Annotated in this window: 36 protein-coding genes (1 of these 36 running past the window's edge); 4 read left to right on the forward strand and 32 right to left on the reverse strand. The window is 40.1% G+C overall.

Annotation, left to right across the window (positions count from 1 at the left end; all coding sequences use genetic code 11):
• From LY28_RS16360 to LY28_RS16400, 8 genes are all read right to left on the reverse strand, one after another.
• The coding region (locus LY28_RS16360) for a hypothetical protein (RefSeq protein WP_133250204.1) at window positions 1–1,566 on the reverse strand (1,566 nt) is incomplete at its 3' end.
• 22 nt (window positions 1,567–1,588) lie between these two features.
• Window positions 1,589–1,996, reverse strand: a complete 408-nt coding sequence (locus tag LY28_RS16365) for a hypothetical protein (protein ID WP_110463260.1) — start codon at window positions 1,994–1,996, stop codon at window positions 1,589–1,591.
• A gap of 89 nt (window positions 1,997–2,085) precedes the next feature.
• A complete protein-coding gene (locus tag LY28_RS16370; RefSeq protein ID WP_110463261.1) occupies window positions 2,086–2,301 on the reverse strand; it encodes a hypothetical protein in 216 nt (71 codons plus the stop codon).
• 24 nt (window positions 2,302–2,325) lie between these two features.
• A complete protein-coding gene (locus LY28_RS16375) occupies window positions 2,326–2,742 on the reverse strand; it encodes a hypothetical protein (RefSeq protein WP_110463262.1) in 417 nt (138 codons plus the stop codon).
• A 329-nt stretch (window positions 2,743–3,071) separates the two neighbouring features.
• Window positions 3,072–3,518: a hypothetical protein gene (locus LY28_RS16380; RefSeq protein ID WP_110463263.1), complete on the reverse strand. Its 447-nt coding sequence runs from the start codon at window positions 3,516–3,518 to the stop codon at window positions 3,072–3,074.
• A 27-nt stretch (window positions 3,519–3,545) separates the two neighbouring features.
• Window positions 3,546–3,779, reverse strand: coding sequence for a hypothetical protein (locus tag LY28_RS16385; RefSeq protein ID WP_110463264.1), 234 nt, complete (start codon window positions 3,777–3,779; stop codon window positions 3,546–3,548).
• Window positions 3,760–3,993 (reverse strand): hypothetical protein, encoded by a 234-nt coding sequence (locus LY28_RS16390; RefSeq protein WP_110463265.1) that lies wholly within the window; start codon window positions 3,991–3,993, stop codon window positions 3,760–3,762. Before LY28_RS16390 ends, LY28_RS16385 begins: the two co-directional genes overlap by 20 nt.
• Window positions 3,994–4,467: 474 nt before the next feature.
• A complete protein-coding gene (locus tag LY28_RS16400) occupies window positions 4,468–8,772 on the reverse strand; it encodes a 2-hydroxyacyl-CoA dehydratase (protein ID WP_110463302.1) in 4,305 nt (1,434 codons plus the stop codon).
• 271 nt (window positions 8,773–9,043) lie between these two features.
• Here LY28_RS16400 and LY28_RS16405 point away from each other — a divergent pair, with 271 nt between their 5' ends.
• On the forward strand, window positions 9,044–9,667 hold the full coding sequence (locus LY28_RS16405; protein WP_110463267.1) for a TetR/AcrR family transcriptional regulator: 624 nt from the start codon (window positions 9,044–9,046) through the stop codon (window positions 9,665–9,667).
• On the opposite strand, the gene LY28_RS16410 is transcribed toward LY28_RS16405, so the two are convergent.
• Window positions 9,664–10,275 (reverse strand): SanA/YdcF family protein, encoded by a 612-nt coding sequence (locus tag LY28_RS16410; RefSeq protein ID WP_242981383.1) that lies wholly within the window; start codon window positions 10,273–10,275, stop codon window positions 9,664–9,666. The genes LY28_RS16405 and LY28_RS16410 overlap by 4 nt on opposite strands.
• 470 nt (window positions 10,276–10,745) lie before the next feature.
• Between LY28_RS16410 and metF the strand changes: the two genes are divergently transcribed.
• Complete coding sequence (gene metF / locus LY28_RS16420) at window positions 10,746–11,609, forward strand: methylenetetrahydrofolate reductase [NAD(P)H] (protein WP_110463270.1); 864 nt, start codon at window positions 10,746–10,748, stop codon at window positions 11,607–11,609.
• Between the two features lie 167 nt (window positions 11,610–11,776).
• On the opposite strand, the gene LY28_RS16425 is transcribed toward metF, so the two are convergent.
• From LY28_RS16425 to LY28_RS16435, 3 genes are all read right to left on the reverse strand, one after another.
• Window positions 11,777–14,311, reverse strand: a complete 2,535-nt coding sequence (locus LY28_RS16425; RefSeq protein WP_110463271.1) for a DUF2339 domain-containing protein — start codon at window positions 14,309–14,311, stop codon at window positions 11,777–11,779.
• A 53-nt stretch (window positions 14,312–14,364) separates the two neighbouring features.
• Window positions 14,365–15,801 (reverse strand): hypothetical protein, encoded by a 1,437-nt coding sequence (locus LY28_RS16430; RefSeq protein WP_110463272.1) that lies wholly within the window; start codon window positions 15,799–15,801, stop codon window positions 14,365–14,367.
• A gap of 153 nt (window positions 15,802–15,954) precedes the next feature.
• Window positions 15,955–16,254, reverse strand: coding sequence for a hypothetical protein (locus tag LY28_RS16435; protein ID WP_110463273.1), 300 nt, complete (start codon window positions 16,252–16,254; stop codon window positions 15,955–15,957).
• 367 nt (window positions 16,255–16,621) lie between these two features.
• Between LY28_RS16435 and LY28_RS16440 the strand changes: the two genes are divergently transcribed.
• Complete coding sequence (locus LY28_RS16440) at window positions 16,622–18,301, forward strand: S-layer homology domain-containing protein (protein ID WP_242981379.1); 1,680 nt, start codon at window positions 16,622–16,624, stop codon at window positions 18,299–18,301.
• 4 nt (window positions 18,302–18,305) lie between these two features.
• On the opposite strand, the gene LY28_RS16445 is transcribed toward LY28_RS16440, so the two are convergent.
• The 14 genes from LY28_RS16445 to LY28_RS16510 all read right to left on the reverse strand — a co-directional run bounded on the left by LY28_RS16445 (window position 18,306) and on the right by LY28_RS16510 (window position 44,847).
• Window positions 18,306–19,313, reverse strand: coding sequence for an aldo/keto reductase (locus LY28_RS16445; protein ID WP_110463304.1), 1,008 nt, complete (start codon window positions 19,311–19,313; stop codon window positions 18,306–18,308).
• A gap of 51 nt (window positions 19,314–19,364) precedes the next feature.
• A complete protein-coding gene (locus tag LY28_RS16450; protein WP_110463274.1) occupies window positions 19,365–19,757 on the reverse strand; it encodes a DUF2500 domain-containing protein in 393 nt (130 codons plus the stop codon).
• Window positions 19,758–19,978: 221 nt separating this feature from the next.
• Entirely contained in the window at window positions 19,979–22,852 is a 2,874-nt protein-coding gene (locus LY28_RS16455; protein WP_110463275.1) for a glycoside hydrolase family 9 protein, read from the reverse strand.
• Window positions 22,853–23,010: 158 nt separating this feature from the next.
• A complete protein-coding gene (locus tag LY28_RS16460; RefSeq protein ID WP_110463276.1) occupies window positions 23,011–25,899 on the reverse strand; it encodes a glycoside hydrolase family 9 protein in 2,889 nt (962 codons plus the stop codon).
• 105 nt (window positions 25,900–26,004) lie between these two features.
• On the reverse strand, window positions 26,005–28,029 hold the full coding sequence (locus LY28_RS16465; RefSeq protein WP_422785017.1) for a glycoside hydrolase family 9 protein: 2,025 nt from the start codon (window positions 28,027–28,029) through the stop codon (window positions 26,005–26,007).
• 280 nt (window positions 28,030–28,309) lie between these two features.
• On the reverse strand, window positions 28,310–30,283 hold the full coding sequence (locus LY28_RS16470; RefSeq protein WP_110463278.1) for a tetratricopeptide repeat protein: 1,974 nt from the start codon (window positions 30,281–30,283) through the stop codon (window positions 28,310–28,312).
• Between the two features lie 152 nt (window positions 30,284–30,435).
• A complete protein-coding gene (locus tag LY28_RS16475) occupies window positions 30,436–30,864 on the reverse strand; it encodes a zinc-ribbon domain-containing protein (protein WP_110463279.1) in 429 nt (142 codons plus the stop codon).
• Window positions 30,865–31,017: 153 nt separating this feature from the next.
• A complete protein-coding gene (locus LY28_RS16480; protein ID WP_165835605.1) occupies window positions 31,018–34,227 on the reverse strand; it encodes an EAL domain-containing protein in 3,210 nt (1,069 codons plus the stop codon).
• Window positions 34,228–34,930: 703 nt separating this feature from the next.
• The gene (locus LY28_RS16485) at window positions 34,931–37,840 is read right to left on the reverse strand and encodes a glycosyl hydrolase 115 family protein (RefSeq protein WP_110463281.1); all 2,910 of its coding nucleotides are present in this window, start codon (window positions 37,838–37,840) and stop codon (window positions 34,931–34,933) included.
• Window positions 37,841–37,912: 72 nt separating this feature from the next.
• Window positions 37,913–39,436 carry an HlyD family type I secretion periplasmic adaptor subunit gene (locus tag LY28_RS16490; RefSeq protein ID WP_110463282.1) on the reverse strand — a complete coding sequence of 508 codons (1,524 nt, stop codon included), beginning with the start codon at window positions 39,434–39,436 and terminating at the stop codon, window positions 37,913–37,915.
• Window positions 39,430–41,685, reverse strand: coding sequence for a type I secretion system permease/ATPase (locus tag LY28_RS16495; RefSeq protein WP_110463283.1), 2,256 nt, complete (start codon window positions 41,683–41,685; stop codon window positions 39,430–39,432). Before LY28_RS16495 ends, LY28_RS16490 begins: the two co-directional genes overlap by 7 nt.
• A gap of 360 nt (window positions 41,686–42,045) precedes the next feature.
• Complete coding sequence (locus LY28_RS16500) at window positions 42,046–42,522, reverse strand: NUDIX domain-containing protein (RefSeq protein WP_110463284.1); 477 nt, start codon at window positions 42,520–42,522, stop codon at window positions 42,046–42,048.
• A 204-nt stretch (window positions 42,523–42,726) separates the two neighbouring features.
• Window positions 42,727–43,770, reverse strand: coding sequence for a zinc-dependent alcohol dehydrogenase (locus tag LY28_RS16505; RefSeq protein WP_165835606.1), 1,044 nt, complete (start codon window positions 43,768–43,770; stop codon window positions 42,727–42,729).
• A gap of 66 nt (window positions 43,771–43,836) precedes the next feature.
• Window positions 43,837–44,847 carry a 3-oxoacyl-ACP synthase III family protein gene (locus LY28_RS16510; protein WP_110463286.1) on the reverse strand — a complete coding sequence of 337 codons (1,011 nt, stop codon included), beginning with the start codon at window positions 44,845–44,847 and terminating at the stop codon, window positions 43,837–43,839.
• A gap of 533 nt (window positions 44,848–45,380) precedes the next feature.
• On the opposite strand from LY28_RS16510, the gene LY28_RS16515 reads away from it, so the two are divergent.
• Window positions 45,381–46,310 carry an arginine deiminase family protein gene (locus LY28_RS16515; RefSeq protein ID WP_110463287.1) on the forward strand — a complete coding sequence of 310 codons (930 nt, stop codon included), beginning with the start codon at window positions 45,381–45,383 and terminating at the stop codon, window positions 46,308–46,310.
• Between the two features lie 221 nt (window positions 46,311–46,531).
• On the opposite strand, the gene LY28_RS16520 is transcribed toward LY28_RS16515, so the two are convergent.
• The 6 genes from LY28_RS16520 to LY28_RS16545 form a co-directional block, all read right to left on the reverse strand.
• Entirely contained in the window at window positions 46,532–48,946 is a 2,415-nt protein-coding gene (locus LY28_RS16520) for a vitamin B12-dependent ribonucleotide reductase (RefSeq protein ID WP_110463288.1), read from the reverse strand.
• A 313-nt stretch (window positions 48,947–49,259) separates the two neighbouring features.
• A complete protein-coding gene (locus LY28_RS16525; protein WP_110463289.1) occupies window positions 49,260–50,579 on the reverse strand; it encodes a putative glycoside hydrolase in 1,320 nt (439 codons plus the stop codon).
• 374 nt (window positions 50,580–50,953) lie between these two features.
• Window positions 50,954–53,575: a cellulose binding domain-containing protein gene (locus LY28_RS16530; protein WP_165835607.1), complete on the reverse strand. Its 2,622-nt coding sequence runs from the start codon at window positions 53,573–53,575 to the stop codon at window positions 50,954–50,956.
• Between the two features lie 184 nt (window positions 53,576–53,759).
• Window positions 53,760–56,294 (reverse strand): type IV pilus modification PilV family protein, encoded by a 2,535-nt coding sequence (locus tag LY28_RS16535; protein ID WP_110463291.1) that lies wholly within the window; start codon window positions 56,292–56,294, stop codon window positions 53,760–53,762.
• Window positions 56,295–56,307: 13 nt separating this feature from the next.
• Window positions 56,308–57,240, reverse strand: a complete 933-nt coding sequence (locus LY28_RS16540) for a hypothetical protein (protein ID WP_110463292.1) — start codon at window positions 57,238–57,240, stop codon at window positions 56,308–56,310.
• Window positions 57,230–57,671, reverse strand: the end of a protein-coding gene (locus LY28_RS16545) for a hypothetical protein (RefSeq protein ID WP_110463293.1). The gene runs 932 nt beyond the window's last position; only the last 442 of its 1,374 coding nucleotides appear in the window; its start codon lies beyond the right edge, outside the window — the gene reads right to left on this strand; it ends in the stop codon at window positions 57,230–57,232. The genes LY28_RS16540 and LY28_RS16545 overlap by 11 nt, the downstream gene beginning before the upstream one ends.

A 57,671-nucleotide genomic window follows, 5' to 3' on the forward strand; every position in this document is an offset into this window, starting at 1 on the left:
AAGCTCCTTACCTGCATCAATTGTACCATTGCCGTCTCTGTCAAATACCAGAAGCCCGTCGTCACTGCCCACCCAGCCGCTTTTTTCAGAGAATCCGTTATTATCAAGGTCAAAATGAACCCCGTTTTGTACACTTAGCGTTTCTACTCCATCCCCGTCTAAATCAAAGATAATAGGGTCAATTCTGGGAGGACTTGCACCTTCAGCCTCTCCAAAGAGCCATCCAATAAAATCACTGACAGCATGTCCAAGCTCACTGCCGACCATCCAGCCAACAACACCTGCTCCAAGCTCAAGCAGGATTCCTCCCGCGATACCCAAGGGCCCTCCGCAGGTGCCCAGAGCTAAAGCAAAAGGCGCAACCGCCTCTGCAAATGCGGCAGCTGTTGCAAAGCCTCCTGCCGTTTCAAGAGTCCAGTCGCGCACAATTTTATTCCCTGCTTCAGTGTCACCTGCTTTATAAGCTTTATCCGCCTCACCTATCATGTTTACGCAATCTACTGCTATTAACAAGGCTCCCACAGCTCCAAGCGCCTTGAAGGTTATACCTCGGGCTTTAAGATACTGAGCGGTTCTCACACTTTCTGCTGCTTCACTTAAAACCGAATATGTAGCTTTCAGACCCGATTCAGAAGACTGTCCCATGGTCTGATCAATAGTTTTTACTATAGAATTTGTTTCACTAAGAACTTTGGGATCAGTACTACCAATTTTTTGAGACAATTCATTTAACAAAGGGTACTTGGCATTCAATTCAGCTTCAGACAGACTACCCATCATTTCACTGACAGTCCTTGTTTCAAGAGTCCCTTCAGGTGGTGTAATTCTACTCCCGCCTATAAGTTTCGAAGTATCTGCACCAAGAATTCCATCTTCTCCTTTAAAAATATCAATTAATGACATATCTTGGCTTGATTTATATATAATAGTTTCTCGCAATCCATTCAAGGCTTTTTCTTCTGAAAACCCTAATTCTTTTATGAAATACTCCTTTGTACTTAAAAGGTCTTCTTTCGGAATTCCATTGATACTTTTCACATTGGGGTTGTTCATAACATTTGGAAATTCTGTTTCCCACCATACACGACCAGATTTAGCATCAGGAATAATACATTCTACGTTGCCGTGAGCCGTTTCCACAAATTCAGCAGAGCGGTTTGCCCATGGGCCATTTTGGGGGTCATACATATAGTCCCCAACATCTTTTTTAAGAAGAGATTGATTTTCGGGCAATGCCAGTTCAGGATTTTCATTTTTAAATACTGCCTCTACAGCCGCTTCATATCTACCATCACTAAGGAAGTCAGCAGCAGGGGTGCGGTCTATTACTCTAGCCATAGAACCATCAGATTCACCAATAGCTTTAGCCAGATCATTTGTACTTAATCCATCACATACTCTCCCACTATATAAATATGTAGTGGCATTTGAGCCTGCTATCGGATCAACCACCGAAATCCTTTTTACAAGCTGTTCAAGTTCAGCCTTTGTTAATATTTCAGAATGTTCCATCAATGTTTCCAATTCAGCAAGAGCTTCTTTATATGTTAAGATACCTACACTCATGATCTATTCCCCCTCTATTGTATTAAAAATTAAATTCAACGTTTGTTGTCTTATTGAAAGGTTCACTTGGATTCCCATTGAAAGCATAAACTGTAAGAGCATTTTTTAGGCTTTTGGAAATCTCATGCTCATATACTTTCAATTCCTCAGGAATTTTTACATGTAGGAGTGACCATATACGTGGAGAACCTTTAGCCCAATACTCTCTTAACTTAACTGGCATTAGTGTGCCCTTCCAGCCTAGAAGGAAATAATAATCATGCGGTTCTTCGCGTTCTCTTAGTGCCCATATTAAATATATATTTTCTTCACGGTTTATTGTCCATTGGTATGGCCTAAATATAGACAATCTATTTCCTGGGTTCTTAATTGCTTTTGCTTCGAATTCAGCCATTTCTTCCTTTGTCATACGTTCATTTACAAATGCCATATTCTTTTTCTCCTTTTTATTTTTTAAATTATTTCTTTAACCATAATCACAACACCAGTATTTTCTGATGCTCTGATTAAGACTAATTGTCATTTTTTACATACAAGCGTAAAAGCATTTACATTTAAATCAGTACTTACACCACTATACAGATAAATAGTCGCATTTTGTACAGCAACAGGATCAACTACAGAAACCCTTTCTACTAAAGCCTCAAGAGAAGCTTTGGTTATATTCTCAGGATGCCCCATCATTTGCTCTAATTCAGCTAATGCTTCTATATATGTTAAATTACTTATACTCATATATTAAATCCTCCAATTATAATATTAAAAATTGAATTCTACTTTAGTGTTTTTATTGATGTTATCAAATGGCTCGTCTGGATTTCCATTATAGCCATAAACCGTCAATGCCTCCTTAAGGCTTTGGAGGATTTCAAACCGCTTTTCTATAAGGTTCTCCTTAATATGTAAGGAAATCAATTCCCATTTACGAGGTGAGCCTTTTACCCATGTCTCCTTTAACTTTACAGCTAAAGGAATGTCATTCCAGCATAGAACAAAGTAATACTCGTCAGGTTCCTCTCGATTTTGAGATGCTTTTACTAAAAATACATTTCCCTCACGATTGATTGTCCACCTAGATGGACTAAGAGTAATAAAATTATTCCCCGGATTTGGTATTGCTTTTGCTTCGAATTCAGCCATTTCTTCCTTTGTCATACGTTCATTTACAAATGCCATAGTCTCTTTTCTCCTTTTTATTTTTATAAATTATTTTTAACCATAATCACAGCATCAGCATTTTTCTGGTGCTCTGATTAAGACTAATTGCCATTTTTTATATACAAGCGTAAAATCATTTGCATTTAAATCAGTACTTACACGACCACTATACAGATAAGTAGTTGCATTAGTTCCTGCAAGTCCTGTACAGATACTCTTTCAACAAGTGATTCAAGCATTGTCTTAGTTAAAGATTCAGGATGTTCCATCATTATAGATAATTCATCTATAGCCTCACTAAACGTTAAGTTACCTAAGCTCATATTATTATAACCCTACATACCCAATCAGAAATTAAATTGAACCTTAGTAGTTTTGTTATTTCCCTTTGGATCACCATCGAACCCATAACCCTCTAGTGCATCTTTTAGGATTTGTATTATTTCATCCTGCTGTGCCTTTAGATTCTCTGGAATCTTAATATGACGTAGCTCCCAAGTCCTTGGCGAACCTTCCGTCCAACATTCACCTAATTTGACTGTAATAGGGGTATCTTTCCAGCATAGAAGAAAATGATTATCATGTGGCTCCTCTCTCTCTTCTAGTGCCCAAACTAGAATCACATTATTTTCTCGGTCAATTGTCCACTTTGATGGTTTAAGTATAAAAAATTTATTACCCGGGTTTGGTATCGCTCTTGCCGCAAAATTATCCTTTTCTTCCTTTGTCATACGTTCAGTTACAAATGCCATATTCTTTTTCTCCTTTTTATTTTTATAAATTATTTTAAGCATAATCAATTATGTCCCCAATAGCAGCCATTATTTGTTCCCTTCACAGATAAACCAAGGGGTAGCAATAAAATCAAAGTTAACTTTTGTGACACAATCTCTTTTTCCAGAAGTTCCATGTGCATCAAACGCTTCCTTTAACAATACCATCATTTCGTCTTTATCCTTAAGCAATCTTTTGGGTGCTTCTATTTTAGTTATCTTCCACCACATTTCGACACCTGTATTGTACTTTCCGATTCCTTTACTGAAGGTTTCCATCATAAATAATACTTTTTCTCCACACAAGTGCATAAAACATTGGTATTTCCGATTCATATGTGCCCTGTCCTCCCAAACCTGCCATAAAAGCTTCTCGTTCTCTGTCTATTGTCCATTCACTTGAATATAAGAGTTTATCTGTAAAAGGACTTTTTAAATTAAAAGAATTAAAATACTCCCTGTCGCCCTCAGGAATTTTTTCATATATAAATGCCATAAGATTCCTTTCTGCTTTATAAAATTATACCTCAATACTGTTCTTAAATCTGTACCCTTGAAGCCCTCAGCATAATAAAATTATACGATGCCAACCAGCTTTTTTTGTTAAATTTTTCATGTATTGGTTAATCTAAAATAATTTTATCATTTCAATTTAAAGCAGTAAATATCTTGAAATAAACATAATAAAAAACAGCGCACTGACTTTGAAATCTGTGCACTGTTTGCTGCTTCAAGGGACTATTTTATTTTCCCGTTGCCATAGATGCTTCTCTTATTCAGCCCGGTTAATAATGTAAATCAAATTTTCAAATTTATTATTTTCGACTCCCGACACAGGCTCTCTTGCCTTCAAAAGAATTAAGCCTATTATTTTTCGGCAGCCAGACGCATATATCATACCAGCCTGTGAAAAGCTTATGACAAGAAAATCCGCAGGACAATAAAAGAATCCTGCGGACAATCCTACTTTTTAAAGCATTCCTGCAATATCCTTGATTTCTTTAATATGCTTCGCTCTGTACATATCAGATTTTTCCTTTCGCCTGTTAACCTCATTCATGTTTTCAAAGGCTGTGGAAATCATCAGCTTAATCCTGTTCAGCTGATTTACCTCACTGGCGCCCGGGTCATAGTCTATAGCCACTATATTGGTTCCGGGATAAACTCTCTTGAGCTCCTTCATCATACCCTTCCCCGTAACATGATTGGGCAGACAGGCAAAAGGCTGCATACAGATAATGTTCTTAACACCGCTGTTTATCAGCTCAATCATTTCCCCTGTCAAGAACCAGCCCTCTCCTGTCTGATTCCCCAAGGACAAAACCTCTGCCGCTCCCTTGGCAAGCTCCTGTATAGTCTCAGGCCCATGAAACCTCTTGCTGCGGTTCAGCGCTTTTACCAAGGGGCGCCTGTATGCTTCTATTGCCTTTATAGCCGCATTGCCCACAGTTTGTGACAGCTTGCTTCCCGACAGCTTCCTGTATTTGAAATCCTGATTGTAGGCACAGTACAATACAAAATCTATAAGGCCCGGCATTACAGCCTCTCCGCCCTCAGCTTCAACCAGCGCCACCGCATTGTTATTTGCTGTGGGATGGAACTTCACCAGTATTTCTCCTACAAGCCCTACCTTTGGCTTTACCTCGTCAGTTATTTCAAATTCTTCAAATTCCTGCACAATATTTCTTATAATCTGCTTAAACTCTCTTCTTCCGGCTGATTCAAGCGAATCAATGCAAACCTTTGTCCATTTCTCATACAAGGCATTTGCCGAGCCCTTGACCCTTTCGTAAGGTCTGACCCTGTAAAGCACGTTCATAAACAAATCTCCGTATACCAAAGCCATCATTGCCTTATTCAGAAAACCGGGCGTAAACTTAAAGCCCGGGTTTTTCTCCATGCCATTGGCATTTAAGGATATTACCGGAACCCTTTCAAGTCCTGCATCCTTCAGAGCCTTCCTCAGAAAGCCTATATAATTTGTCGCTCTGCACCCGCCTCCGGTCTGAGATATCATGACCGATGTATTGTCAAGATCATATTCGCCCGACAGCAGGGCTTCCATAAGCTGACCGATAGCTATTATCGCAGGATAGCAGGCATCGTTGTTTACATACTTAAGGCCAACCTCGGTGGCTTTATTATCAATTGAAGGAAGCACCACCAAATTGTATCCCGACAGCCTAAAGGCTTCCTGTAAAAATTGAAAATGCACAGGTGACATTTGAGGAGCCAGAATAGTATGATTTTTTCTCATTTCCTTTGTAAAGGGTACTCTCCTAAAGCTGCTGTCAACCTTTTTAAGCTTGAAGCCGCTCTTTTCTCTTTCAGTAATTGTTGCTTTCAAGGAACGCAGTCTTATTCTTGCAGCTCCCAAATTATTTCCTTCATCTATTTTCAGTGTGGTATAAATTTTCGAGTTTCCTGCTAATATTTCCTGAACCTGATCTGTCGTTACCGCATCCAGTCCGCAGCCAAAGGAATTGAGCTGCACCAGCTCAATATTATGCTGCTCCGCGACAAAGCTTGCCGCTGCATACAGCCTTGAATGATAAGCCCACTGGTCAACTACCCGCAGAGGCCTTTCAACCTTCCCCAGATGAGATACTGAATCCTCGGTCAATACCGCCATTCCAAGGGAAGTAATCATTTCAGGTATTCCGTGATTAATCTGCGGATCAATGTGATAAGGCCTTCCCGCCAGCACTATTCCTTTAATCCCGCTCTGCTCAATTATTTTCAGAGCATTTTCACCGGCCTGCCTTATGTCGTTTTTGAAGCTTTCCTGCTCTGCATATGCCTTTTCCGCGCTTTGCCTTATTTCTTCCTTTCCTATGTCAAATTGCTCAAGCTCTTCAAACAATCTCTGTGCCATCCTGCTCTCATTGTCAAAAGGCAAAAAAGGCTTCAGGAATAATATGTTTTCTTCTCTTAAAATGTCCATATTATTTTTAATTACTTCCGGATATGAAGCTACTATCGGGCAGTTAAAATGATTGTCCGCCTCTGCCTGCTCCCTCTTCTCATGTGTAACGGAAGGATAAAAAATAAATTTTACGCCTTTGTCTATAAGATTGGCAATATGCCCATGCACCAGCTTTGCCGGATAGCATACCGATTCTGAGGGTATTGTTTCAATCCCCTTCTCGTACAGCTTGTTTGAGGATCTGTCTGACAACTCCACTCTGAAACCCAGCCCGGTAAAAAATGTAAACCAGAAGGGATAATCCTCATACATGTTCAAAACTCTCGGAATACCTACAGTTCCTCTACTTGCGGCAGTCCTGTCAAGAGGCTTATAGCTGAGAAGCCTCTGATACTTGTATTTGAATATGTTTGGAAGAAGGTTCTGCTCCTTTCCTTTTCCGGCACCTCTTTCACATCTGTTGCCCGATATAAATTTTTCTCCGTTGCCGAATTTATTAATTGTCAGCAAGCAGTTGTTTGAACACAAGCCGCACCTTGAAACCCTTGTATCAACATTGAAGTCCTCCAGCTGATTTTCATTCAGTATATCTGAAACCGTTCCTTCCTCATAGCGCTCCTTGGAAAGCAAGGCAGCACCAAAGGCTCCCATTATACCTGCGATATCCGGTCTGACAGCCTCTCTTTCCGACAGCTTCTCAAAGCTTCTGAGTACGGCATCATTGTAAAAGGTACCTCCCTGTACCACTATTTTTTCGCCCATTTCCTCCGGGCTTTTAACTTTTATTACCTTGAACAAAGCATTTTTTATGACGGAATAGGATAATCCTGCTGAAATATCTCCTACAGTGGCGCCTTCCTTCTGGGACTGCTTGACTCTTGAATTCATAAAAACAGTACATCTGGAGCCCAGGTCAACCGGATTCTGCGCTGTTATTGCCTGAGCGGCAAAATCCTCTATTCTCAAGCCCAAGGAGCTTGCAAACGTGTCCAGAAACGAACCGCAGCCTGAAGAGCAGGCTTCATTTAAAAGTATGCTTTCTATATTGCCGTCCTTTATTTTCAAGCACTTCATATCCTGTCCGCCTATATCCAGAATAAAATCCACTCCGGGGCAGAAAAAGTCCGCTGCTTTGTAATGAGCAATAGTTTCAATTTCACCTATATCTACATTCAGCGCCGACTTAAGCAAGCCCTCTCCGTAACCGGTAACAGCCGAATTTGCTATTACTGCTTTTTCGGGCAAAAGACCGTACAGCTCTTTAAGCACTTTTACTGTTGAATTCAGAGGGCTTCCCTCGTTACTTCCGTAATACGAATACAAAATCGCTCCTGCTTCATCTATAAGAGTCGCCTTTGTAGTGGTTGAACCGGCATCAATTCCCAAAAAGCATTTCCCCTCATAGGAGGAAATATCCCTTCTTTTTACGGTGCTTCTTCCATGTCTCTCTTTAAATTTCCTGTATTCGCCTTCACCGGCAAAAAGGGGCTCAAGTCTTTTTGATTCGGCTATGTGAACCTCTCCGAAATTTTCCATTTTATTTAATAAGGCTTTAAACTGTACCGGTTTTTCATTAACAGAGGACAGCGCGGCTCCTATTGCAACAAATATTTGCGAATTATCAGGAAAAATCACCTGATTATCCTCCAGTTTCAATGTATCTATAAATCTGTTTCTCAGCTCGGAAAGAAAGTATAAAGGCCCTCCCAGAAATGCCACATTGCCCCTTATAGGCCTTCCGCAAGCCAGACCGCTTATTGTCTGAATAACAACCGCCTGAAGGACAGATACGGCAATATCCTCCTTTGCAACTCCTTCATTCAGCAGCGGCTGAACATCTGTCTTTGCAAAAACTCCGCATCTGGCAGCAATAGGATAAATGGTACCGCTGCTTTTTGCCAATTCGTTAAGACCGGCTGCATCCACTCTGAGCAAGGTTGCCATCTGGTCTATAAAAGAACCTGTTCCGCCGGCGCAGGTGCCATTCATTCTCTGTTCAACGCCGCCGTTGAAATACGTAATCTTTGCATCCTCACCGCCAAGCTCAATAGCTACATCTGTTTCAGGATAAAAGGTTTTAATAGCCTTCGTGGAAGCTATGACCTCCTGGGTAAAAGCCGCCCCCATGCCATCGGCAAGGCTTATGCCTCCAGACCCGGTAACTACGATTGTCAGTGCGGCATCACCTACTATTTTGTATGCATCGAGAAGCAGCTCCCTCAGCTTGTTCTTAATATCTGAATAATGCCTTTCATATTTGCTGTATACAAGCTTGTTTTCATCATTCAGGATTACTACCTTAACCGTAGTTGAACCTATGTCAATCCCGGCATGAAACAAACCGTTAATATAACCCATTTTAATTGCCCCCTTTGGCATAAAATAAACAAAACCATATGTGCCTGATAACCCCAGCAGCTATATACAATCTATAAGATAAACAACGCTTAAACAACAGGCTGTTGATTAATAGTCTGTATGTATATTATAATATATTTATTCAGCTATTCAATGAACAATTATTGTAAATTATGTGTTTTAATTGACACATTCAGTTCATTTGTCTATAATTCTATTTATGTATACTAACATTATATGATTTTTAACCGGGGATGAGAACATGATAAAAGCATCGGATGACAGAAGATCCAAACGAACAAAAAAGATGATACGGTCTGCCTTCTCTCAGCTAATTGAAGAAAAAGGCTTTAATGATATTTCAATAACTGATATAGCCGTAAAAGCCGATATTAACAGGGGTACCTTTTACCTGCATTATAATGACAAATATGATTTGCTGAAAAAAATAGAGGATGAAATAATTCAGGAGCTTATCTGCAATTGCAGAACAATAAGCAAATTTGCCTTAAAGGATGCCGCTTCGGTAAATAAGCCGATGCCCTTTATGATAAAGCTCTTTGAATATTTGAAGGAAAATGCCGTATTTATGAATGCTATTTTAGGCTGCAACGGTGACCCTATCTTTGCACGCAAGCTGAAGGAAATTATAAAAACCTGCCTCTTTGAAGATAATTCCGTATTAATACAAGAAAACATGCTGGTCCCGGAGTCATACTTAATTGCTTATGTTCTTTCGGCACATCTGGGAGTAATACAGCAGTGGCTTGAAAACGGCATGGAAAAATCTCCTGAGGAAATGGCAATGATTCTTTCAAACATGTTCCTGCTGGGCCCTTTTAAATCAGCCGGCCTGGCAAATACCACGGCGCAAAGCTCTGGTTAATCATTTGTAGCATCCCCGTTTCCTCTTATTGATATCGTATCTCCCAGAAATGTGGGCTCAGGCTGAACGATTGCATTGAAGAAATCCTTTACTCTGGCTAAGATCTCTCTAAAGCTCATTCTCATCTGGCCTGCATATCTTCTTGGGTCAGAGGCAACACCGTATGCCTCTATTCCTAGCTTGTCGGCAATATACAGCGCACGGTACAGATGATACTTCTGTGTTACAATTATTATCTTGCCAGCTCCAAATATGTCTCTTGCGCGGTATAAGCTTTCGTATGTAGAAAAGCCCGCATGATCCATAAAAATATTCTCGGAAGGAATTCCCCTGTCAATTGCAAACTTCTTCATGACATTGACCTCATCATATTCGTTTCTGCCATGATCTCCGCTCATGAGCAGTTTTTCCGATGCTCCGCCATTATATAATTTGATTCCCTCCAAAAGCCTGTCTTCCAGCATTGCGCTGGGGTTTCCATCACTCCACACACCTGCCCCCAGAATCAGAACACAGTCTGAATCAATGGAAGCAGCCTGCTCCCCCGTAATAATCTTGTCCCTTACCGAAGCTTTGACATATGCGTTTAAAATCAATACAGCTGCCATTATAAATATGCCTGATATAAACAATACATACAAGCCTGCAAGCAGTCTCTTTTTTGTAAGTTTCCCAGCTTTTATTTTTGTTTTCTTTTTATTGGATTTATTTTTATTGATTATAGCTATTACGTTATCCTGCTTTTTATTTCTTTTACTTTTCAATGTAACCTCCATTTGCATATACCGGGCTAAATATCTGCACAATCCGATTTTTCAAGCCGTCCTCTATTTGGTCATTGCTATAATTATATAATGTTTTGGCAACCTTTTCAAACAGGTTTTGTTCTTTGAAGGCTGCCTTAAACATATAAATAAATATCATTTTCTTACTTTTATGATATAATAAACAAAAGCCAATTGCCATCTGCTGTTATTCCATCTTTCCAAGGTTTTAACCTTAATTGGCTTTATGATTAAATGAATATGTTAATCCGAAAATATTTTTTATAATTGACTTAGACGTGACAGGAGGCTGCATGATTAAAAATATTTACAGAGGGAAAAAAACCGTATTTTCCCTGGAGGTGTTTCCGCCTAAGAAGGAGGAGGACTTTCCGTTAATTTTCAATGCCTTGGATGAGCTCAAGGGCTTAAAGCTTGATTTTATAAGTATTACATACGGAGCCGGAGGCAGTACAAGCAGGAGAACTCTGGATATTGCCTCATATGTCCAGAACACATGCGGTATAGAAGCACTTGCACACTTAACCTGCGTATCCTTGGATGAACCTGCTTTCAACAAATATCTGGGCAAATTGAAGGAAAATCAAATCAACAATGTTCTTGCTCTAAGAGGTGACCGTCCGAAGGACATGTCCGATGAAGCATATGGGAGCCGCCCCTATAAATATGCCATAGACCTTGTTAATAATATAAAGCAAAAATCAGACATCTGCATAGGCGGCGCCTGCTATCCTGAGGTGCATCCCGAATCCCGCAATCAGGAGGAGGATTTGTATTTTTTGAAATCCAAGATAGAGGCAGGTGCGGACTTCCTTCTTACACAGCTGTTTTTTGACAACACCAGATTTTATCGTTTTTATGAGCAGCTCGTTAATTACGGCATTTCAGTTCCTGTTTCAGCGGGAATAATGCCTGTTACATCCTCCGGACAAATCCGTACAATAGTAGATTTATCCGGTGCCTCAATACCTGCGGAGTTAAAAACGATATTTGATAAATATCAAAACAAGCCTGAGGACTTTAAAAAGGCCGGCATTGAATTTGCAGCAAAGCAAATATCCAGTCTGCTGAGCTTTGGTGTCAAGGGTATCCACCTTTACACGCTTAATAAAGCTGATGTCAGCACTGCAATATTTGAGAATCTGGGATTGAAGTAAGCTGAATTAGAAACGGCACAGTTATTTTTGCTGTGCCGTTTCTTTAAATAGCTTCATTGTTTGAGGAAACTTCTATTGATGTAGCTGTGACATCTTCCTGCTGCCGCTATTTTCAAGCAAATCAGCCGCACACTCCGGCAGAGCATAAAACAAGTAATATTAAAATATTAGCCGTTATTATTTTTTTCATCTGATACTACCCCGCTTATCATATCTATTCTTTTATTAAAATATTGGTAAACAAAGGATATTGCAATTAACGTCACTCCAAATACAAAATACGATACCACCCTATGGCCTTGAGACAGGAAGGACAGATCAATAAGAAACAGCTTTGCAACTGCCAATATGCACAGGCCAAGCCCAAACCTCCTTATTAAGGCGTATTTCCTTATAAAACCGAAGATAATCCATGAAAAAGCAGTAATCAGATATATTATACTTATTGCTGCGTTATTCATTTCCAGATTGTATTGAGTTATCAGATTCTGAGTTAAAATCACCACAGAATAAAAGGATACTATCAGCGGATACCATTCTATTCCAAGCTTTTTGCCGGTGACAAGAGTCAATACCATATCCCTTACCACAAAAACCGACAGCAAGGCTATGGCTGCCAATTCCATTGTACCGAGTATACCGGCAGGAAGAGGCACTTCATACAAGCGTCCTGCCACAGGCGAATTGAAATTCAATGCAAACAATAAAATCAGCCCTATAACATAAATTATGACCGAAAGGGCCTTCATGAAGCTGTCAAAAAGAATTTTGAGCCTTGGAATGATATATGCTATTGTAAAGCTGGCTAAAACCATGGCGGCGGTAATCAGATAATCAGAATCAAAGCTGCCTGACAGCATCAATTTTGTCAAAAGTCCGTCTAATTTGCTCCCTATAATATATAATGAGAAAAACCAGATGTTTATGACAGCCGCATACTTAAAAACTTGTACAGGCCTTCCCGAAAGCTTCTTTTTATATGCCGATATCCCCAGAACAATAATGCTGCCCGCCGTTACAGCCAGATACTTGTATACAAACAGCGTGCTGCTGATGTCTGTAAGGTCAAATCCGATAAAAGCCAGAAGGCACAGTAAGGATATAACGGTTCCGGCTCGTCTGAAGGACTTTATTTCTTTATATATACCGTATGAAAGAATTGCAATGCCTTCTGCCAGCCAGCCTAAAGAGAACCATACATGTTCGAACTGGAACGGTATTATCAGAACTGCAAACGTAAGCCCTGTGATATAAAACAAAGCTCTCGCCTTCTGTTCCTTTGGCATGCGCCTTTCAACGAACCTGCCCAAAGCCACATAAACAGCGGCAAAAGCAACAGCAAGAAGTCCTGTGCAGTCTGACAAATTAACAGCATAAAAAACACTATACAAAATCAATGCACTTATTACGGTATTTAATGCAAGCAAAACTATGTCAGAGTTTTTAAAGCTGAGTTTTTCCCTGAAGGTTCCCATAACAGGTATAAGGGTGTATATCAAAAAAGCAAAGGTAATATAAAGTATTGTTGCTATATCCTCTCCCGAGGCCGGAGCATCATACCACCTTCCCTTAAGCATTGAAGCCGATATATAAACAGAGCCTGCCACATTGAGCCAAAATCCGATATATGCCGTAACAGACCATTTCCTTTTGCCTGAAATAATAAGTGCAAAAACATTCAGTATAACAAAATAAATCATAGCACCATATAGCATGGCTTTATTGCCTGCAATTGAGAAAACAGGAAGATAGCCTCCAACCATTGCGAACACCGAAATAGTCTGAGAATTGTATCTCTGGGACAGGACAAAGGCTCCTGCTGTTATAAGAATGCACAAGCCTAAAGCAGGATATTTGTCTAAAACCTCAAACCTGAAGAAGCTTATAGCTAATGCAGCATACAGTATTGCTATACCTCCGCTTGTAATGCCCAGAGAAAAAATATTCGGTTTTTTACGGTTCAGAATTTCACCGGCTGCAAGCAAAGCACCTCCCAAGGCAAATGCAAAAATGCATTTAAGCGTATCCGGCAACTTGAAATATGTATATTGCGAGGCTGCTATTACTCCGATGATAAGTAGAAGAATGCCTATTTTATTTATGATATTTAGTCCTATAAAGGCTTCGATATTATTCTGTTTTACACGCTCCTTAATCTCTTGGTCTGTAACCTGCTCCTGTCTCAGCCTTTCAAACTCAGCGGCTCTTGCCTCGCTGAAGGCTTTCGCATTTTTCTGAAGCTCAGTCCGGGCCTCTGCTGCCTTTGCATCTAGCAGCCTTCTTAATTCATCGATTCTTTCATTCATATCAGCCGAAAGCTCTATTCTGTTTTGTCTCAATATGCCTGCCATGTCATCAATCCGTTTTTTAACAGACATTTCATAGGCTGTTAATCTGTTGAGCTCTCCCTGAATATTGGAGCTGTAATATGCCTTAAGCCTTTTGTCGGATGAATTTAATATCTGGATTTTTTCATTATACAGTTGCTCATAAAGAGCATTTTTCAAATTTTTATTTTCTTCCGAAAGCTTTGAATTACAGTCTCTTTCGTTTTTCATAGCTGATTGGCATTTAATAAGCTCTGTCTTTAAGCTTTGATTTTCAGTTACAAGGTCATTTGCTTCAATTTTAGAAATTTCCCCTTCAAGCTTTTCCAGAGTGTCTTTCTGCCTGGCGAGAATATCTTTTAAATTATCCAGCATCTTTTTATCTTAACCTCCAAGCCGGTTTACCGGTATAAAATTATCAGTTCCTGTTAATCAACTCTTTTGTTTTTGCGGATAATTATTGCCGATACCACTGCAAACCCAATCAGAATAACTCCTGACAGTATCGCTGCAATAAGCCTTGCGTCAATTCCGTTCTTAGCTTCTGAATTATCCATTGAGGGTTCACCAGAATTTCCAGAGTCAGGCGAAACAGCCGTCTGCGAAGCAGATGCCATCGCAGTGTCCGGGCTCTGAGTCGATTCCTCCGCCGAGGCAGCAGCTTCCTTTTCCGGAGCCTTATACAATATTTCCTTTGTTTCGGTTCTATCCATCCAGTCAGTTAAGGTAAATGAAATGCTGTAAGCCTTTCCCGGAGTCAAATATTCAAGACTGTAGCCCGTAATTCCTTCCTCGGCAGCATCCTCAATAATTTTTCCGTTTTCGGAATGACTTATTTTAAATTGTATATGTGCAGCCTCCGGTCCGGAGGTATAGCATCTCGCAAGCTCCCGTCCGTATTCCTTCTCAAGGGCCACATATTCAATCCGGGTTTTCTCCTCCGGTATTTTGCCAGACGGCAGATGGCTTCTGATATACAAAGCCATTATTGCATCCTTTTCCTCAACAGCCTTACGGTATAAGGAAAGAAGCTCCTCGGTCTGATTTCTGTCCGCTAATTCTTTTACTATACCATAGCTTTCTACTTTTTGGTTAACCTCCTGCTTTATCTTGTCATCACCTGCTATGTCATCTAAAAATCTCGAGGTATAACGGTAATTATTATAATTTACCCTAAGATTGTATTTTGGCTCAAAATCAGTCCGGTGCCATACAAGATTGCTTCCGTCAAATATAAAGCCGCCCGGATTAAGCTTCTCTATCTGGCAGGGCTTTATACTCCCGAGCTTGAAGGTAACCCTTGCGGAGCCTATATTTCCCTTCCACATGGCTCCTGTTTCCAGTACATACCCGCAGTACACAGTGCCGAGAGAATCGTATGTCGGTGTGAAGTCATAGGTATTGCGTACCGTAATACGCTCATCCTCTTTAAAGGGCACCGTAAAGGTGAAAAACTCGCTGTAAGCAGTCAAATCCTCATTATTTCCCTGCACACTTTTTTCGAGAGAAACAGGAAGCACTTTCCCTTTTACAAACGTTTTAAAATTTCTCAGCTCAAGGTCTACCGCATCCGTAAGCTCACTGCCCGGATCCTTTATTTTGCCGGGAAAGCCCATATACACCGGTTTGCTCTTTCCTGTATTATGAAAAACAAAAATACATTCAACCTTATTCTTTTCCATATCAACCGTTATTTCTTCCGATTCCATCACCACATCACCCTCAAGAATCGGGAAAACTCCTTCAGGGGTTCTGCCCAGACTGGTATCATCAGCATATACGGGGATACGGCAAAAAAATATTAATATTATCAATACCAGCAACGGAGCAGCCTGAAGGAACGAGATACCGCTTTTTAGTCTCAAATAGTAAACACCCCTCTGTCATATAATATTTTTACCTTTTATGGAATTATATTATTACTATCTGCTATTATATCAAATATATCAAACTATTTGCAGCTGTAACTAAATAACTGAGGCTGCCAAATAAAAAATTTTGTATATTTGCTTAAAGGATTAGTCATTATTTTTTTTGGATCGCTTTCTGCGAGATAGGGATAAGCTGCCAAATCCGCTGATAATAGCAATATAGAAACCGAAATCATACCACCAGCCGGTGTTTGAGACCTCATATATTTTTATATTATTATCAAATAGCCCTACAATGAGAGAAATCGGTGAAATCCATCCATGCCATATGCCCCATAAGAATCCTGCAGGCTTATCTGCCGTATATGTGCCGTCTCCCGGAATACAGCCTGTCAGCGAAAATAACATAAAAGCAATTACAGCAGCAAAAAAAATCTTTCTTTTCATTAGAAACCTCCTTTACCCTTTCATTTCTTAATATATCAAAATTCATTCTACATATTTTATAATACGTTTTATGTGAAATATTGTCTGAATTTCCAGCCTATGATGCCGTATCAGCGAAACAAAGCCCGACAAATAATACTATATTTCGATCATGCAAGTAAAGAACTATCTCCATATTAAAAAGTCTTGCTTTCTAAGGAACAGTTTATTAATAAATACCAGTATTTTTAATGAATATCAAAAAAATACTTAGTAATAATAATTTAAGATATATTATTTAGAATAAATGCAATAGTGCAGAAAAATACAATTGAGATTACAGGTCTATAATTGTATTTTATTATAAATCTCAGGAAGGTGCCTTAAAATGTCAATACGCTCAAACCGCTCTATGACCAAAAAAAGATATACTTATATTTTGTTTTTAAAGGTATGCCTGCCTTTTATTATAGCTATTTTCGCATACCAGTCTGACATCTGTGCTTATGAAAGTATAGCCTATTTATTTGCAGGGAATACAACCACCTATATAAAAAATGTTGAACGTACCGGTACAAATATACAAACAGTCTGTCCTGATTATTTTGAAATAAACAGCGACGGAACCTTGAAAAATACAATTAAAGTCGACCCCTTATTTGTTCAGACAATGCATGCAAAAAATATAAAGGTAGTTCCATACCTGAGCAACAACTGGGACAGAAGTCTTGGAAGAGCAGCAGTTGCAAACCGTAAAAGCTTCTGCGCCGAGCTTGCCGGTCAGATAACAGCTCTACAATGCGACGGTGTTAATATTGATCTTCAAAACCTTACTGAGTCTGACAAGGACAACCTTACAGATTTCATAAGGCTTTTGAGAGCGGCACTGCCTTCCGGTAAAGCAATCATGGTTTGCGTGGCGCCAAATCCCTGGAATACCACCACAGGATGGCAGGGCTCTTATGATTATGCCGCCTTGGGGAATTTAAGCGACCGGCTTTTTATAATGGCTTATGATGAGCACTACACAGGCGGTACCCCGGGTGCCGTTGCCAGCTTTTCTTTTGTTGAGAAATCTGTTTCATACGCTGTCAAATATGTACAACCCTCTAAAATCATACTTGGCATACCTTTTTACGGCCGATACTGGAAACAGGGCTCACAGACAGGAGGCTACGGAATAACCGTATCAGATGCAGAAAGACTTGTATCCTCTTATACTGCCAAATCCTGGTATGATGAAACAGCCCAATGTGCCCGTGCCACATTGACAATTTCAGAAACCGACAATGCATTAATCTGGGGAACCAACAAGCTTTCGGCAGGAATCTATGATATTTGGTACGAAAATGAAGCATCAATTGAAAAAAAGCTGTCCTTGGTTTCAAAGTATAAGCTGGGCGGTGCCGGAAGCTGGGCTCTGGGCCAAGAGCCTGACCACTTCTGGCAGAATTACAGTGCATGGTTAATTGGAAAACCCTTTATTGATATTGACAATAACTGGGCACAAAGCTTCATTATTGCACTTTATGAAAAGGATATCATAAGCGGTATGCCGGGCAATCGCTTTGAACCTAACGGATATCTGACAAGAGCACAGGCCGCCGTATTACTGGTAAAAATGCTAGGCCTGCAAAATGAGACTGCCGAAACAGCACCCTTCACCGACACAGTAGGCCATTGGGCTGAAAAAGGCATATCAACCGCAAAAAAGTACGGCATCTTTGAAGGATACGGGAAAAATCTGTTTAAGCCCAATCAAAAAATAACAAGAGAAGAGTTTGCGGTAATTTGCGATAAGGTTCTATTCAGCCCGGATACTGTGGATTTTTCCGAAAAGCTTTACAGTGATGTCAGTCCAGAAAAAAATACCTGGTCAAACAAGTCTATCATTGTTCTGTCTATGAATGACATTTTATCCGGCTATACTGATGGTACCTTCAGGCCAAGAAACAATATAACAAGGGCCGAAGCCGTAAGAGTAATATCAGGCCTGCTGGATTATCCCGGAGGATTCACAATAAGTCCGTCAAACGTTCAAAACCCGGTACCTGTGGAACCCCGATAGTTGTCTAAATGAAAGTCTTATAGTCCCTCCAGTTTTTCCTCAGCAGCTCAGGAGTATCCAGACCGTATGGGCAATGACTTTTACAATGTCCGCAGTTTATACAGTCATCTATCCTTTTCATCTTACCTTGCCACTCTTTATTCAGGTATATGGAGGCGGGTGCCCTTTTAATCATCAGCGACATCCGTGCTGAAGTGGGAATATCAATATTTGCGGGGCATGGCAGGCAATAGCCGCAGCCTCTGCAAAACTCTGCTCCAAGCTCCTTTTTATCCTGCTCAATGGCAGCAGAAAGCTCCCGATTTAGAACAGGAGGATTATCAATATATCCTGCAAATTCTTCAAGCTCTTTTTCTCTCTGTATACCCCAGATAGGCAGAACATTGTCATACTGTGCCAAATATGCATACGCTGCCGCAGAATTGGAAATAAGTCCGCCTGACAATGCCTTCATTGCAATAAAGCCTATTCCGTATTTTCTGCATTTAATTACAAGCTCTGTTTCCTCATCTGTGGCCAGATAGCTGAAGGGATACTGAATTGTCTCATACAAGCCTGATTCGGCAGCATCAGCAGCAATCTTTATTCTGTGGTTGGTAATACCGATATGACGTATCATACCTTTGTCCTTGGCTTCAAGCATTGCCTCATACAACCCTGTGCCATCACCGGACTTTGGACAAAAAGCAGGATTATGGAACTGATATATATCCAGATAATCCGTTTTTAGAAAGCTGAGTGATGTATTCAGCTGCTCCCAGAAATCTTTTACATTGACCGTCATTGTTTTTGATGCAATATAAATTTTTTCGCGGACATCGCCGAGAGCATATCCTATTTTTTCTTCGCTGTCTGTATAAAATCTTGCGGTATCAAAGAAATTAATACCGCTGTCATACGCTTTTCTAAGAAGTTCCCTCGCAGCCTCCCTGCCGATACGCTGAATGGGAAGTGCTCCAAATCCGTTTTTATTAGCACTGATTCCTGTCTTTCCTAATATTACCTGTGACATAATGCTTTCCCTTTCTGTTAAATCCTTAACCAACAGCTTTTTACAGCATCCTCAAGCCTTTATGCGTTCAAATCCAAGATATCGAGTACCTTGAAATGTAAGCCTTCCCGTATCCCTTTCCACAAGCATGCCATATTCGTCATTACCCACCTTGAATTCCATGCGGTCTCCGCTTGAAAATTCAAAGGTAGCATAATACGCAGTGCTGGATGACATATGGCTCATATTATCTGTTCCGGCATTGTGATGATAATGCCGTACATCAGCTCTTTTTGTGACAACAACCGCATCAACGGTAAGCACAGGTGAATCATTATTTTTCTTCCACTGCTTTGCTCCCTGTAACGAGCGTACAATAATAGTACCGAATACAAATATAAACCCTATAAATATAATTATAGGCACTATGCCGAACATCATGCCGCCAAAAGGTGAATATCCCATAAGCTTCATACCTCCAATAAATAAAAACATTCCTCATTTATTCTACCATAATAATTTAATTTTTGCAGGCCCGATAATAATTGCTTTTATTTTTATATTTAAATTCAATCAATGAGTTCAAATTGCAATCAACTTATTATTACTTATAAAATATGCCCCCTTGCATTTCCACAAGGGAGCATATCCATAAGCGTACAGCCTTTGTCGTTCATTTATTAAGCTTAATCAAAGGAGCTTATTGCTCCCAGCAGGTATTTTTTCATTAACGCATAGTCAATTGCATTGACAGCATTATCCTTGTTTACATCTGCTCTGATAAAGCTCTGAGAATCTAGTTCAACTGCTCCCAGCAAGTACTTTTTCATAATTGCAAAATCAATTGCATCAATGCTTCCGCTGTTATCTACATCACCCGGTTTAAAATCAGAGCCGATTGCAGCGGCTTCTTTTCCGAATACAAGATTATCCTTGATATAAGCAGCAATTCTGTCATTTTCTCCAAGAGAGCTATCCTGTCCGGAATCGCAGGAATAATCATTTGTAAGGTCAAAATCCGATATTCCGTCTATCCTGAAGGGTATGTCTCCCGTACTGCCGCCCGGAGCAAGCTTGCCGGCGGCATCTGTAAATGAGAGCTCACAATAGCTGTCGGCCCCCTCCGCAGGCTTTTCCATGCTGAAGCAATTGCCTTTAACATTTTCAGTCCCGCAGGGTGCATATTCACATGTGAAAGTGTTCTGCTGACTTCCGTCACAGGTAAACCAATATCGGAGCCTTATTTCTGATAAGCTCACAGGAACAGTTCCGTTATTAATTATATTGATTGTAGCTCTTATTGTATTTTTAAGGCTATGAGCTGCCCCATACTTGTATAAAACCTTGATTGAAGGAGGACTGGTATCAGGATTTTCACCGGGATCTGACGGATTCAGCTTGGGTGCTTCCTTTCCGTATGCCAGAACGCCATCCATATATACGGGTACATTTTCCGCTACCGCATAAGTATCTGTAAGACCTTTTCTGCTCCAGTCATTTGAAGGGTCCCAGTGAGTCATGTAATTGGAATCCTGCTTTGCTGTTAAAATAAATGCAAGCTCCCTGTCGCCGTATATTTCCCTGCCGCTCCAATCAAACTCGTAGTAATATGTTCCCGCATCATCCCATTTAACAGGCCCTTTGTAAGTAATCGGCAAATCCTGCAGGGATATCTGCTCATCATATGCAATGCTCATTTCCACATCCTCTATAGACTGTCCGCAAGCAAGCAATTCGCTTATATTAAAGAAATATCTTGCCTTCATACCCGTTTCATAATGAGGAGGCTGGCTGGATTCATTATGCAATTTGATAACCACCTGCGAGCTCTCTTTAATTTCCCTTTCAACCCGTGCCTCACAATAATAATCATCAGCCTTCGGCTCTTTCGGAGGGAAATCAGGTATAACCTGCTGTCCCTCCCCGTAATATTCGTATAATCCTGCACATGCACCCACAAAAGCGGCATTATAGTCAACAGCAACCTCATTGTAAACAAAATCAGTGGTCACATCCTGATGATAATCCTGCTTATCAGGCCCTCCTACAAGAGCTCCCCATAAAATATGCCTGTGCTCCGGCGGATCATTCATGCTCAAGGTTTTTGAACCGTGAGCTGCCCTGTGATGAGGATGAGAAGCAAAAGGCAGTCCCTGCTCATAGCCGTAGCCCACTATGTACGAATATCCCATGGGGTTTCTCCCCATAATATACTCCATCTGGCTCTTTGCCCATTCTCCGAAATCTGTTCTGTCAGGATGATGCTTCATATATACAAGTGCCGACAATTGGGCAGCCGTATTGTAACGGGCTGAACCCCAGCCGTTAATCATCGTATACCCGGCAGGCGAGGTTGTAGTATAGCCGTTGTCATTGGACTCCTTGTGCTTTGCCATTCCTCCTGACAAATACTCAACATTCCAGCGCGATATATAGTCATACAGCTCATTTTCAGGGAATAAGGAGTTCAGCTCAAGAAACACTCCCCCCCATACCGCATCCCAGCAGTGAACCCATGTATTAAACCACATATTGGTATTAAAGGTATCAGGTATAATCCTTTTTATATAGCCGGTATAAAATCCATCTTCCGATACCGACATTATATCTTTTATATAGTCCATATTACCGGTACAGGCATAAAGCCATACAGCCGCCCAAGCCATTTCATCGTCATCGTAGGCGGAGGTGTAATAACCGTCACCCTTTGACATTCCTCTGTTTTTCTTTGCAAATTCATACATTGCCTTTGCGACGGTAAGGCATTTACCGGCATACTCCGGCTCGTCCTCCTTAAAATTCAAATAGGAGGTGGCAAGTGCCGCAGCGGTACTGCCGCAAACATCACTGCCGGGAGACTCTGCCGTTGCAAAATCCGCCGGTCTCGGAATATTTTCAGGATAAAGCTCGGGGGGACCCCAGTAGGAATGATCCAGATCCCCTTCGCCTACCATATAGCAAAAAGCAATCAAATTACCCTTTTCATCGAGATAGGAGCAGCGTAAAAAGGTATCGGTGAACCATTTTAAAATCTCAAGCATATGCTCTTCCTGACCTGATTTTCTGAAAGCCTCCCTGAATTCATAAAAGCCCCACCCCAAGGTGCCTGCCGTATAACTTTGAGGAAGACCGAACCTGACATGATCTCCGGCATCATGAAAGCCGCCGTGCACATCTACTGCCCCGTCTCCGTCGGGATCCAGTATTTTTTTATACTTGCTTATAAAATCAGCCGAGAGGGAAGTGTTTTCAAGGGGAATATTGCAATCACCCACATGGCAGTCACCTCTCCATTCAATTTCTCCGCCTGAAATGCCCGGTCCGCATTTCTCGGCATCATAAAAGTAAATGGATTTTTGCAGGGCTTCAGCAAAATTAAAGTAATTGTAATCCTCCCAGCCTTCAGCCGGAGTGAACTTTGAGGATGAAACCGTTTCGGAAGCTGCCTCCTCCTTTGCCGATACCGCACCTGAAGCAGCAGGCTGCCCTGTGACAAGTACGGAAATCATGAAGATTGACAGTATCCCTCTTATAGTTTTAATTTTTCTTTGCTTATGCATTTAATACCTCCTTATATCAAATAGTTTTGAGGCTATAGCTTTATCCGAAAAGACGATGTATATCTTCTGAATAATATACATCGTCTTGATATATTGTCTCAATATCCCTTCGGTAACGGCTTTGAATATAAATCGACCTTGGCAGGCATAAAAACCGCTTACTCGCTTACAGGAAATACAGTTAAGGTACCAAGGAGATATTTCTTGAACAATGCGATGTCAATTGCATCTACAGATTTATCACCGTTCAAGTCTGCCCTGACAAAAGCATCCGAATCAAGCTCCGCAGCACCCAGCAGGTACTTTTTCATAACTGCAAAGTCTATGGCATCAATACTTCCGCTGTTGTCAACATCTCCGAATAAAGGATGGGAATCAACCTTGACAGGTTCTGTTCCGCACTTTAGCTCTCCTTTGATATATGCGGTGATTTTATCGTTATCACCGGGAGTACTCATTTTTGAATTGTAGGAGTAGTCATTTGTCTTGTCATAATCAGAGGCTCCTTCTATTCTGAAAGGTATCTCACCTGTGCTTCCTCCCGCGGCAAGAATACCTGCTTTGTCAGCAAAGGAAATCTCACAGTAGGTATCGGCACCCTCCGCCGGATTGTCTATACTGTGACAGCTTCCGAGCACATTTTCAGTTCCGCAGACAGCATAGTCACATGTAAATATATTCTGACTGTTCCCGTCATTTGTAAACCAATAGCGAACCTTAACATCTGATAATTTTACGGGAACTGTGCCGGTGTTCTTTATGTTTATGGTGGATCTCAGTGTGTTTTTAGTTAAATCTACTTCTCCGGTCTTATACAATAACTGAATTGAAGGCGGAGTACCATCCGGATTTTCATCAGGCTTTGTAGGCTCAAGCTTTGGAGCTTCCTTCCCGTATACTAATTTCCCATCCAGATATACAGGTACATTCTCAGTTACAGCGTAAGTATCAGTAAGATTCTTCTTACTGTAATCATTGGAAGAATCCCAGTGGGTCAGATAGTTTGAATCCTGTTTTGCTCTGAATGAAATCTGAAGCTCCCTGTCTCCGTATATCTTCTTTCCGCTCCAGTCAAATTCAAAATAGTATGTTCCGGCATCATCCCATTTGAAGGGCCCCCTGTATACAACAGGCTCCTGCTGCATGGAAATCTGCTCGTCATACTCTATAGAAAATATTACATCATCAATATTCTGACCGTTTTCAATAAGCTCACTTATGTTAAAGAAATATTTAGCCATCATTCCTGTTTCATAATGCGGAGGCTGGCTGGATTCATTGTGTATTTTCAGAACAATCTGCGAACTGTCTTTTGTCTCACGGGCAACACGTGCTTCACAATAGTAATCGTCAGTTCTTTGTTCCTCCGGCGGGAAATTTGCTATAGGTTCATCACCCTGACCGTAATAATTGTACAATCCGGCGCAGGCACCCACAAATGCCGCATTATAGTCAACGGCTACTTCATTGTATGCATACTCGGTGGTAGAATCCATATGGTAATCATTCAAATCCGGTCCGCCTGCCAGTGCTCCCCATAAAATATGCCTGTGCTCTTCCGGATCATTCATACTGTTTGTTTTTGAGCCGTGAGCCGCTCTGTGGTGCGGATGCTTTACAGAAGGCAGTCCCTGCTCATAGCCGTAGCCCACTATATACGAATATCCCATCGGATTTCTTCCCATAAGATATTCCATCGCACCTTTTGCCCATTCTCCGAAATCAGTTCTCTCAGGATGGTTTTTCATATATACAAGAGCGGACAATTGTGCAGCTGCATTGTAACGGGCAGAGCCCCAGCCGTTTATCATCGTATATCCCGCAGGTGATGTTTTATAGTAATTTGTGTCTTTAGTATCCTTGTGCTTGCATTTGCCGCCTGACAAAAACTCTACATTCCAGCTGGCTATAAAATCAAAAAGCTCGTTTTCCGGGAACAGCTGGTTAAGCTTCAGGAAGGTTCCTCCCCATACCGCATCCCAGCAGTGAACCCATGAATTATACCAGATATTCTGCTTAAAGGTTTCAGGTATTATCCTTTTCATATATCCGGTATAGTTTCCTGACGCATCAACCGAGGTTATATCATCTATATAGTCCATATTTCCAGTACACTCATAGAGCCATACCGCAGCCCAAGCCAGCTCATCCTCATCGTAATCGGAGGTATAGTAGCCGTCGCCCTTATGCTTTCCTCTGTACTCCACCGCAAAATCATACATTGCCTTTGCAACTGTGAGACACTTCTCCGCATATTCCGGATCTTCATCCTTGAAATTCATATATGATGTACAAAGTGCCGCGGCAGTACTGGCACAAACATCACTGCCGGGAGAATCCGCAGTTGCAAAATCAGCCGGTCTGGTCTTTGAGTATTCCTCTGGATAAAGCTCCGGCGGCCCCCAGTAGCAATGGTCAACATCACCCTCTCCTACCATGTAGCAGAAGGCTATCATTTTCCCGTCCTTGTCAAGAAAAGAGCAGCGTAAAAAGGTATCTGTGAAGTATCTTAGTATCTCTGTCATGTGCTCCTCTTCACCAATTGCCTTGAAGGATTGCCTGAATTCATTAAAGCCCCAGCCAAGTGTGCCTGCCGTATAGCTCTGAGGAAGGCCGAACCTGACATGGTCGCCTGCATCATGGAAGCCTCCGTGTACATCTACCGTACCATCACCGTCCGGATCTATTATACTTCTGTATTTTTCCAAGAAGGCCTTGGAAAGTGAAGTATTTTCAAGAGGAATAGCCGCGTCTCCCTCGTGGCAGGAGCCTCTCCATTCCAGCCTTCCGCCTTTGTCATATCCTGCTTCGGCACCACATTTCTCGGCATCGTAAAAATAAAGTGACTTTTGAAGTGCTTCGGCAAAATTAAAATAATTGTAATCCTCCCAGTTTTCAGCCGGTGTAAAAGTTGCCGGCGGTGCTTCCGCCAATGCCGCACCTGATATGAGAAGCTGCCCTGAAATTACAGCTACAGCCACAAATGTTGACAGAATGCTTTTTATCATACTGAACTTTTTCCTTTTTTCTCTCTGCATGCTATGCATTTTAAATTACCTCCCCAAAAATATTTAAAGACTCCTTGATATAATAATCAAGCTCCCACAGGTAATGCTTTGACACCAAAGTCAATTACTATCGTCGCAAAGGCCTTAAAATGTAATTGACTTTAACAAATACAGCTTCAGCTTTGCAAAATCCAAAGCATCTATTTCTCCGTCCTTGTTGATATCGGCATTTTTCAACGATATGCCCTCCTGCTGGTTGTTCAGAAGATATTTCTTTAATAAAGCAAAGTCAATTGAGTCCACCTGCTTGTCATTATTCAAGTCTCCATACAGAATATCTTCTTCTCCCCCGTCAGGCTCATTGCCATAAACCTTAGCTCCGTCTTTATATATTGGGATATCCCCGGTTTTTATGTATTCATCTGTCAAATCTGCGGTAGAAAGATCATTTTTTGAATCCCAGAGCTTGCTTTCGTAATTGTAAATACAAAATTGCACATAAGTTCTTGCATACAAGGCACTATCCGGGAAGGTTATTTCAACATAATAAATATTCTTTTCCTTGTCAAAAGGCTGAATAGAAGATATCGCCGCACCTGCCGGAGAATAATAAACCTTAGTGGTAAACTTGGAAGGATTAATTCCTTCTTCGGCATATTCAGACAAATCAACAAAGAACTTGCAGGACAGCCCTTTCTCATACTGAGGAGGTGACGTAACAATATTATATAAATTAAGGTCAACAGTAACGCCCTCTGTGTTTGATTTGTACAGCTTAGCTTCAGAATAGTACTGTGACGGCATCAGCTCAATGCCCGGAGTTTCCTCAGGCATCTGACCCTCGCCGAAATACTTCGACATGCCTGCCAATGCTCCCACAAACCCTGCATTATAATCAAGACCTGTTTCCGAATAAACATATTCATTCACATTGTCATGATACTCGTCATTCATGTCTGCTCCTCCCACAAGAGCACCATACAGGATATGTCTTTCCGGCAGTTCCTTCTTTTCATCTGCAGGCGGGCCTTCAAGAACTCCGCTGGCGGCTCTGTGATGCGGGTATTTGGGATAATTATCTCCGAAACCGACCTCATAAGACATATTGTTCGGATTGTCCCCAAGAATATAATTTATCTGGCTCTTTGCAAAGTCAAGACAGCTCTTGTCGCCGGTATACTTATAGTAAACAAGCTGAACCATACTCTCGGCCGCGGGATATTTGCAGACACCCCAGCTGTCCAGATACTTCAAGCCTCCCGGAGTTGATTTCAAGCTGTTTTGCCAGTAATCCAAATGATCCTCGGCAATAGCTTTATACAGAGGATTGGTGGAAAGAGTGGCCAATTTTGTAAATACGCCTGTCAAAACATAATCCCAGCACTGTGTCCAGTTGTCGTTAAAGGAATTCCCTCCTGTTATACCCTTCTCAACCATCAGCTTTTCAACATTATCCATATATTTCTGATCATTTGTCGCCACGTAAAGCCATATTGAGCCCCACATAAGCTCATCAAGATAAGTTCTGGGAAGATAATAGCTCTGTGCTTTACTGTTTCCCCTGTATTTCATTCCGAAATCATAGAGGTCTTTTGCATAAGTCAGGCATTTTTCCGCATATTCGGAATCCCTGTCCTTATAGTTCACATACATAAGCGCCAAAGCTGCCGCCGCATCTCCGGCAACATCCGAGCCCGGATTTTCCGGTGTTGCAGCATAATATGTAGGCCTGTCATAAGTTTGAAGCTCAGGCGGTCCCCAATATTGATGGTCCACATCACCGTCACCGCATTGGTAGTAGAATGTGGTTTTATTGGGGAAGCACTTAATAAAGTAATCGCAAAAATGCTTCAGGATATTCAGCATGTAGCCGTCCTGTCCTTTTTCTATGAAAACATCAGAAAATTCATAATACGCCCATCCAAGCGTAGATGCTGACGCACATTGAGGCAAACCGAACTTGACATGGTCTCCGCAGTCATGGAAGCCTCCTGTCAAGTCAAGTCCGACATCCTTTCCGTCATCGCAATGGCACGGCCCGCGCCATTTTATTCTGTTGTTTCCTGCATCAGGTCCGCACCAATTTGCTTCATAAAACAGAATTGATTTGGCAAATGCATCAACATAATTAAAATTTGTTTCCTCAGCTTTAGCCGGCTGCGGAAACATACTTACCGCAAAAGCGGCAAGCAGAACAAAAACATAAAACCTTTTCCCCTTCATTTTTAAACCTCCTTAATTTTTTTTAGCCTTCTATTATGCTTTATAACTCTATTTTACTACTTATTGCATATTTTGTAAGTATATTTGTATTTTTTTCACTTAATGTTGTATTTGTTTTATTATTTAACGGATGTAAAATAAAAGCTCTGATTCCTTAACCTTTTTTGTAAGATTATGGAGTCAGAGCTCAGCTTTTTGCAGCAATATACCAAGCTGCCTTTTATTATTAATTCAGTTTTGAATTGCTGTCCATAACAGCTATAAATTCCTTTTTCATATCATATAAATAATAAACAAACGGTACCAGCAATTTAATAGGGTCATTTTCCGATTGCTCGTCAGATAACAGCTTTACAGTCTGCTCTCTGAATTCCTTATACACCTCTGAACCATACGACTTGCTTTTTGCCAGCCCTGAAACAAGCATTATCTTCAGAACCGGATTTTCCGGAGCAGAAAGAGCAAGGCTTAAATAGCAGTTCAGTATATTTCTTTCACCCCATAAGTTTTCAAATTTAACAAATCTGTTATCCACCAGCGACTGCATTAAGGATTGTCCTAAAGCGCTTAAATAATTGAAAGCAATGTCTCCCGACGGAGTATTATAATAATTTGGCTCCGCAGCTTCAATATTTATTGCCTTTGCTATTTCATCAGTTATATTATTAATAGACTCAACAAAGTCATCATTATTTTCTGTGCCTGAAAGTTTCGTTTCGTATGACCGGACTGACTGACTTCCGCTTTCAAATAATATTACCTTAACACCGTATCCGTCCTGATTTGCCGTAATGCAACCCGTAACCAACAAATCCAAATCATTTGTTCTGGCTGCATCCGCCAATTGTGTGCTGCTGTATTCTGCTTTTGTTACTGCCGGTCCGATATCTTTTACGATTGGAACAAGTAATTTTGATTCCGCATTAAATTTGAATAATAATACCTCCTGCAGCATTAACGGTATGCTTCTGGTCATTCTTCCAGTTTCGTCTTCAAGCTGTAGCTCCGTAACCTTCTCAGTTTTATCAGTCAAATCGGCAAAGGATAAAAAGCCGATGTTCTCTTTTTTTAAGTCCTTAGGCAAAAGCCATTCCGGAGACTTCAAGCCATAATACCAGATTGGCTTGTCCGTAACAACAAGCTCATATTCAATTTTTTCATTTGTATTTGAATTTTTAGAATCAGACTTTTTAATTATTTCAAAATCCTCTGACAGCTTCAATAAAACAGCCCTCACATCAGGCCTCCCGAGTTTCATCATCTTATTTACAAGCATCTGACCCTCAATATAATTTCTCGTCTGAATATATGCATGCAATATATTGAGTCCGGCCATTACATCATGCTTATCAACATCATACAGCGGTGCTGCTATGTCAATAATTTCATCTATGTATCCGTTATTTCCCAAATCTCCCGAAATAATATACAATACCGGCAATTCATCTGCTGCCGTACTTAAAACATACTCATACACAGGCTTTGCACTTTCCAAGTCCCTCTGCTCCAGATAATACCGGGCCAGATAAAGCTGAGGCAGCCAGCTTCCATTTATCGCAGTGATTTTTTTCAATAAATCCAGATATTGTTTTTTATCCTCGGCTTCACTATTCAATATTATCCACCACTGAAGAGTTGCCTCCTGATTCGGATCCATGCAGAGGCTTTCCCAAATCAGCTCCAGCGCCCTTTCCCTCTCACCTATGGAATAATGAACTCTCGCAAGATTTGTCAGTATTATTCCCGTTTTTCCAAATAATTTTATATATTCATTTAATGTTTTTTCAGCCTCACCATACAAATCCTTTGCCAGATATGCCGCTGCAAGTGTGGTATATCCGCGTTCTTTATTCTCATCTATATGTACAAGGTGCTTTGCGGCATCAAGAGCCTCATCATTAAATTCATCCTTCAGCGCCAGCAGGATATCGTTATATAATGCATCAGCGGTATTCCAATGGTTCTTAAACTGCTCCGGCAAAACCGTGTTTTTCATTTCGTCCCTGGATATAAATATTTTCTGGCCCCGTTCATCATAGCATTCAACAAAATCCTTTTCAGTAAGTTTCTTTTCATCAGTCTGACCATCTGTTGATTGGCTTTTCTCAGACCCGCCCTCGTCAGATTTTTTACTATCATCTTTATACACAAGCTTTATGTTACTTTTGTTTTTAGATAAAAACTCATTAAAAAACCCCATTGAAACTACCCCCTGTTTATCTTTTTGAAGAAAAAATCTCTTATATTACATTATTTTACCATAATTAAATATATCTCGTCATTAAATATTAAAATAAAATAAAAATAGACAGAGAAGTATAATTTTAAAAATATATTAATATTATACTATCATCATTCAGAACCAGAGTTTTTTTGGTTGTTTATTTCATTCATCTGCCTTATGTAATTTAATTGTGTCTCTGTTTTAGGGTAAATATTGGAGTTAACATTATTTGAATTTATATCACTCGCTATTTTTTCTATTCTCTGAGCATGCTGCTCCTCTGTTATTTTTTTGCCGATAAGCTCCGTATTACATTCCGCTATCAGCCTCAGCTCGTTAAACTTTTCATTATCCAGCCTTACGCCATGGTGGCAAATAGGACAAAACAGCAGGTGCTCCGATGAGTATGGGATAACCGGAATAAAAAAAAGTGTAAACCATGTTTTCCTGCTGTGAAGTATCCAAACCTTATCGTTATTGCAGTGCTCGCAATGAAAAACCTTTACCGGCCCGTGATTTTTAACTGTCTGATGTCCCCATCCAAATATAAAAAACATATTTTTCTCCATTTCATTCTATAAAATATTTATTCTTATATCATATTTTACCATATTTCTTACCTATAGAAAATTTTTCAGCTATAAAAAGAAAGCCTGTTAATAAAGCAAAGCCTCATATAACCGTTCTGACGGCTATGCAAGGCTAAAAACTTAGTATTGCTCCAGCTTATTCATGTATCCCGATACATAGTCAATAAAATTGTTTACGGATAACGGCTTTGAATATATAAAGCCCTGAATGACATCACATCCTATTTCTCTTAAGAACTTAACTCTTTCATCATCCTCGATTCCCTCCGCGACAATCTTCATTCCTAAGCCCTTTGCCATTGCAACCACGCTTGTAATTACAGAATTGTCACGCTGCCTGTTATTGGACTCCTTAAAGAAAAGCCTGTCCATTTTAATGACATCAACCGGCAATTCCTTAAGTAGATTCAGAGACGAGCTTCCTGCTCCAAAGTCATCAAGCGCACAGGAAAACCCACTTTGCTGCAGCTTTTCCATTATATTCTTAAAGGTATTATAATCTTCAAAAACCGCACTCTCTGTAAACTCAATTTCTATGGCTCCATCCGGTATATTGTATTTGTTTTTAGTGTCAATATAATATTCCAGAAAATGCTCATATTCCAAATCTATTTTTGACACATTAACTGCTATCCTTATATCTCTGCACCAAGCTTCCTCAATATGCGTATTTATAAATTTACAGGTCAGCTCCATTATATGACGATCCAATTTCGCAATAAATCCATTTTTTTCAAAAGCAGGTATAAACGAATTGGGATATATAATCGTTCCATCTGCTTTAATCCATCGTACAAGCGCTTCCGCGCTTAATACCTTGTCCTTCATCTGTATGTAATGCTGCGGCTGCAAATATATCTGAAACTCATTTTTTTCCATTGCTTCATCAAAGGACCTTATGATTTCTGTCTCTTCAATGAATTTGTCACGCATCCTCTCGTCATAGACAACAAAGCCCTTTACATCATCTATACCTGTCTGAAGCGCAAAATTTGCTCTCTCAATCATATCCTTAACAGTATATTTTCCTTGACCCTTATACAGATATATACCTGAATTAATTTTCATTGAATAGTCTGATCTGGTCTGAAGCTCATAGCCTTCAATATTCATATTAAACGTTAGAAACCAATTTTCAATATCGCTTACTTCCGTATATGGAAAGAAAATAACATACTGCCTGTCGGAATACTTTGTTGCTATGCTGTCCTCAGGCAAATGGATATCAACAAGCTCTCCCAGATGCCGTATGATATCATTCCCCTTTTGCCTTCCATAAATATTTAAATATAATTCATAATTATGGATTCTCATGCTTATAAATGCATATTTCTTGCATAAGCTGTTCTCCTTAATTATTCTTTCGGTCTCTGCCTCAAAATAAGCCTTGTTCCAGATTCTGGTCTGGACATTGTTTCTGTTTGAGCTTTTATATATAAATTTTTGATTATACATCTGCTGGTCAGCTTCCGCTATGATCTCACTCAGCGGCTTATCTTCGGTACATACTGACAGACAGCCTCCAAGACTGACTGTAACATTAGTCGGCATGTCATACAAATCCTTTGCCATTTCCACATAATCATCAATTTCATCTATTATATTTTTTACACTGTCTTCTGTATAAGCTCCTGTCAGTAAAAGATTGAACTCATCCCCGCCGGTACGAAACGCCATCCCTTTCAGCTTTTTCATTTTAATCTGATTTTCCAGCGCATCGGCCAGAATGCGAAGTGCCTTATCGCCCCACTCATGACCGTAACGGTCATTAATCGTTTTCAGATTATTAACATCACCTACTATACAAATTAAATTTTGTTCTGAAGCCTTTGCATCCTCATATATACTCATAGAATGCAATTCAAAACCATTGCTGCTGTAAATTCCCGTAAGCAGGTCCTTAACAGCATACCTCTCCAATTTGTCATACATTTCATGCAATGCGTGCTCCTGCCTCTGAGACTGAATAGCGCTGTCCATATTATGAATCCAATGCCTGTAATTACGGTTAAAGAAAACCGGCTTATCCTCAAAGCAAATCACAGCATATCCGAAGGCTATTCCATAAAAATGCAGCGGCATGAAATAATAAATCATGGTCTTTTCCCGAGGTATTTCTATGTATGGAAGCATCTGTAACTTAGGAAAGCTTTCTACAGGGATAACCTTGCCAATGTTACTTTTGTGGTCCTGTATCACAACCAGAATTTTGCCGGAATATATAGCTTTTGTATCCTGTTTGGTCAGCCAATCTTCATTAAGACAGATATAAATGTCGCTGTAATCGCCCAAGTCCGGCAAATAAGTCCTGCACCTGTCAAAGCATTCCTGAGGATTTTCTGAAGAAATTAAATCCTCCATCATAAAGTTATATTTTAAAAAGTGATTTTCAAAAGAATTTATTTCAGCATTTTTCCATATTGAATAATCCAGAGGAATATTTATTTCTTCATGAGTGGGTCTGCATCCGCAGGTATTCCATATCAAAAGCCTGTCTTCATCATCCTCCTGCTCAGGAAGCACCGTATTATATAATTTTTCATAAAGATACCGTACCGCTCTGGCTCCCAAAGCCCCGCCTGTACGCAAGGTAGATGTTATATAATAGTTTTCCTTAACTTTTCGGTCAGTTGCATCATATCCTGTTACTACAATATCCTCAGGTATACTTAGCCCTCTTTTGGTTAATTCATCATAAATATCAACCGCCATAAGCTGATTGGCGCAGGCAACAGCCTGAGGCAGCTTTTCTCTTTTCATCAGTTCATCTGCCATTTTTCCCGTACATTCATAATAAAATGTACCTTCAAAAATCAAAGACTCATCAATGGGTATCTGCCGCTCCATTAATGCCTCCTTATACGCCGTCAGTCTGTTAATTGCATGCTCATGGTGCAAGGGGCCTGATATAAAGGCAATAGAGGTAAACCCATGAACATCCGTCAGATGATGTATTATGCGTTTCATAAGGTCTATATCGTCAAATTTCATAGTCGGAAAAAACTCGCTGTCATAATCAATACACAATACAGGACCGTTAAATTCCCTTTGCACCTTTTTCTCTAATCGCCTTGCAATCCCCGGAATACGAAGTGATTCCGGGACAATAAGAACTGCATCAAGCATATTGAAATTTATCAGCTCATAAATCGAGCCCTCTCCCCTGACATATCTCTCCTGACCCATAGTTTGATTAAAATTTGTATATACAAAAAGATCAAAATCCAATCTCTTTGCCTCATTTGATATACCTGTCAAAAGGGTCATACAATGAGGTGCTTCTGCCTCTCCTATCAGTACTCCGATACGTTTTCGCATAAGTATGTCCATCCCCCGCCCTCGAGCGCAAAGCTCAGCCGAAGTACCGGCATGGACTGAATCCCCCTTTATATATAGCATAAGCAATACTGGCTTTAAAACTTGTATCTGTAGTATTTAAGCTTTGTACAAAAATCAATTACTATCGGCTAAAGCCTCCTAAAGTCAAAACAAATTCAAACCCAAACTGTGTTCAAAATCAGCTTAAAAGCTTAATTCGCCTAAAAAGACTAGATATCGTCTCTAAGGCTTGAACCGCAATTGACTTTAGCCATTTACAGCCTTGAAATCAATACCGCTGTCTTAATAACAGCTGACTCCTGTCAAAGAATATATCTACCCAAAAGATGAAGATTAAATCTCAATCTTAATGCAAACCAAAATAATTTTATATTATTGGTACTTTTAAAAACAACTTTTATAAACACTTTTAATTATATCATATTTTACCTTATTTTTCTACAAAATTAGTTTTTTTACATTATATATTTTTTTTATATAAATGCATCGGTTTTCCCGGTTGAAAATCATAAGTATCCAACATTATCAAGGTAATGTAAAGCCGGGTTATCCGGCAAGCATAGCACCGAAAATGCAGTATTGCTGATTCCTGTAATACTGTTTGCAAGCAAACCACTGATAGCTTCCGGAAAGCTGAGCAAGCAGCCAAAAAAGGCACAGGACTTTGTTGTCCCATGCCTTATAATTTTTATATTCAGAATACCGGCGAGGGCTTTATATAAAAGCTCTCCTCGGGGCCAAAAAATGAGTCCGGAAGCTTTTCTCCGGATAAAACCAGCTTTTGCAGGACAAGCCCTGCATCCATGCCATAAAGCCTGAGTGTATGTATTCCCTTAGTCAAAAAATGCTTAGTTTCGGTTAAATGGATATTTTCCAGAACTGCCTTACACCAGCTGTCATTGTCATAATCTCCGGCAGCGAAATCAGGAGGCAGCGCATCAGCTATAACGATATTACCTCCGTCAAAGGACACCCCGTATCGCAGTCTGCTGTTTTTATATAAATTATTTGAGGGTGCGGCATACGTTGTCAGGATGTATTCCATAGCCCTCTCTGTTTTTATGATATATTCCAGAAATGGTGCGTCTTCCGGCTTCTCAAAGAATGCTGTGACAGGAAACATTTTTACAGAGGACAGGGTACGTCCGTAGTTTTCAATAGTCCTCCATTGCGCAGCTGCTTTTGAAGCTTTGTTGGCAGTGTGCTCTGCCTCAATGGATACCACACCGTTAGTTTCAACAAAGGTCAGCACAGGCAGCCCGTCGGTATTTAAAACCTGCGCGGTAATATTCACCTGTACTTTTTCATCAGCACCATAAATACTTATGAAGCCGTTAGAATCCTTCAGCACCTTTGCCCAGTCAACAGAAACCGCAATTGTCCTTCCGTCAATTACACAGCCTTCAGCACTGTCTGCTTTTATCCAGTCTGCGCTTGTTTCTATTCTATAATCAAAGGCCGTTCTTCCTCCATTGCTTATTGTAACAGAGTAACTCTCTTTGCCCGGATTGGTAAACGCAGGCAAAGCAGTACAGCCTGAACGGCATTCCTTCCCTGCTCCTTCTGCATCAACAATCAAACAGCTGCCTTCTTCCAGCATTACCTTACCGGTTTTCGGATATGTCCAGCCATCCGGATTCCAATATGTATATCCGATATGATGGGAGCTCATCATTCCCTTCCACTTGCCGCCCGACATACCGCGGTTATAAAATTTTTGCATATTCTCATCCGTTTCGATACATTCCTGCACCAAATCAGCATAGAAGTTCGCAAGAGCACTCTTCCTCCTGAAATACAGATTATTCAGGCCCGCATATATTTGCATTTTTACAATATTCGCAGAGGCAGCGGCAGGATAATAAACCAACTGGTAGTATGCATCCCTGCATTCCTCTGAAAGCATAGCACGGTATTTCTTTGCTCTTTTCTCCATATCAATCGCCCTAGCCAATACTCTATGCGCTTCATTATAATTTGTACAGCTGTATGTGCTTGCAAAAGTAACCTCAGGTTTTTTGCTTCCGTTCATTTTTGTATAGTCTGACAATAAGCCTGCAATTCCATTTATAATTTCTTTTCCTGCATTATTTCCAAATTGCTGTGAAACCCACCTTTTTGTATATTCCCCTGTCTTGTTAATTCCAGCTGTTCCCCAAGTGTCAAAATCATAGGCCAGCTCCAAAAAATACGAAACAGGAAGCTCCATTGGTTTTAAATCCCCTACATTGACAATCCATATATCCCTCACCCCGTAAGCATATGTCATGGACATCTGCTCCCACACCTTTTCAAGGGGTGTGGTATTAATCCATTCATAAGAAACCGGACCTCCATGATAGTCAAAATGATAGTACATTCCCCAGCCGGATTTCCTGTTTTGTTCCGCTTCAGACGGTAATGTACGTACATTTGCAAAGTTATCATCCGCAAGCATAATGGTAACATCATCAAGTATATCCCAATGCCTCAGGCCTTCTGAATTCTCAGAGCCGTACCAGTATTTTTCCACCTCCTTATATATTGTCAGGACCTGAGGCCGCTTCTCCATACCGTGTTTTTTAAGTAAAGCTTTTTGTGTTTTTATAATATTCTTCAAAAGCTCTATATTTTCCCGCTCTGTTCCCTCTAGGGCAGAGTCCTGTTCTCCTCGCATACCAATTGTAATAAGGCTTTCAAAGTCTTTATTCCGCAGCAGGGCATCCTCCCAGAATCTGGTTATAGCCTCTGCATTTTTGGAAAAATCCCATGCTCCGTTTGTGCCATACTGCCGATTGATATTCTTCCATTCTTTACCTGCACGGAACATCGGCTCATGATGAGAGGTTCCCATAACAATTCCATATGCATCTGCCAGCCTTGCATTGGCAGCAGAGCTGCTCTTACCGTCTTCACTGAATACCGAGCTCCACATGGCAGGCCACAGGAAGTTACCCTTCAATCTCAAAAGCAGCTGAAACACTTTTTCATAAAACTCCTCATTAAAGCCGCCGAACATGCCGGCTGCCCATGAATCAAGCGACGGCCATTCATCGTTTAAGAAAAAGCCTCTGTATTTCACTGACGGTTCTCTAGAAGTAAAATTCAAGCTGTCCTCCGCAATAATCAATTCCGGCTTTCTTACAGGTAAAACATCCCCCCAGTAAACCCACGGACTTATACCAATTAATTCTGACATATGATAAATGCCGTAGATTGTTCCTCTCTTTTCGCTCCCTATTATTATTACAGCCCTGTCAACTTCTGATGCAGGCTTCTCAACAACCTGTATCTTAAAGCACTCCCTCTTGTTTTCTATATCGGATATATCTAATTCACCCTTATTAATCAGGGAATCAATTATATCGTTGTTTCCAACGGTTCCTGCAATAATAACCGTTCCTTTAATCCCATCAATATTAGTTACAACTGCCGGCATCAACCCCGTAACCAGATTAACATCAGCAGCAAAAGACTCCGCTACAAGCTTCAGCCCGTTATAATCCTTACCTTTTGAATCTATGTATATTGCAGCGGTCTTTCCTCCGGTTGCAATTCCCACATCCAAGTTCTTATGAGATATTTTTTGTTTTACATTCTTATTAATTTTAGCACCATGCAGCATTTTATCAGCAACCTCCACGCCTGCTTACGGCTCAAAAAGCAGTAAAAACCTATTTATGAATACTTATTTTTATCATCTCAATTTTATACTATCCTTTGTATATTTAACTATAGGATCAAGGAAAAACTCAAGGATTCTTCTTTCACCTGTTTTTATCTCTACATTGACGGACATCCCCGAACAAATATTATTTTCTTTTCCTTCTATATCTATGGTGTTTTTCTCAAGACTTACCTTCATTTTGTAAACAGCACCCATTCTCTCATCATCTACTGAATCAGGACTGATATATACAACCCTCCCCTTTATTGTCCCGTACTTCTGAAATGAGAAGGTATCAAACTTTACTGCCGTCTCCTGATTCACCTCTACAAAGCCTATATCCTTATTTAAAAGAGAGGCTTCTATTATCAGGGGAGTACCGTCGGGCACTATTGTCAGTACCGGCTCTGCCGGTGTTACAACTCCGCCTATGGTGTTTTGAGCCAAGCCATGAACAGTACCGGCAACCGGGGAGTTTAAGGTTTGATACTGTTTGCTTTTTTCAGCCTTTTCCAGCTCACCCTCCAGCGAAGTGATTTTCTTGTCATTTTCCACAACTAAATCCATTGATGAAACACCTCTTTGATTCTCAACCTTCTCTAATTCAACCTTCGCCTCCTTCAGCTTATTTTCCGCCTGTTCGGCTGTAATTTTCTGAACGTCAAGCTGCTTTTCCATTAATTTGATATCATCATAAGCACTTTTCCAATTCAGCTCAAGCGTACTTTTTTCCCTGCTTACCGCCGCCTTTTGAGTCTCATAGTCCTTTTTCGCCAATTCCAATTCATTAAGCTTGTCCTGCCATTCCTTTTTTGCAATGGCACCGGCATCATAGAGCTCCTTGCAGGTCTTTTCCTCTTCCTCTAGAATCAAAATGTTTTTTCCCACTCTTTTTAAATTGGCTGCCTCAACTCCGCCTGTTTCTATAAGTGCTTTTAAATTCTGTTCTTTAGCCTGCAATAATTTCAAGTTTTCTTCCAATCTTTTCACATTGGACTGCTCAATATCATACTGGTCTTCATACTGCAATACAAGCAGTGAAAGTGATTTCTGCTCGGTTGAATATTGAGTATCCCTTAACTGAGTCAAGCTAGACAGATTATTTTTGACTTCATCAGGCAGCATTGATTCTTCAACCAGCTTTTGTATGTCTTCTCCCTGCAGGGCCTTTTTCAGTAAATCTCTTTCAAGCCGGGCAGTCTCCAATGCTTTTTCTATGCTTTGAACCTCGACATTTTTCATTGTTGAATCCAATTCTATTAAAACCTGACCCTCCTTAACCCTCTGTCCTTCTGATACATGTATTGCTGTTATTACCCCTTCCTCCAGCGGCTGAACCACCTTCAGCCTTCCGTCAGGGATAACCCTTCCCGCAGCAACAGCCACCTCATCAACTCTTCCCCAATATGCCCATAATATCGCAATAACAAGTACTGAAAATATAAGCCAGATAACTGTCCTTCCCAGAGGTGAAGGAGGAGTTTCCGATATTTCCAAAGCCGCCGGAAGAAATTCGTATTGAAGATTATCTCTCTTCTTAAAAATTTTTAACATATCTCACCTCTCTCCTGCTGGCTATGCAAATAATAAAACAATCCCTTTTTCTGCAGAAGCTCTTCCTGAGAACCGTATTCAATCAGCTGCCCCCTGTCAATCGCCATAATCCTATCAGCATCCTTTAAGGTTGAAAGCCTGTGTGCAATAATGATAACCGTTCTTCCTCTGCAAATAGTTTTTAAATTTCTCTGGATAATACTTTCCGATTCATAATCCAAAGCGGATGTTGCCTCATCAAATATAAGAATTCTGGGATTGTTCAGAAGTGCCCTTGCTATCGCAATTCTTTGCTTCTGTCCGCCTGAAAGACCTGTTCCCTTTTCGCCTACCATTGTGTCATATGCCTCCGGCAGCTCAAGTATAAATTCATGAGCTCCTGCAATTTTGGCGGCACGAATTACATCAGACATGCTTGCAGTCGGATTGTGAATGCAAATATTTTCGCGAACAGACAGGTTAAACATGAAGTTTTCCTGCAGTACGACACCTATCTGTCTTCTCAGCCATGCCGTATCTGTAAGAGATATATCCACACCGTCGATTAATATCTTCCCTGCCTCAGGAACATACAGCCTCTGAATAAGCTTTGATATTGTGCTTTTGCCGGAGCCGCTTCTCCCTACAACTCCTACCATCGTTCCCGGCTTTATGTCAAAAGACATATCTCTTATAACCTCCGAGCTGTCTAGCCTGTACCTGAACCGCACCTTCTCAAAGGATATCCTCCCGTTAATAGCCGGCAGTCTGGACTTTGACGCATCAACAGACGGCTCTGGCACAGTGTTGAATATATCACCCAATCGCTTTATAGAAAGTCCTGCCTGCTGAAAATCCTGCCATAGCTGTACAAAACGAAGTACAGGCCCGCTCACTCTCCCTGACAGCATTCTGAACGCTATTAGCTGTCCCACGGTAATTGTTCCGTTCATTACAAGATGTGCTCCATACCATAAAACCGCAATATCGGTGCCTTTCTGTATAAGCTGTCCGACAGCTCCCGCATTTCCTGAAAGCAAAGCAGTCCTGAAGCTTGCTTTTGTATAATTTGCAAGAAGCCCTTCCCATCTGCTTTGCATTACAGGCTCCAAGGCAAAGGATTTAATAGTTTGCACCCCTGAAACGCTTTCAACTAAAAAAGACTGCTGCTCCGCGCCAGTATTAAACTTTTCGTCAAGCCTTTTTTTGAATAACGGCGTTATAAAGGCAGATAATGCAACAAATACAGGAAGTGATGCCAATACGATAAAGGTAAGGTTTGTGCTGTAAATCAGCATAACGGTAATATATACAATCAGAAACAGAATATCCAGTACCGATGTCAGCGGCGCTCCCGTAAGAAAGTGCCTTATATTTTCCTGCTCTCTTACTCTGGCTATTGTATCTCCCACTCTTCTGGTCTCAAAATACCTCAGCGGAAGCTTAAACAAATGCCTTACCAGCCTGACTCCCAGTATTATATCTATCCGGCTTGTTGTATGTGTGAACACATAGCTTTTTGCTATACCCATTACTGTTTCAAATACAGCAATTATAATCAATCCGACGGCAAGAACATTTAATGTGGTAACACCGTTATGTACAAATACCTTGTCTATCACCACCTGTGTGATTATAGGCGAAAAAAGGCCGAAAATCTGCAGTGTAAATACTGCCACAAGTACCTCGGCCAAAGGCCTTTTAAATTTCAGTATTGTCGGGATAAACCACCTTATGCCAAACTTGCGGTTATCCTCCTTGTTATTTCTGTTAACAAACAATATTATTTTTCTGTTCCAGATTTTTTTAAATTCATCTTCAGATAAAGCTCTCGGTAAATTTTCACCTGCAAAAAGCAAAAGCACCTTATCGCCTTCAATTTTTGCCACAATAAAAAACTCTCCTTGATTATTCCCGGCTATCGCAGGCAAGGACAGCCTCCGAAGCTTTTTGAAATCCGTATTCACCGCTCTGGCTTTGAGCTCCAGCTCCTTTGCCGCCCGAAGTATATCAAGCTCCTTCATGCCATCGGCTCCTATTGCCAGTGAATGCTTAATCTGTTCTGGATCTGCATTAACTCTGTGAAACCTTGCAACAGTAATAAAGCAATATAAGCCCGAATCAATGCTTTTCTTATTTTCCCCGCTGCTTTTATTCTGTAACGGCTGCTCGGTGCCATCCTGCTTTGGCACTTGTTTATTTTCCTTGTCCTTCACTGAATTCACAGATATCTTTTCATCTGTTATTTTTTCTTCAACTTTATCAAGCATTAACCAAACCCTCTCTTAGTTCCTTAAACACCCGGATTATGCATATCCCTTTTATTCTGAAATCCATAAGAAATGAAGCCAAAAGCATAATCAGCCAAAGAAACAATAGAATATCCTTTCGATATTTTATCGTATGAAGGCTTGAAGCCATTATTGACTTTATATTAAGAAGCTTAAAGAATTAACAAATTAAATAATTTATAACATTTACACTAAAATTATATCTATATTTTCAAGTAAAAGCAATAATCTTACATTTTTGTTGACAAAATAAAAATCAGATATATATTTATCTGATTTAGCGGAGAATTAAATACCTTTTAATGAGGTCCTTCCGGATTTAATTATTTCATTTCTTCCCTATATTCCATAAAAGGAGTATTCTCCGTTTTTTTCCCTTGATACAAACGGAATATTTTTAAGGGCATGGTCAGAATTGTCAATAACCCCTTTAAGAATTACCCTCGTTAAGTCAGGAACCTCGGGGGATTTTAAGGCTTCATGTATGTCCATAAACAGAGCCTCATTGTTTTCCATGTTATCAGATTGGGGAGTTCCTGATACATAGTCCATTAAAAACACCGCATACCAATCCTTAAGATTAAATCTCACACCTGCCAGCCTTGCAGGTTCTGCAATAACTGTCGTCTCTTCAAAAATCTCACGGCGCAGTGCATCCTGTGGAGTCTCCCCCACTTGAACATATCCGCCCGGTATTATAAGCTTACCTTTTCCCGCACCGTAGGTATGCCTTACCAATAACACTTCATTTCCCTTCATGACAATTCCGCCCACAGATTGGCACCAGCTTGTATTCTCCTCGTGATTTATATTCATAACAGTAATTCCTTTCACTATGCAAAAGTACAAAATAAATTTAAATTTGGCTTTATAAAATATAACACTATTAAGCAAAGTATGCAAACCAAAATTTGAGGCTTTCCGGCTTAACCACAAGATACTCTGAAAAAATCCGGAAACACTTCACAAAGTATCTCCGGATTTAATATGTATACTGGCAAATTATAAACTAATTATTTATCATGGCTTAATAATTATCTTTATTACATTTTCACTTCTGTTTTCAAATAATTTTACGGCTTCTTCAATCTGCTCCAAATCCATTCTGTGTGTAATAAGAGGTCTTAAATCTATTTGCCCTGACATAACCAGACTAATTAATCTCTTCATATAACCCACATACGCAAGCCCCATACTTATATTAACATTCCTCATAAATACCTGGGATAACGGCAGCGAAACATCTGTGCCGGTAATGCCGACCAGTGAAACATTTCCGTTTATTTTCACACTTTTTACAGCCTGCCGTATAGCAATCTCGGAGCCTGATGCATCTATTGCGGCATCAGCCCCCCTGCCATTAGTCAAATTCATTACATAGCCGGCGGCATCCTCCTCCTCAGAGCTTAAAACATGGGTCGCTCCCAATTTTTTTGCCATTTCCATTCTGAATTTGTCTTTCCTGCCAACAGCAATAATCCTGTATGGATTAAACAGCTTTGCTGCCACAACAGAGCACAAGCCCACAGGCCCCGCTCCGAATATGACAGCTGTATCTCCCGGGCTGACCTTCCCTCGGACTGCAGCCGTATACCCTGTAGTTAAAATGTCCGAAATAAATATTACCTGCTCGTCTTCAAGGACATCAGGAACATGCACCAGACAGGAATCTGCAAACGGGACTCTTATGTACTCCGCATGTGTCCCGGACAAATCTCCCAGTTCCTTTCCGCTGCCGTGTATTCCGCCATTAAGGCAGTGTGAAATATTTCCCTCAATACAATTTTCACAGCATCCGCAAAAGGGTGCCGGCGGTCCGATTACTCTGTCGCCCTCTTTGAAATTCTTAACCGCCTTTCCCGCTTCCTCAACTACCCCAACATATTCATGCCCTAAAACATATCCCGGAGTTGATGGAATAATACCGTGTATTAAATGCAAATCACTTCCGCAAATAGTTGTAAGAGTTATTTTAATAATTACATCAGTGTCATTTCTCAATTGCGGTTTTTCCACATCCCTGAGCTCATACTCATGTATTCCTGAAAAGTAAAGTGCCTTCATATTGTAAATATCCTCGCTTTCCTGAGTTTTTACAGGCTGTTTCCGCATGAAAACAGCGCATTATATTTATTTCCCCCATCTTAAAATTGCTGCAATATGATTTTCACCCGCTCCCGATGAAGCAAGAAGAAGCTTGCTTCCGTCCTTCAGCATTCCTCTTTCAGCAGCCTCAGACAAATTTACCGGGATTGTCGCAGATGCAATATTTCCATACTTGCTGAAGGACTGATAGGAATTGTCCGGCAATATGCCCACAGAATCCCTCCATGCGGCATGAGCCCAATGGCACGGCTGATGAGACAAAAACAAATCAATATCCTTGGCATTCATTTTAGTTTTTTCCAGCAGCTTGTCCAAAACAAATCTCATATGCTCCACAGAACCTTTCCCTATTTCTCTGGTCATGTCCTTGTCAAAGGTTAACAGCGGTTTTTCTAAAGATGACATAAAGTGTCTGCGGTCATATGCTTTTGGCTGCCTTAATTGCAAGGTAAAGCCCTTATGGTACTCCCCATGTGAATTACAGTAAGATGCCATATATCCCCTGCCGTCTGTTACCGGCCCCAGAACCGCAGCTCCTGCTGCATCTCCCAGATAGCAGCATTGATAATCACTGTAATCTATCATATGTGAACAAAAGGCTGAGGTTATAATCAATATTTTTTTAAATTCCCCTGCGGCAATTAAGTTAGAGGCCGTGACAACCATTGTCACAAAGCTCGAACAGCAAGTATCCACAGTCCATGCCCCCGCATTTTTAAGCCCCAGTTTGTACTGTACAATACATGCATTGCCGGGAAGGATTTCATCCTGCGACATTGACTGAACCATTACCAAATCAATTTCATCCGCTGACACACCTGCGGTTTCCATAGCCCGTCTTCCGGCTTCTGCTTCTGCATCGGAAGGAAGCATTTCCTCCGGAAAAACCCTTCTTTCCTCGATATTATCAAAAGGATTCTTTCCTTCTTTGAGGTCTGTAAACTTAATATTTTTCCAATAATCATTTTTTCTTACTTTTTCAGGTACAAATGCTGCCACTCCAAGTATTCCTGCTGAAATTAATGAATTATTCATTTGAAGCCTCCTAAAATAAGTTAATAAAAAAGTCAGTTACTATTGCCTGAAAGGCGATAGCTTGAGGCCAAAGCCTCCTTAAGTCACAAAACAAGCTCAAACCCAAACTGCGTAAAGCAGCCCGCTTAAAAGCTTGCGCCCCGATATTCTACCGTCACGGAGGCATGAACTGTAATAGGCTTTAGTCATGCTATTATCTTATAATATATATAAATTTATAATTATGGTATATTATGTAACAATAGCACAGCTTATTATAACTTATTGCTATTAATTATTTTGTAATTTATAGTCATAAAATGCAAGTATTACAAAATATATATATAACTTTGGCATGAAAGTCCAGCGGAAATAATGAAAACAAATGTAAAAGCAAAAAATCCAGAAAAACCATCTTTATTGGTATTTGTGTCCTGCAAGGACATGTAAATCATCAGTATAAGCTGATCCATCCTTTTTACAGCTATTCAGTACGATTTAAAATCATACATTATGGGAATAATACAAAAAAAATAAAACAGGAGTTAATTAATATGATTATAAATAATCTGGAAAGATATGGAGCTGAAAAGCTTGGCCATTTAAAGAAAGTGATGCTGCATAGTCCTGAGTATTCAATCAGAAGAGTAAAGGAAACAAATCTGCAGTTTTACCTTTTTGATAAGGTACCGGACTACGATCGTTTTATTGACGAACACTATGCCTATCGAAAGCTTTTGACAGATAACGGAGTGGAGGTTTATGAACTATCGGACCTAATAGTCAATAACCGCGAGCTAATGTCCTACCTTCCCAACCTTCCATACTTGAACGATTCATCAGTCATAACAAGCAAAGGAGCAGTTATATCAACGATGTGCCCTGGCGGACGGCAATATGAAGAAATAGTTGTTAGGGAGGCACTGACGACTCTTGCTATTCCTATCCTGCATGACTGCGGGCCGGGAGAACAGTTTGAGGGCTTGATTACCTTATCCCCCGATACTCTCTTCGTAGCAGATACAGAACGACATAGCAAGGAATCCGTTGAGCGCTTTTTCATTTTTGCCCTGCAGCACTTTCAGAATATAGTTTATGTAGAAATACCGCAAGCCAGGCGTTTCATGCATCCAGACATGATATTCAACAGAATATCCGATCAATTGGGGTTAGTTTTTCCACCTGCCTTTCTCAATTGCTGGCTTGTCCAAAAAAACAGACGGCAAAAAATTGATTTTATGACCTGGTCAAAACGGAGAAATATGGAACTAATTCCTATATCCGATGAAGAACAGCAAAAATGGGGCACATCGTTTGTTACTCTGGGACCCAACCATGTCATCAATTATGATATTTCTTTAAAGCCTACAACCCAGAAGATACTGGAATCAATGGGGGTCCGGTTCACCCAATTCCACCCTGATGCTTTGCTGGCTGGCGGCGGCAGCCTTAGGTGCCTCACACTAAGACTTTTACGCGAGTAAGCAGAAAAGAATTAATGTCTATCGTTAAACCTCCAAACAGAATCATTTTGTTTTTGATTAATGTTAGTCCAATTACATTAAAATCCAGAAACGCTTATCAACCAAGCGTTTCTGGATTTACTTTTTATATTCTGCAGCTCATGTGCAAGTTGATTTTTTGTCAGTTTTTTTACAAAATCCTTTAATATCAATGTATTCAGAGTTTACTATATCGGAAGTTATTACCCGCATTTACTGAACCCGCAGTGCCTGCAAATCATACAACCCCCTTCATGCTCCACAGGCTCGCCGCATTCCGGACATACCCCACCTGTATCGGATTTATCAGAATTTTTAACCTGATTTGCACAATCTGTCTTCATTGGGCATGTGTCATATACAGATGAAAAATCAATTTCATTCTCCTCATCAGTGACAGTTCTTGCGGTCGGCTTTTGCAGCAGACTGTATTCCGAAGTCATTTCTTCCGTGGGCACCTCTTCATCCCTGCCATTCTGAATTTTTGCAACCTTCTCAATCAATCTGCCTATTGCATCAGGGCAGGACAGCACCTTCAGTCCCTTTTGGCGGATAGTAGACGGACATCTGATTCCCTTAAGCTGCTCGACTATTGCCTTTACATCCATTCCGGAACGGAGTGCTACTGAAATCAATCTGCTGGTAGCCTCGGACTGTGAAGGACATCCTCCCGCACGCCCGGTATTTGTGAACACCTCGCAAATACCGTTGTCATCGTAGTTGACAGTTATATAAAGGTTCCCGCAGCCTATTTTAACCTTTTCGGTAAACCCTGTTGTTATTTCCGGTCTTGGCCTTGGCTCTATGCCCGGGTTCTTTACCAAAATTGTTTCATAATTATTTTCTTTGCAGGAATCACAATAAACATTCTCACCCTCAGGCAGGGACTTGCCGGCAGCCTCTTCCTTCCCCTTAACCCCGCCTATGTTCAGCACCTGCAAATCACGGCTGCCGTCTCTGTATATTGTCACGCCCTTACAACCTGTCTTATATGCGAGAATAAATACCTCTCTGACATCATCAGTAGCAGCAGTATGTCCCAGATTTACAGTCTTTGAAACAGCATTATCAGTATGCCTCTGAAATGCTGCCTGCATTTTCACATGCCATTCGGGAGATACGTCGTGGGCAGTAACAAATATGTTCTGAATCTTGCCGGGTACTCCTTCCATGTCCCTGACAGTACCAACCCTTGCTATCCTCCTCATCAATTCATCGGAATAAAAGTTTTCCCGGACTGCAGTCTCTCTGAAAACCTGATTAACCTCTATCAGCTCATTATTGTCCATAACATTCCTTATATATGAAATCGCAAAGATTGGCTCAATCCCGCTTGAAACACCTGCAATCAAGCTTAAAGTACCAGTCGGTGCAATAGTTGTGACCGTTGCATTTCTCAGCCTTAAGCCCCTGTCCGCAAAAACACTGTCTTCATAATATGGGAACACCCCTTTTATTTCAGCCAGCTCCCGGGATGCCTTTTGGGCATTCTCCTGAATAAAGCCCATAACCTTGTCCGCAAAATCAATTGCCTTTTGAGAATTATACGGAATACCTAAAGAACAAAGAATATCTGCCCACCCCATAATTCCCAGACCTATTTTTCTTGTTCCCCTTGTCATTTTGTCAATTTCAGGCAAAGGGTATTTATTTACCTCTATAACATTATCCAGAAAATGTACAGCCTTTTTGACTGTTTCAGCCAGCTTGGCAAAATTCAAAGCTTTTCCGTCATCAGTTAACATATTGTATAAATTAATCGAGCCGAGATTACAGGCCTCATACGGCAGCAGCGGCTGTTCTCCGCAGGGGTTTGTGCTCTCAATTTCACCCAGCTTAGGTACGACATTATCCTTATTCAGCCTGTCCAGAAAAATTATACCCGGCTCTCCATTCTTCCAAGCCATTTCAACTATTGAATCAAGTACATTTTTAGCATTTAATTTACCCGCAGGCAATTTAGTTTTAGGATCTATAAGTTCATACTCCAGATTATGCTCTGCTGCCTTCATGAAATCTTCAGTAATACCCACGCTCAGATTAAAGTTTGTTATTTCTGAGTTATCCTTTTTGCAGGATATAAAATCAAGTATATCCGGATGATCAATCCTAAGAATTCCCATATTTGCGCCGCGACGTGTACCTCCCTGTTTAACGGCTTCCGTAGCAGCATTGAATACCTTCATAAAGCTAATTGGACCGCTTGCGACTCCTCCTGTGGAATTAACTGTTGCCCCCTTCGGGCGAAGCCGCGAGAAACTGAAGCCTGTGCCTCCCCCGCTTTTATGTATTAGGGCTGCATTTTTTATAGCTTCAAAAATATCCTCCATAGTATCCTCAACAGGCAGGACAAAGCAAGCACTCAACTGTCCAAGCGGCCTTCCGGCATTCATAAGTGTAGGTGAATTGGGCAGAAACTCCAAATCTGCCATCATATCAAAAAATTCCTGCTCTAATTTGGCTATTCCCTTTTCATCTGTATATTCCGCATCAGCCGAAGCAACAGCTTTTGCCACGCGTCTGAACATCCCTTCACAGTTTTCAAGCAGATTACCATTCTCATCCTTGGACAAATACCTTTTTTCCAAAACCTTTACGGCATTTTCAGAAAGCTTCATTTTTATATCTCCTCTCGCTTAATAACCTTTATTTCCTCTTTCAGCAGACACACTTCAATGCAGTCCGCCTGCCCTGATATACGGCTATTGTTAATACTTCTTATAATCTGCCACTTCTCCATGTAAACAACAATATTTAGTGTTCCCAGCTTCAAGCAACACAATATATTGTATCATTAAATTAATCTCCAATCAATGTAAATAAGTCTAATCTTTATAATATACAGCCCTATTTTTCTCAAAAAACAAGGATAACATTAATAAAATAATGCTATCCTTGTTTTTCCGGCTTATTTTTTTATTATTCAGTATTCTATTCTTTTTCAAAATATCCTTCCTGATATTTATTTCCCGAATCCCAAAGTATCCACTCTTCATAACCGGCATCATAAACAGCCTGAATTTGTTCACGTACCTGCTTCGCACCATAAGTCTGGTAATATCCCTTTGGAAGATATTTTGCGGTAAAAGCTTGTATATAAGGTCTTACCTTGGCCTTATAATCAGATACTTCCGATATCTTCTTCTTTCCTGCAAGCAATGCATTGTACATTACCTTGTAGGGCTCCAAATCCGGTTTTGTAAAGGGTATGCCATTTATAGTCTGCCCTACTCCATTCCCCATAACTCCGTTAGAAGCATTTGCATAGTGCGATGGATAAATCATCGGACTGATACAGTATACATTCTTTCCAACCTCGTCTATTCTCTGGCCGATACTGTCTCCATCACTCTTGCTCTCTATGATTATGGCAAACACATCTGCCGAAACCGGCACTCCCAGGTCTTGATGAATTTCCTTTTCCGCTTTTGCAAGAAATCCATTTATGGCATCTGCCTTTTCGGGTACACCAGCTCCATAATTGAAATCATTTTTCTTCCCTGTAGGAAATCTGACATAATCAAACTGTATTTCATCAAACCCCTTTGAAACAGCCTCTTTTGCAATAGCTATGTTATAATCCCATACCTCTTCATTATAAGGATTGGTCCATGGGTTTTTCCCGTTTTCCAGCCACAATGTCCCTTTTGGTGTCTTTATGCCTAAATCGGCTCTTTTTCTTGCTAATGTTTTGTCTCTGAAGGTAACTATACGACCGATTACATAAATTCCGCTGTCATGGAATTTTTTCACAAGCTTTTCCGGATCATAATATTTAGTCTCTGCTCCGTATTTTTTCACCGCATCAAGCTTTGACAGATAATTAAGAGAGCCATCCTCCTTAATGTCAAGCACAACCGTGTTCAGCTCTGTTGACTTCGCCAAGGCTATAATGCTGTCCACCTTTGAAGTCAAGCCTCCTGACGGACCTGTAAGATAAACCGCCTTAACCTTAACATTTTCAATACCGGGAGACAGCTGCAAGCCATTTGCCGCCTGAGGCTTCTGGTTGCTTGCCGTAGAAGCCGCCGCAGTTGAATTTGTTGGCGCTGTGTTTGATGCAGCTGACTGTTCCTTTTCAGAATTTGAGGCACCGGTCTCTTTTTCCTTATTTGTCTGACCTGATGAGCTTGTACTTATATTACTCGGTTCACCTGTTTTATTACCGCTTAAAAAAGAGGTGCAGGATGTAAGCAGTAAAGCAAAAACTATAGTTGCAGCTGCAATGGAAATTTTCATTTTAGTTTTCATAAAGTACCCCATTCTAAAAATAAATATTTAATCCTTTTTCATTAGTATAAGACCTAACTTCAATTCTATGTACATTTTAAAAAAGACATTATAACCAATAAAACCAATAAAATCATTTAATCATACAATAGTTTATTATACCTAATGGACATAAAAAAATCAAATAAATTTATCTTTCAGAAATGGGATTAAAGCCTCACAATCCGCACAAAAGAGCTGCCGCAGAACATCCTCAGTCCCGTATAATGTACTCGGCTATTTCAAGCCGAATCAGAATAATGCGGACTGCGAAATTATTTCACGACAGCTCCTATTCACTTAATGAAATACCCTTAAGGCTAATACACAATTAGTTAAACTGGAAATCAGGACTGCTATTTTAGTTTGTTTGGTTTTTCAATAATAATATTTAATGCTTTTCCTGAATTAGTCTTAGCTTCTTTTTCAATGTCATCACCATTTGCTTTTATTATAAAGTCCATGTCATATTTGTCTCCGTAATACTTTTCAATGCCATCAAGAATTACATTTTCATCAGCAGAAGTTTTTATAGCAAAATCAACGGTTACTTTGTCTCCTTTTTTAAAAGGTCCGTTTATATTTATATCCCTGTTATTCTCATCTTTAATAATAACATTTGAAACAATATCAGTTACTTCATTTAATGTAACCTTAATAAGCTTTTTCTTACCGCCATCGTTTACTGAGACTATAGATGTTTTTAGATTATTTCTATTATCATTTTTTAAATCATTAGTCGTTATTAAGTGCTCATTCAAGCATAAACTAAGATCATTGACATCCTGTTTTAATATTATTGTAAAGGAAACAGGTATATAAGTTCCCAAAACGAATTTAGATATTCCTTTGCTGCTTATAACTCTGCAATGCCAGTTCCAATACTCGGTTTCTCCTCCAATATATACTGTAATCATTACATTTGCAGTATTAGAATCTTCACTTTTATCCGTATCATCATAAGCTGCGGCAACTCTGTAATAGTAATTCTTCCCCACACTATCACTGACATTCGGAACAGACGTGTCTATATATGATGTTATATCCTTTCCTGTGCTTACACTAACTGCATCAATAGAAGCAATCTCAATAAAATTTTTATCCTCATATTCACTTCTGTAAATTTTATAGTATACCGCTCCAGCAGAAGCAGTCCAATCCAAAATTACATCTGAACCGCTTTGCTTTGCCTTCAAGCCTTGCGGTGCCTCCAGCCTGCTTCTGGGCATAACTGCGGAAGCACTCCCCGATTTTGAGCTTTCAAGCATAGAACCATCTATATTATATATGGCTGAAACCTTATAATAGTAGCTTTTGTAGTTATGTTCAAGAGTAGTGGAAGTATCCGTATAAGCATTATCTGAAGAAACCTTTATCGTTTTATAGACTCCATCTACGCTATCACTTCTGTAAACCTTATATCCTGCCGCTCCCTGAGCCTCATTCCACTCAAGCTCTACATTTTTTGTATTAACAACTCTTGCGGTCAAATTTTCAGGAACAGGCAGATTTAATATGGTTGCCTCAGCAAAATCAGAAAAATCACTCTCAATTAAATTCCCGCTATTTTGTGCAGCAGCCTTAACCTTGTAATAATATGTTTTCCTGATGTCCTCTGCCGTAGTGGTGTTATCTACAAAAACAGTCCCCGTAACTCCTGTTTTTATAGGAGAATAATAACCCTCCGCGCTTTCACTTCTGTAAATATTGTATTGTGTCGCATATTCCGAAGCCTCCCAGCTCAGCTCAACATTTTTAATATCTACTATTTTGGCCGTCAGATTGGCCGGAGCCTTCAGCTCAGACACATCCACCTCAGCAATATTAGATTCGTCACTTACAATATTATTATAGTTGGCAACTACCTTATAAAAATATTTTTTACCTACAGACTGATTCGGAAGTTCAATTGCCGAATCTGTATAATTTGAATACGGTATTTTAACGGCAATTTTCCTGAATACGCCGTCCCGGCTATCACTTCTGTATACGGTATAGCCAGTAGCCCCCGGAGAATCAGTCCAATCAAGCTCTATTTTAAAATCCTTGTATTCTCCTTTTAAATCTTTGGGAGCAATAACAGTAGGATCATTCCCCCATATTTTTTCTCCGTCATAATAAACAGCAATGTTGTTGCTGTTGTTATATGAATAATCATTTAAAAGGTTATAATTCCTGATAGTTTCACCCTCAAGGTTAGTCAGGTTCTTTTTGTCAAAAGCCGGCTGAAGCTTTAAGGTATAGCCGCCGTTAAGCTTTTCTGAGGTTTCCGCAAAATATGTATCGCAAACATAGTCAGCAACAACACTTCCATTATTGCTTGTAACGTCAAACGGAATCTTAGTAAAATTCATCCTTATTGATTCCTTAGCTTGAATGTTCTTTCTCTCCAAAGGATACTCAGTATATACCTTGGAAGGATTAAGCTTTCCATCCGACTCCTCAGCCTTTTGCTGTCCGCTATTAGGAAATTTGCCGTCTACTATACCCGGCTCACCGTCAATAGTATAAAAATACCGGATCATTAACTTGGTAAGGTCTAAATCGGTAGTTCCCTGATTATCAATATTAACCCAGTTTCTCACTCTTGCAGTTAATGCCTCTCCTTTATTCGCATCTACAAAATCCAGCCATATCTTCGGCTTTCCTGTACCCGTAACAGAATAATCGTCACTGCTTGCAAGAATTTTATCCTTTTCACCGAGAAGCTTTACCTTATAGGTATACGTGCCATCATCGGTTTCTGTAAAGGTATATGCATCTTTGTTTGGAATCCCTACAGTATAACTCTTAAATTCATCACCCGACCTGTAAATTCTCAGCTCCTTTATTGCTGTAGTCGACTCCCACTCTATAGTCATCCGACCTTCATCACCGGCAGTACATCTTAACCAGACAGTATCCTCAGCATATACAGGAACTGCCATATAAATCATAATTAAAATTGCCAGTGTAAATGAAAGCAATTTTTTAAGCATGTCCATCCTCCTCAAAATTACTACTATATACTATAAGTAAAAGCTCAGCTATCCCACATAAAAAGCCTGTCTGCATTCAAAACTGTCATAGTTTGTTGCCTGCCAAAAGTCGAATCTTTCCTATAATTTAATTATATTTGAACACATGTTAAAAGTAAACATTTAATAAATAATATACTATAAATCAAGTTTCCTTCCAGCTGATAACTTTAATGTATTTAACATTCTTCTTATTGATTGTCTTGACAACAGCATTGTCATCATTCATTACCACATCGGATGCAGTGCACTTGAAAAATCGTCCTATTTTAGAATCTCCGTTAATTATCAAATCTTCAATTTTACTTTTGTCATATTCTATATAGGACATTTTATTTGTTCCGCCAAAAAATACTATATTTCCTTCTGCAATAAGAGTTCCTTTAAAATGAGTCCCCCCCTTTACGTATATATCACCTTTTGCATATACTATACCGCCTCCCTGTCCGGCGGCTGCAAACGGATACATAACTGTGCTGCCTACGCTTTCATCTGTCAGCACAACATTTTCATTTCCGTAAAACATAAAATTGTCAGTACCGGCTAATTTATATAAGCTGTCAGAAGCAAATACATCTTCCTTCACGCTATCGTAAAGATTTTTAAGCTTCTTGGGCGAAGCAGGCAGAGTTGGAAACGAGGGTTTATTTAATTCAGTTTCATCGTCAACAAATAAATCCATAATTTTTACATATATATCCATTCCGTTTTTTATTTCATTATTAAACTCACCCTCATTCTTTGTAAATCCATTATAAGGGCCATAAAAAGTGTCATTTGCAGCTGCACCGCCATAGCAGAAGCCTTCTAACTTACCGACACCACCTTCGGTTATTTTTATATCTCCTGCATTAAAATAAGAAGCATATTCCACGTCATTTTTCCATGAATCCCATATTTGCTTTAAATGCATGGCTCTTCTTGCAATATCAAAAATATCCCCATTTTTAATACCGTCCATCATGTAAGCATCTTTTCCGTATGGATCTCTATAAGGGACAAAATTAATAGAATCACTGCCAATTGGGGAATAATTAGGATTATTGTAAAAATAAAAAGTATCGCTATTGTTATACTCAGCATTACCGCTCTTTTCAAATGCTGCTGCAGGCCTGTCATCCGACTTCTGTATTGACATCCCAGAAACAAATTTCCCTTGAGAATTATAATAATTACTATATAATGAGCTTCCTCCCACATATACACTTCCGACTACTTCAAGTCTGGAATCGCCTCCCACAATAACAGCACTGGATATTATGTCCTTTATTTTATCCGGAAAAGATTCACCATCTTCTATTACTAAATTATCCTCTATATTATCTATATTCTTATTGAGTCCTACCAGCTGACCTCCTATTACTACATCCGAATTATTACCGTCAATCCTCAGATCATCGTATGTGAAAAGATTCTGCAAATTAGTCACCGAATAATTTGACTGACTTTCCACCACTGCGCTTCTGGCAAATGCATTTCCGCTTACTTTTATTTCAGATTTTTCAGAATTGAAGCTATAAAGCGAATGCAAATAAGAGAGAGTTCCTGCATCTCCTGTAATGTTAAAGGAACCCGCATGATTTTTTGTAAAAAAAGTACTGAGATCAATTTCAAGTATATTTGCCATATCCTCTTTCCCAAGGCTTTCTTTGATTCCCATACCAAGGTTCGGATCGTCCCAGACATTATATACATTATTATTTGAGGCAGTCATGCCTGCCATGATGCCTCCAAAAGAATAGCTGTCTGAGCTATAGTCAATCATCTCTATACTCTTCTTTATACTTTTCCCCTTAGCTTCACCTTGAAGCTCCACTATAGTCTTAGGTACTGTTCCGCAGCTTGTTACGTCTCCTGTTATTACTGCCGTGCCGTCAACAGATATAATATTCTTCTGGGCGATAAGTGCCTTATCGGATAATATAGAAGGATAATCATCCAGCTTGTTTACTCTCACCTTGGTCATATAGCCAATCTGTTCAGGAATTTTACCTGTTAAAAGACCGAATTCCGCTGTTATATTTCTGGTGTAGGCTGAGCCGGTAGCAGGTGACCTATATTCGCCAGATGAGGTAATAAGTACAGAGGTGCTTGGCGTATATTTATTTGAATCCAATAAGTGTTTCGAATCATCCTCAGCATCCTTTAATTTAAAGCCGCTATATGTAAAATTGACACCTGCGACAGCAGCTTCACTGCTAAACACAGCCGCATTGATATTCGCTCTTATTTGAACATCCAACTGGTATTTATATTCATTCTCATATATATTATTCAGTTCTTCTTGATTGATTATTTTTAAATCATCCGGGTCGGAATTGTCTATTATATTATAAAATAGTGTGCCTTTAGGAATATAATATATTTTATTGCCATCAGCATCTTCCATATATATTTGTTTGACCTTGTTAATCTCAGCCTGTACCTTTTCAGCCGACTTTACCCTTGCATCCTCCTGTGCCTGAGCTACCTTCTCGTCAATAATTTGTGCCGCTTTTTCTGCTCCTGCCTGCGCATAAAGCATGGCCTTGCTTCTGTCGGAGGTCATTACGCTCATGCTTAATTCCGAACCTGTCAAGGCTATAACAGCAATTGCCACAACAGATAACAAAAAGAGCATAAAAAGCACCATGGTAAGTGCTGAGCCATTATTCTTTTTTAAATATTTTAAAATCCTCATAATATATCACCCGTTATTTTTTTACATATGATGATACGCTGTATATCTCGTCTCCGTCTACACCCTTTTTAATTACGACAGTTATTTTATAAAGCTCGTTTATGGAACTGTTATAATCAAAAAAATCACTATCCATATATAACAGATTAAAAGCCTTGTTTGTACCTATAAATTTTACGCCAGAATTTTCCTCTGAGCTGTCAATCATATAAATATTCAGGCTGTCAGACTTATCAGAGTTATCGTATGTATATATTTTAAGACGTTTAGCTGTTCCCGTTGCATCACCTGTATAAGTTACCCTGACTGTTATTTCACCTCTGTTAACAGGAGGAGAAAAATCTCCGGAAATAGAGCTTGAACCTTTCCTGTCAAGTGAAAAGCTGTAATCAGCTCCGCTTTTTTCAATCTTTAAATCCAGCTTTTCACTAGCGGCATCTATACCTGTAAATGGTTTATCAACCACAACCATTTTTCCTTCCTCATCCTCATCCTCAACCTTAACAGCTATATCCACCGTGCCGTCACTGACAAGTTTGCTCTGATCTACGGCAAGCTCAAAATCAGCCTTCTGAGCAACACCTGTGTCATAGGTATATGTAGTGTCAGAACTCTTTGAAATCTTTCCTTCCTTAACCTTTTCTGCGCTAAAATAGGGTACAAGCTTGGTCCCGGGCTTACTTGATACCATATCGGAAGCTACATCAAGATAAATAGCCGGAGGTGTTGTTTCAGTAATAGAAGCCTGAGCCTTAATATTTCCCATAACCATTTCAGCCAGTGCAATAGCTTCCGTCTTTTCCTTGGCTGTGGAATTATTCCTTACTGTGGATATAACCGTGCTGAGCAGAGGCGCTGCAATAATTGCCAAAATTGCCACAGCCAGCATGATTTCAACGTATGTCATACCTTTTTCAGTTTTTAAATATCCCAGTTTATTTTTCATTTCTTACACTTCCGGTTGTCTTTCCTATTTTTACTCTAGGTGACTTCTCATCATCATATTTTATTAAATAATTGAGAGTCCTGCTTGTATTATTTATAATACTTATATTAACTCCCGCCTTATCTTCATTCCCGTTTCTTCTTGATGACAATACAACAAGCCTCAGGCTCTTTTCCTGGGGTATAAACTCAAAGGTCTGGGAATAACCCTTGTCCGGATATGCCTCATGGTCTGTTTTAAACTTGCAGTAATACCTTCCTGCCTTTTCCTCAATAAATATTTCGGCATTTTCAATTCCCTTGCTGTCTCCGTATGCCACCGGCCTCGAATAGCCTGTATTGTCCGCCGGATTTTTACATCCTATAGACACGCTTGGTGCAAGCCCTCCGCCGAAAGCGGATGCCACTACCGCAAAATCATAATTGCCCAGC

It is taken from the genome of Ruminiclostridium sufflavum DSM 19573 (assembly GCF_003208175.1).
In the GTDB taxonomy this organism is placed as follows: domain Bacteria; phylum Bacillota; class Clostridia; order Acetivibrionales; family DSM-1351; genus Ruminiclostridium; species Ruminiclostridium sufflavum.

Excerpts from the sequence above, each read along its gene's own strand:
- LY28_RS16475 (WP_110463279.1), bottom strand. The coding sequence starts at position 30,864 with ATGTTTTTTATATTTGGATGGGGACATCAGACAGTTAAAAATCACGGG.
- LY28_RS16470 (WP_110463278.1), bottom strand. The coding sequence starts at position 30,283 with ATGGGGTTTTTTAATGAGTTTTTATCTAAAAACAAAAGTAACATAAAG.
- LY28_RS16535 (WP_110463291.1), bottom strand. The coding sequence starts at position 56,294 with ATGAGGATTTTAAAATATTTAAAAAAGAATAATGGCTCAGCACTTACC.
- LY28_RS16425 (WP_110463271.1), bottom strand. The coding sequence starts at position 14,311 with ATGCTGGATAATTTAAAAGATATTCTCGCCAGGCAGAAAGACACTCTG.
- LY28_RS16365 (WP_110463260.1), bottom strand. The coding sequence starts at position 1,996 with ATGGCATTTGTAAATGAACGTATGACAAAGGAAGAAATGGCTGAATTC.
- LY28_RS16405 (WP_110463267.1), top strand. The coding sequence starts at position 9,044 with ATGATAAAAGCATCGGATGACAGAAGATCCAAACGAACAAAAAAGATG.
- LY28_RS16480 (WP_165835605.1), bottom strand. The coding sequence starts at position 34,227 with ATGGACATACTTATGCGAAAACGTATCGGAGTACTGATAGGAGAGGCA.
- LY28_RS16385 (WP_110463264.1), bottom strand. The coding sequence starts at position 3,779 with ATGATGGAAACCTTCAGTAAAGGAATCGGAAAGTACAATACAGGTGTC.
- LY28_RS16490 (WP_110463282.1), bottom strand. The coding sequence starts at position 39,436 with ATGTTAAAAATTTTTAAGAAGAGAGATAATCTTCAATACGAATTTCTT.
- LY28_RS16540 (WP_110463292.1), bottom strand. The coding sequence starts at position 57,240 with ATGAAAAATAAACTGGGATATTTAAAAACTGAAAAAGGTATGACATAC.
- LY28_RS16500 (WP_110463284.1), bottom strand. The coding sequence starts at position 42,522 with ATGAATATAAATCACGAGGAGAATACAAGCTGGTGCCAATCTGTGGGC.
- LY28_RS16435 (WP_110463273.1), bottom strand. The coding sequence starts at position 16,254 with ATGAAAAGAAAGATTTTTTTTGCTGCTGTAATTGCTTTTATGTTATTT.
- LY28_RS16485 (WP_110463281.1), bottom strand. The coding sequence starts at position 37,840 with ATGCTGCATGGTGCTAAAATTAATAAGAATGTAAAACAAAAAATATCT.
- metF (WP_110463270.1), top strand. The coding sequence starts at position 10,746 with ATGATTAAAAATATTTACAGAGGGAAAAAAACCGTATTTTCCCTGGAG.
- LY28_RS16505 (WP_165835606.1), bottom strand. The coding sequence starts at position 43,770 with ATGAAGGCACTTTACTTTTCAGGAATACATGAGTATGAGCTCAGGGAT.
- LY28_RS16460 (WP_110463276.1), bottom strand. The coding sequence starts at position 25,899 with ATGCATAGCATGCAGAGAGAAAAAAGGAAAAAGTTCAGTATGATAAAA.
- LY28_RS16455 (WP_110463275.1), bottom strand. The coding sequence starts at position 22,852 with ATGCATAAGCAAAGAAAAATTAAAACTATAAGAGGGATACTGTCAATC.
- LY28_RS16515 (WP_110463287.1), top strand. The coding sequence starts at position 45,381 with ATGATTATAAATAATCTGGAAAGATATGGAGCTGAAAAGCTTGGCCAT.
- LY28_RS16370 (WP_110463261.1), bottom strand. The coding sequence starts at position 2,301 with ATGAGTATAAGTAATTTAACATATATAGAAGCATTAGCTGAATTAGAG.
- LY28_RS16495 (WP_110463283.1), bottom strand. The coding sequence starts at position 41,685 with ATGCTTGATAAAGTTGAAGAAAAAATAACAGATGAAAAGATATCTGTG.
- LY28_RS16450 (WP_110463274.1), bottom strand. The coding sequence starts at position 19,757 with ATGGGATATTCACCTTTTGGCGGCATGATGTTCGGCATAGTGCCTATA.
- LY28_RS16530 (WP_165835607.1), bottom strand. The coding sequence starts at position 53,575 with ATGCTTAAAAAATTGCTTTCATTTACACTGGCAATTTTAATTATGATT.
- LY28_RS16375 (WP_110463262.1), bottom strand. The coding sequence starts at position 2,742 with ATGGCATTTGTAAATGAACGTATGACAAAGGAAGAAATGGCTGAATTC.
- LY28_RS16390 (WP_110463265.1), bottom strand. The coding sequence starts at position 3,993 with ATGGCATTTATATATGAAAAAATTCCTGAGGGCGACAGGGAGTATTTT.
- LY28_RS16410 (WP_242981383.1), bottom strand. The coding sequence starts at position 10,275 with ATGGCAGCTGTATTGATTTTAAACGCATATGTCAAAGCTTCGGTAAGG.
- LY28_RS16445 (WP_110463304.1), bottom strand. The coding sequence starts at position 19,313 with ATGTCACAGGTAATATTAGGAAAGACAGGAATCAGTGCTAATAAAAAC.
- LY28_RS16465 (WP_422785017.1), bottom strand. The coding sequence starts at position 28,029 with ATGTTTCCGCAGCCGGCTAAAGCTGAGGAAACAAATTTTAATTATGTT.
- LY28_RS16510 (WP_110463286.1), bottom strand. The coding sequence starts at position 44,847 with ATGAATAATTCATTAATTTCAGCAGGAATACTTGGAGTGGCAGCATTT.
- LY28_RS16440 (WP_242981379.1), top strand. The coding sequence starts at position 16,622 with ATGTCAATACGCTCAAACCGCTCTATGACCAAAAAAAGATATACTTAT.
- LY28_RS16380 (WP_110463263.1), bottom strand. The coding sequence starts at position 3,518 with ATGCTTAAAATAATTTATAAAAATAAAAAGGAGAAAAAGAATATGGCA.
- LY28_RS16525 (WP_110463289.1), bottom strand. The coding sequence starts at position 50,579 with ATGAAAACTAAAATGAAAATTTCCATTGCAGCTGCAACTATAGTTTTT.
- LY28_RS16520 (WP_110463288.1), bottom strand. The coding sequence starts at position 48,946 with ATGAAGCTTTCTGAAAATGCCGTAAAGGTTTTGGAAAAAAGGTATTTG.